Origin of the sequence: uncultured Roseobacter sp. (assembly GCF_947488185.1) — a bacterium.
Lineage (GTDB): Bacteria > Pseudomonadota > Alphaproteobacteria > Rhodobacterales > Rhodobacteraceae > Roseobacter.
Genome location: NZ_CANKYM010000001.1, coordinates 783610 through 841108, shown reverse-complemented (window position 1 = coordinate 841108; position 57499 = coordinate 783610). Strand labels below are relative to the sequence as shown.

Below are 57499 nucleotides of genomic sequence, written 5' to 3'. Positions count from 1 at the left end.
GGATTCGAGGATGTGGATGATCGTCAGCCGCCCCATGTACCGGTTTTTCAGGTCTTCCAGCTCTTCGCGGAACATGATCGTGTTCACAGCGCGGTTGGCGTAGACCAACGTGAAAGTGGCATGCGGCTCCCGATGCAGCACGGTTTTCAGGAGCGACAGCACCGGCGTAATGCCGGAACCACCGGCAAACCCGAGGTATGAATTCGCGGTATCAGGCTCTAACCGGGTGAAAAACGACCCCGAAGGCGGCATGGCCTGCAGGGTGTCGCCGACTTTCAGCTGCGTGTTTGCAAAGGTGGAAAACGCCCCGCCGTCGACCCGTTTGATCCCGACCTGCAGCACGCCGTCGTCGAGCCCGGCGCAGATCGAATAGTTGCGCCGCACCTCCGTGCCGTCGAAATCCTGCTTGAAGGTCAGATACTGTCCTTGGGTGAATTTGAACGCCTCGGGGCTGTCCGGTTTCAACGTCAGCACCACCGCGTCGCGGATGGTGTGGTGGATGTCGGTCACAGTGAGGGGATGAAACTGGGGCATCAGATACACTTGAAATAGTCGAAGGGTTCCAGGCAGCTTTGGCAGCGCCACTGGGCCTTGCAGGGGGTGGAGCCGAACTGGCTGATCCGTTCGACATGGCTTGATTTGCAAAGCGGGCAGTGCTGCGGGCCACCTGCTGGTTGTGGTGGCGCGATCCCATACCCCTCAAGCCGCTCTTTGCCGCGTTCCGTCAGCCAATCGGTGGTCCAGGCGGGGGACAATTGCGTTTTCAGCGTCAGTTTTTCGATACCGCGGTCGCGCAAAGCCGTTTCGATATCGAGAGTGATGATCCGCGTGGCGGGGCAGCCAGAATAGGTCGGCGTGACGGTCACCTCTAGCGTATCACCCGCCCATTCCACATTGCGGATGATCCCCAGATCGGTCAGGCTGATCGCCGGAATTTCCGGGTCGGGCACGGCATCCAGCCATTCCCAGATCGTTTCCGTTGCGGGTTTATCGGTTACCATGTCGCATCCGGGTAGGCGCGCTGCAGCCACTGCATCTGGCTCAGCATATGGCCCAGATGTTCCGAGTGTCGCTGCCCTGATTTTCCGCCCTTATGCGCAAAATCACTGGTGGGTCTGACCAGCGTCGCATCGGAGAGAACCTCGTCCAGTCTCGCATCGAACACCGGGCGCAAATCAGCGGGATCGGGCGCGATACTCTCGGCCACCATCGCGGCGTCCACATCGTCAGAGACAAACATCTCTCCGACAAATGGATAGAGCCTATCAAGGGCTTTTTGCATGCGATTGTGGCTTTCATCCGTCCCATCGCCCAGTCCGATCACCGTGTCAGTGGTGCGTTCCAGATGATAGGTCACCTCCTTGAGCGACTTCTCCGCAATCGCGGCAATCTGGTCGTGGCTGCTGCCCTGTAAAGCGATCAGCATGCCCTTGTGCCAGAGGTCGAAAAGGAATTGCCGCATCATGGTCTGGCCGAAATCACCGTTGAGTTGTTCGACAAGAAGCACATTGCGAAACTCCCAGACGTCCCGGCGGAAGGCGAGCGCATCGGCGTCGCGCCCCTTGCCCTCGACCGCACCGGCCAGGTTCAGCCAGAGTGTCGTCTGCCCGATCAAATCCAGCGCTGTATTGGCCAGTGCGATGTCTTCTTCCAACACGGGCGCCACGCCGCACCATTCCGACACACGGTGCCCCAGCACCAGCGTGTTGTCCCCCATGCGGCAGAGGAATTCGAAAAGCGGTTCACTCACATCGCACCTACGTCGTCTGGGATGTCGAAGAAGGTCGGGTGGCGGTACACCTTGTCATTGGATGGCTCGTAGAGTGGGCCTTTTTCCTCGGGAGAGGAGGCGGCGATGGCGGCGGCTTCGACCACCCAGATGCTCACGCCCTCGTTGCGACGGGTATAGACATCGCGGGCGTTCTTGATGGCACTTTCGGCGTCCGCTGCATGCAGCGAGCCGACATGCCGGTGGCTGAGGCCGTGCTGGCCACGGATAAACACCTCCCACAGGGGCCATTCGGTGGCGCGGGGCTTGCCATGCGGGGCGGCTTCGGTGGCGTCATAGGATCCGGATTCAGGGCTGCTCATATCAGTTACTCCGCTGCCATTTTGCGTGCGCGTTTCTTCTCCGCGTGGGCCAGGAGGCCCTCGCGCACCCAACGCCCGTCATCCCAGGCCTTGTTCCGTGCTTCCATGCGGTCCACCGAACAGGGGCCGTTACCTTGCAGCACGTCAAAGAACTCATCCCAATCGGGTTCCGAGAAATCATAGGATCCTCGTTCCTCGTTCCACTCCAGATGTTCGTCCGGGATGGTCAGGCCCAGATAGGCTGCCTGCGGTGCGGTTTGATCGACGAACTTCTGGCGCAGCTCGTCATTGGTGTTCATCTTGATTTTCCACGCCATCGACTGGGCGGAATGCACCGACTCCTTGTCGGACGGGCCAAACATCATCAGCGAAGGATACCAGAAGCGGTTGAGCGCATCCTGCGCCATCCTGCGCTGCGCCTCGGTGCCATTCGCCATCTTCATCATGATGTCGAAACCCTGCCGCTGGTGGAAGGATTCCTCCTTGCAGATGCGCACCATGGCGCGGGCATAGGGCCCATAAGAAGTACGCTGCAGCGGCACCTGGTTCATGATTGCCGCGCCATCGACCAGCCAGCCGACCGCACCCATATCCGCCCATGTCAGGGTCGGATAGTTGAAGATCGAGGAGTATTTCATCTTGCCGCTGAGCAGGTCGCGCGTCAGCTGATCGCGGCTCACCCCCAGCGTTTCGGCAGCGCAATAGAGGTAGAGCCCGTGCCCCGCCTCATCCTGTACCTTCGCCAGCAGAATCGCCTTGCGCTCCAGCGTGGGGGCGCGGGTGATCCAGTTGCCCTCAGGCAGCTGGCCGACGATTTCGGAATGCGCGTGCTGGCCGATCTGGCGGATCAGCGTCTTGCGGTAGCCGTCGGGCATCCAGTCCTTCGGTTCGATCTTGCCGCCTGCGTTGATCCGCTCCTGAAAGGCGCGTTCTTCGGGGTCCATCTCGTCGAGCGATTTGACGCCCTTGCCGGTCGATTTGATCATCTGTGCATACATCGTTCAAACCCTTTCAAGTATAAGCGTTACCTAGTTCGCGCGCTCGAGGATGAGCGCGACACCCTGTCCGACCCCCACGCACATCGTGCAAAGCGCATAGCGCCCGCCGGTGCGTTTGAGCTGATAGGCCGCCGTCATCACCAGCCGCGCGCCGGACATGCCCAACGGATGCCCGATCGCGATGGCGCCGCCGTTTGCGTTCACATGGGGCGCGTCATCCGCCACACCTAGCGCGCGCAGAGTGGCGAGTCCTTGCGCGGCAAAAGCCTCGTTCAATTCTATCACATCCATCTGCTCAATGCTCAGCCCCGCGCGTTTCAGGACTTTTTCACAGGCCGGGATCGGGCCAATGCCCATGATCCGTGGCGCGACACCGGCGGCAGACATCGCCACCACGCGGGCCATTGGCGTCAGGCCGTGGGTCTCGGCGGCCTGCTCCGACGCGATGAGCAAAGCGGCGGCGCCGTCGTTGACGCCGGAGGCATTGCCCGCCGTCACAGTTAGCTCAGCGCCATTGATCCCCCGCAGCTTGCCTAGTTTTTCTGTTGTCGTATCTGGACGCGGATGCTCATCCCTATCGACGACAATGGCCTCGCCTTTGCGCTGGGGGATGGTGACAGGGGTGATTTCTTCGGCAAACACGCCCTCCGCATGGGCTTTGGCCCAACGCGCCTGACTGCGCGCGGCAAAAGCATCCTGATCGGCGCGGCTGACCCCGTAATCCTTAGCCACATTGTCTGCGGTCTGCGGCATGGAATCGATGCCATACTCGGCTTTCATCTTCGAGTTCACGAAGCGCCAGCCGATGGTCGTGTCATAGATCTGACCTGCGCGCGAAAATGCCGTTTCCGCCTTGGGCATCACGAAAGGCGCGCGGCTCATGCTTTCGACACCGCCGGCGATGGCCAGATCGATGTCCCCCGCGCGAATTGCCCGTGCCGCCACCCCCACGGCATCCATGCCCGACGCGCACAGCCGGTTTATGGTCGATCCGGGAACCTCAACCGGCAAGCCCGCCAGCAGTGCGGCCATCCGCGCCACGTTGCGGTTGTCTTCGCCCGCCTGATTGGCGCAGCCGTAAATGACGTCATCCACGCGCGACCAATCCACCGACGGGTTGCGGGCGATGAGTGCTGCAATCGGGGCGGCGGCGAGATCATCCGCACGCACCGCAGACAGGCTCCCGCCATAACGCCCGATGGGCGTGCGCTGCGCGTCACAGATGTAAGCGTGCATAGAATCCTCCGGTTGATGGAGAAGTCTAGGTCAGGTGCGGATTCGGTTCAATAAAAATGTTACCAATTACCGAAAGTAGTCAAATATGTGTAACGTTTTTTAAATTTCACGATATCTCGCGCGCACTCTCGTAAAGCGCACTCAAGGTGCTGGACCCGAGATCGTTCAACATTGCCTGGGCATTGCTGTCTATCCCAGCGGCCTCCGGGTGCGCGCGGCGCACGGTTTCCCGGATATCTTCCACTGATCGCTGCACGGAACGGCAAACGCTGCACAATTGTGACACTCTGTTCGCGCTGTCGTTGTGGAACAATCCCTGATCCCGCGCGGTCTCGAACATGGACACGAGATTTTGCAAATGCATATCTGCCAGCGATGAAAAGAAGCGGATGTTGTCGAAGGTCATGCGCGTGCCTTCGGCGTACTGGTCGCCGGTGACTTTGAAGGCGGTGCCGATCACGCGGTCGCCACCATCGGGCAGTGCGACATGTTGAATGGAAGTATCCCACCGCTGCACGCCCTCCGGCAGCGTCAATGTCTCCAGATATCGGATGTTTTTCTGCCCATCGGCACATTCGGTGTAACGCCCGATGACAGTGGCCGCTTCGCCTTCTGGCAGCAGGTCGCGCAACGCAACGTTTCGCAAAGCCTCCGGTTGAAATCCGGTTGCTTCTGCGTGGGCCTGATTGATGCATGTTATTTTGAATTCGCTCTGTGCGGACGGACGATCGGCCGCGAACATGGGGACTTTGAACTGATTGAAAATCGCCGCAAGGTGATCTGCGGAGTCTGTGTCTAGCATTGTCTCTCTCAAAAATTACTAAGTCGGAAGGGTCGCGCAAATTTCTTGCCAAGAGGTTTCAGAAAACTGATGCTTTTTAGGTATTTTTTGAAATGCTGCACCTGCAAAGAAGCCGGTGAAAACTGCACTGGTCGAATTCCCATGAGGATCAAGGCGCTACCCGCCAACCGGCTAAGCTGGCGCGTGGTTCTGATCAAAGCGTGAACAATCTGTTCACAGATAGTCGATGGTTCAATCCGGCAGGGTGATCCAAGCGGCATTGCGCGCCGAGGACCGTACGCAAGCATCCACGAATTGCATGCCTCTTATCCCATCCAGAATGGTTGGATAGATGACAGCCGCGCCTGGTTTCTGACCTTTGCGATGGGCGACAATCGCCTCAGCCGCTTCGCTGTAGATGTTGGCGAACCCTTCGAGGTATCCTTCCGGATGCCCGGGTGGAATACGGCTCATCCGTGCTGCGGCCTCACCCGCACCGGCACCATTGCGGGTCATCAGGCGCTTGGGCTCGCCAAACGGGGTGTGCCACAGGTGGTTGGGGTGTTCCTGCGCCCATTCCAGCCCGCCGTTCTCGCCGTAGACTCGAATGCGCAATGCGTTTTCATTTCCCGGCGCGACTTGGCTGGACCACAGCATGCCGCGCGCACCGCCCTCAAATCGCAACATCACATGCGCATTGTCGTCCAGCTGACGACCCGACACGAAAGCCTGCAAATCAGCGGCAAGGCTCTCAACGCGCAGACCTGTGACGAAACATGCGAGATTATGCGCATGGGTCCCAATGTCCCCGGTTGAACCACCCGCCCCGGATTGCGCGGGATCAGTGCGCCATGCCGCCTGTTTGAAATCCTCGTGTTTGGTGAGCCAGTCTTGCGGATATTCGACCTGCACCACGCGGATCTTGCCGATGTCACCCTTGGCAATCATGTCTCGCGCCTGCCGCACCATTGGATAGCCGGTGTAGTTATGCGTTAGAAAAAACAGAGCATCGGACTCTTCGACCGCTTTCGCCATCTTGCGGGCATCCGCCATGGTCGACGTGAGGGGTTTGTCACAGATCACGTGAATGCCGCGCTTCAGGAACTCGCGTGCGGCAGCAAAATGCACGTGGTTCGGGGTCACGATGGAAACAGCTTCGATACCGTTTTTTAATCGCGCCTCGCGGATCGCCATCTGTCTGAAGTCATCATAGGTGCGTGCCGGGTCCAACCCCAGTGCGGCCCCCGAGGCCTGCGCTTTCTCCGGCGTAGACGACAGCGCGCCCGCAACCAGTTCATACCGGTCGTCGATCCGTGCGGCGATACGGTGTACCGCGCCGATAAAGGCGTCATTGCCGCCGCCCACCATCCCAAGTCTGATCCGTGACATCCCGTTTCCTCCCGAGGCCCCGCCCCGCCTTCATTGTTCCAAAAATATGCATACACAACGGCCCGGCCAGGCGAGACCTTCCGGTGGTACGCTTAGCCGATCCCAAGCATCTTGCGATTGGCTGCCTCATCTGTGCCCCCATCTGCAAAATCGTCAAAAGCGCGTTCCGTGACGCGAATGATATGATCCTTGACGAATTGCGCTCCCTCGCGGGCTCCGTCTTCGGGGTGTTTCAGGCAGCATTCCCATTCAACCACCGCCCAGCCGTCGAAATCATTTGCCGCCATCTTGGAAAAGATACCCGCAAAATCGACCTGCCCGTCACCCAAGGAGCGGAAGCGCCCGGCGCGGTCCACCCAGGGCTGATATCCCGAATAGACACCCTGCCGACCCGTCGGATTGAATTCCGCATCCTTGACGTGGAACATCTTGATCCGGTCTTTGTAGATGTCGATGTGGTCGAGATAGTCGAGGCACTGCAGCACGAAATGCGACGGATCGTAGAGCATGTTGCAGCGGGCGTGGTTATCGACCCGATCAAGGAACATCTCGAAGGTCACACCGTCATGCAGGTCTTCGCCCGGATGGATTTCATAGCAGATGTTCACGTCATTCGCGTCGGCATGATCAAGGATCGGACGCCAGCGTTTGGCCAGTTCATCAAAGGCGGTCTCAATCAGCCCGGCGGGGCGTTGCGGCCAGGGATAGATATAGGGCCAGGCGAGCGCGCCTGAGAAGGAGACGTGGTTCTTGATGCCCATATTGGCTGAGGCGCTGATTGCCTTCATCACCTGATCCACGGCCCATTCCTGCCGGGCCTTCGGATTGCCATGCACCGATGGGTTGGCAAAGCCGTCAAACGCCGTGTCATAGGCCGGGTGAACCGCCACCAGCTGTCCCTGCAGGTGCGTGGAGAGCTCCGTCACCTCCACGCCGTTCTCCGCAGCCTGACCTTTGAATTCGTCGCAGTAATCTTTGCTTGTCGCCGCTTTCTCCAGATCGAAAAGACGCGCGTCCCAGCTGGGCACCTGCACGCCTTTGTATCCGCAGTCGGCAGCCCATTTCGTGATGGCGTCCCACGAATTGAAAGGTGCCTCGTCGCCTGCAAATTGCGCCAGAAACAGCGCCGGTCCCTTGATGGTTTTCATGTCATCCTCCCAATGCGCCGTCCGGATCGGGCGGCATGTTTTCTTTCATGTATATGTCGATTCGAATGCGTTCCTGAGCCAGATTGATCGGCGCGCTGTCGCTGTGCGCGCGCATGATGCGTATCGCACTGCGCACCAGATGGCCTGAATCCTGGCTGATCACCGCGTCAAACAACCCGTTCCCGAGCGCTGCGCGTGAGAGCGGTGTCAGTTCATGTGCAACGATGACCGGAGACGGGGCCTCTTGATGCTGGTCGAAGTGTCGGATCAACCCGGCATTGCCAGCCGCCGAGGAATAGATGCCCACGATGTCCCTGGTGCCTGCCAGCGCTTGCGGCAGCAGCCGTTCGATCAGATCGGGGTCATCGCGTCCTTCGAGCGAGGCAAGCACGGCAAGGTTCGGGAAATCCCGCGCCATGACGTCGTCAAAGCCAAGGCGCCGTTCCAGATGATCACGGGCCAGCATGGACCCGGTCACAACCAGAACCTTTCCCGATACCGGACCCAGAAAGCGGCCCATCAGCTGTGCAGCCGTGCGCCCCGCTGCGATGTTGTCGATGCCGACATAGGCGTTGCGTTCGGAACTCGGAATGTCGGAGACCAGCGAAACGACCGACACGCCATGCGCGCGCAGTCTTGAGATACTGTCCCGTACGGACGGCGTCTCGGGACCGAAAATCGCAACCCCGTCCACCTGGGCCGGATCCAGCGCGTTGATCGCCTCGGCCAGCGCCATGGGGTCAAAAGCAGGCACGCGGGTGCAGGCAACCTGCGTGCGTTCCCGTTTCAATCCGCCAGACAGATCAGTGATCTGCCGTTCGATCAGCGCGACGAATTCATTGTTGGTGGCTGGCAGAATGAAGAGAAACCGATAGACGCGCCCGCGCGCCAGATTTGCCGCTGCCGTATCGCGCACGTAGCCCAGATCGGCGATGGCGCGATTGACCTTTTCGACCGTCACCTTGCGCACGCCAGGACGTTCGTTCAGCACCCTGTCCACGGTCGCAAGGCTGACCTGCGCGACACGGGCAATGTCGTTCACCGTTGGGTTCAAAGGGGCGTCGCGGCTGACCTTCATGGTCTGATGTCTATCCTTTTAGTGCAGCTGCCAGCCCTTCAAAGAGCCGGGCGACGGCCTCGGCACCGGGATCATTGTGGCCGATCAGGTTCTCTTCGGGCACATAGGATGCCCGACCTGCCTTGGCGCGACCCATAGCAGCAGTTTCATTCGCACCCGTACGGGCAGCTTGCGCAGCGGCGCCAACGCCGTCGGTCAGGGCTTGCAGCGCCGGTTGCAGGGCGTCGATCATCGTGCGATCGCCAAGCCCCGCGCCGCCCACCTCGCTGATCCGCTGCAAGCCGGTCTGCAAGGCCTCAGCGGTGGGTTTGCCGTTGGCACAGGCATCCCCCGTGGCGCCGAAGAAAATCGCGAGGATCACACCGGAGGAGCCGCCCATGGTCTGGCTCAACTCATTGCCAACCGCGCGAAAAAGCTGGGTCAGATCGGCCAAGGGCATGCGATCCATCGACCCTTTGAGCGCGCGCGCCGCCGTGGCCAGGGTGCTGCCGGTGTCGCCATCGCCTGACTTTGCGTCGAGGCCGTTGAGGTCCGCCTCCGCCGCGATCAGCAAATCGCAGCATGTCTCGATCAAGGCACGTGTTGCGGGACTGTCCGACGGTATCGGCTGGATCGGGCTCAACCCATCCGGCAAGGGTTTGACTGTGACGGGGGAGAGCATGGTCATCCCCGGCCAATCGGGCAAGGGGACATTACGGCCAAGCGCGGCAGTGCGATCCGCTGTCAGCGGGAGCAGCGAGACGGAGAACCCATGCATATCCAGCGAGGTCATCAGGGGGGCAGGCCCGATCATTGCCGTCACGGTTTTTGCCTTGTCCGATGACGTAAACGCATGGGCCAGAACTGCCATTTCCAGCGGCGTCGTGGAGCCCAGATTGTTCAGGAGCGCAACACACTCCTGCCCCTTCACATGGGGCAGGAGCTTGTCCAGCACCATATCCATGGCCGAAATTGCACCGTCAAAGGCGACCTGTTGCACGCCGGCCTCCCCATGTATCCCGAGGCCCAGTTCTGCCATGCCCGCAGCGATCCGATCTTCTTTTGTCGATCCCGGCACTGTGCAGGTGTCCAGCGACTTCCCGATGGAGGCCATATCGCGGACCGCGTCTTCCGCCGCCTTGGTCACCGTCTCCAGATCGCTGCCCTCTTCCGCGAGATGACCCGCGATCTTGTGCACAAAGAGGGTGCCTGCCACGCCGCGCGCCTGTGGCAGATCGGGCAAGGCGATGTCGTCGTCGACAATGACCATCGCCACCTTCAAACCATACGCACGCGCACGTTCTGCGGCGAGGCCGAAATTCAACCGGTCGCCGGTATAGTTCTTGACGATCAGCAGGCAACCCGCTTCGCCGGTGACGGCGAGGATACCGGCGAGCACGGCGTCCACCGACGGGGAGGCAAAGACCTCACCGCAGACGGCGGCGGTCAGCATGCCCTCTCCCACGAACCCGGCATGCGCTGGTTCGTGCCCCGAGCCGCCCCCCGAGATCAGCGCAACCTTCGATTTATCCCAGTCGGTGCGGCAGACCACCTTGATGTGCGGATAGCCGTCGAGACGGTGGAGTCTGCCTCCTGACGTCGCGAGGAGACCGTCGATTGCATCGGTGACCAGCCTGTCCTTACTGTTGATAAACTGTGCCATCGTCTTCTCCTTTTAGTAGATCCGGTCGCCTTGCGCGTCAAAGCACAGCGGGTCTTTTGGGGCGATCTGCAGAGCGCTGCCGGGTGCATAGTCCGCGTGTGGGTCAGCCAGCGTGACAATGTCATGCCCGTCGAGGTGCAGATGCAGGCGGCTGTGATCGCCAAGATGTTCCACCCGCTCTACTTGTGCGGCCCGGCCTTCGCCTTGCGTGACGTGTTCCGGTCTCAGGCCAATCCGGTGGGCGCCTTTCGGCGCGGTACCAAAGAGATCGGCGGGCAGGATATTGATGCGCGGCTGGCCGAGGCGCGAGGCGACGTAGACAGAATTCGGGTTCTCGTAGATGTCTCGCGGTGTGCCATATTGCACCAGGCGCCCTTCGTTCAGCACGCCCACATGGGTGGCCATGGTCATCGCCTCGATCTGGTCGTGGGTGACGTAGAGGATGGTCGCGCCGAGGCTGGCCTGAATGCGTTTGAGTTCGATCCGCAGATCGGTGCGTAGTTTGGCGTCCAGCGAGGACAACGGCTCGTCCATCAGATAGACCTGTGGTTCACGCACAAGCGCACGCCCGATAGAGACCCGCTGCATCTCGCCCCCTGACAGCGCCGTCGCTTTGTTGTCGAGCTTGTGGCTGATCTGCAGGACGTTTGCGACCTCATTCACTTTGCGGATGATCTCGTCTTTCGGCGTGTTGAGGATTGGAGACTTCAGAGGGAATTCCAGGTTCTCGCGCACGGTCAGATGCGGATAGAGCGAATATTGCTGGAAGACCATCGCGACGTCGCGCTGCGCGGGTGTTTCGTTAGCTACATTACGACCACCGATGTGGATCTCGCCCGCGTCGAGCTTTTCAAGACCCGAGATCAGGCGGAGCGTTGTTGTCTTGCCGGCCCCCGTTGGGCCGAGCAGGACGACGAAAGCGCCGTCGGGGATAGTCATGTCGATGTCGGCCACGCCCACCGTGTCGCCGAAGGATTTCGAGACGCCTTTGAGGATGACTTCAGCCATGGGTCACGATCCCTTCATTCAGCTCGGAGCGCAGCGCGCGCCCGGAGTTTTCATCAAAGAGCGTGACGGCTTCACCCTTGAAGCCGAGGCCGATTTTCTCGCCTACGGTGGCCACCTGTCCTGCAGGCGCGCGCGCTTTCAACGCGCCGTTCGGTGTATCCAGCGTGATGATTTGCGTGGTGCCGAGGTATTCGGTGGCCAGCACCTCGCCGCGATAGGCACCCGTGTCGCTGAGGGTCACATGTTCGGGCCGGACACCGAAGACGAGTTTGCCCGAAGCCCCCTGCATTTGTCGCGGGACGGTCATGGAGTGTCCCTGCAGATCAACGGTCTGCGCCCCTTCCGCCACCGACCCGTCGAAGGGCAGGAAATTCATCGACGGTGAGCCGATGAAGTCGGCGACGAACATGGTGGCGGGCTTGTCGTAGATCTCTTGCGGGGTGCCGAATTGTTCGACAACGGCGTTGTTCATTACCACGATTTTGTCACCCATCTGCATGGCCTCCAACTGGTCGTGGGTGACATAGACGGTGGTGGCGCCCATGCGGTCGTGCAGGGCGCGCAGCTCTTCGGCCATATGCTCGCGGAACTCCGCATCCAGCGCGCCCAAGGGTTCATCCATCATGAAGGCCTTGGGGTCGCGCACGATGGCGCGGCCGAGGGCGACGCGCTGTCGGTCCCCCCCCGAGAGGCCGCCTACGGGTTTCTTCAGAATGTTCTGAATGCCGAGGATGGTGGCCACGTCTTCGACCTTCGCCTTCACGTCCCGCCGCGCCATGCCCTGGCTGACCAGCGGGTAGCTCAGGTTCTTGTAGACGTTCATATGCGGGTAGAGCGCAAACATCTGGAAGACAAAGGCAATATCGCGCTGGCTGGGGGGTTTCTGGCTGATTTCTTCGCCGTCGAGGTAGATCTCGCCGGAGGTGGGCAGTTCCAGCCCGGCGATCATGCGCAGGGTGGTGGTCTTGCCGCAGCCCGACGGGCCGAGCAGCATGAAGAACTCGCCGTCCTCGATGGTGAAGGAACTTTCCTTCACAGCGGTGAAATCCCCGAATTCCTTGCGGACGTTTTTGATGATGATCTGGGCCAAAGGGCTACTCCGGGAAGTGGCTGACGATGATGAACATCACCGTACCAATCAGTGTGGTGATAAAGGAGTAGGTGAAGCCCCACATCACGAACGGTTGCATCAGCATGAAGACCCCAAGTGCGATGAGGATGGTGGCGACCAGTTCCCACGGGCCGCGCTTCAGGCGGAGGAGGCCTTGAATGAAGTTGCTCATGTCGAGACCTCCAATCGGTGTCGGTGGGCTGTCGGTCCCCCTTCGGTTTCAGGTCGGTATAACGATGGTGCGGGCCGCGCGGTGGTGTAGGGTCTGATCGAGGTCATTTACGTACGGCTCCGAATGTTATGCCACGCAGCAGGTGTTTCCGCAGAGCCACCGTGAAGATCATCACCGGCAGCAGGAAGATCGTCGCGCCCGCAGCCACAGCGGGCCAGTCGAGTCCACCGACCCCGATGATCGTCGGGATGAAAGGTGGAGCGGTTTGCGCGGTGCCGGAGGTCAGGAGTACCGCGAAGGCGTATTCGTTCCAGGCGAAGATCAGGCAGAAGATTGCGGTCGAGGCGATGCCCGTGGCGGCTTGGGGCAGCACAACCTTGTAGAAGGCCTGAAACCGAGTGTAGCCGTCGATCAGCGCGGCCTCCTCGTATTCCGTTGGGATGCCGTCGATGAAGCTTTTGAGCAGCCAGACCGCGAGCGAGATATTCACTGCCGTGTAGAGCAGGATCATGCCCAGGTGCGTGTCTGACAGACCAAGTTGGCGGTACATCAGGAAAATCGGTATCGCAACGGCGATGGGCGGCATCATTCGGGTACTGAGGATGAAGAAGAGCAGATCGTCGGCGAGCGGGATCTTGAACCTAGAGAACGCATAGGCCGCGAGCGTGCCGAGGAAGACGCTGAGGAAGGTGGAGCCGAAGCCGATGATCACCGAGTTCAGGAACCGCTCGCCGAACTTCGACGGGCCCGCGATGACCATGTCGTATTGGCGCACGATCTCCTCGTACCAGGTCTCTGGCGGGTTCGCGGCGAGGAACTCGTCCGTCTGTCGCGTCCGGGTGGTGAAAAGGTTCACGTAGCCTTCGAGCGTCGGATCGAAGATCACTTTCGGCGGGTAGCTGATCGCGTCTGCCGGTGATTTGAATCCGGTCAGCATGATCCACGCCAGTGGGACCATAGTGATCAGCGCGTAGAGGATCACCAGGCTGCCTGCGAACCATTTCGAACGCGTGCTGGGCTCTGTGACGGAGAAGCTGCTCATGTCGGGGTCTCGGTCTCATCAGGCTGGGGGTCGACGATGCGCATAGCCTCTGGCGCCTCAGGTGCGGCGTCGGTGTTGGCGTGATCGGCGAGCGAGGCAAAGGCCATGGCCAGCGGCGTCAGCGGGGCGGCCCAGCGGCCCAGGTCGGCGTCTTTGGGCAGGCGGATTTCACAAAAGGACATCACCGTTCCTTCACCTTGTTGAGGGCCTTCACGTAGATCGAGGCGAGGCCGAAGACGGTTACGAAGAGGATGATTGCGTAGGCCGAGGCATAGCCCGTGCGCCATTTCTCAAAGGCTTCGCGCTTGAGGTTGATCGAGGTCAGCTCGGTCGTGGAACCGGGGCCGCCGCCGGTGAGCTGCACCACCAGGTCGAACATCTTGAAGTTCTCGATCCCACGAAAGAGCACGGCCAGCATTAGGAAGGGCATGACCATGGGCACCGTGATTGTCCAGAACTGCCGCCATTTGGAGGCGCGGTCGATTTCCGCCGCCTCATAGATGTAATCGGGGATCGAGCGCAGCCCGGCGAGGCAGATCAGCATCACGAAGGGCGTCCACATCCAGGTATCGACGATCACGATGGACCAGGGCGCAAGGTTCACCTGGCCCAGCATCTCGAAGCTGGAGGGGTCCTTGCCGGTGAAGAAGGCCACGATGTAGTTGAAGAGGCCGATTTGCGGCTGGTAGAGGAATTTCCAGAAGTTGCCGACCACAGCAGGGGACAGCATCATCGGCAGCACAATGATTGTGGTCCAGAGGTCGTTACCCTTGAATTTCTTGTTGATCAGGTAGGCCAGGGTGAAGCCGATCAGCACCTGCAGCACAATGGTCCAGAACAGGAAATGCGCCGTGGCCTGCATGTTCAGCCAGATGTCGGTGTCGGTGAGAATACGCTCGTAGTTGCGCAGGCCCACGTATTCGACCTCGCGGTTGGGTCGGTTGGCGCGGAAGTTGGTGAAGCTGAGATTGATCGTCCAGATCAGCGGGAAGATGTTGACCGCTAGCAGCAGAAAGATCGTCGGGCCCACGAAGATCCATGCGATGGCACGGTCGCTGAGGCCTTTGATCTTGCGCGCCACGGTGGGCGGTGTTCCTCGGGCGGCGCGGGTGATTGGGGTTTCGGTCATCTGGCACGACTTTCCCGGGGCAAGGTGGCCCGAAGGCCCACCCTACCTGCTGGAGGAGGGGTCAGGTGGGCACAGCGCCCACCTGGGGGTTGGGGGTCAGAGCTTGCCTTCGTCTTCGAAGGTTTCGGTCCAATCCTCGATCAGCTTGTCGAGCGCTTCCTTGGCTGTGCCCTGATCGGCGACCACGTAATCGTGAATGCGCTTCTGCATGGCCAGCAGCAGTTCGGCATAGGCCGGCTCCTGCCAGAAGTCCTGTACCGCGCCCATGGCTTCGAGGAAGTCACCGGCGAAGGGGGCGCTGTCCTTGAAGGTCGGGCTTTCGAGCACGGCGTTGTGTGCGGAGTAGCCGCCCAGATCCCACCATTTCTGTTGGACCTCCGGGTCCGCGAACCACTTGATGTATTCAAGCGCTGCGTCCTGTTTGTCGGAGTAGGCCACCACCGAAATGCCCTGTCCGCCCAGTGTTGAGCCGGCCTGGTTCTGCGGCGGGTTCACGAAGAAGTCGATCTTGTCGCCCCCGGTGTTCGGGTCGGCGTAGAGGCCGGGGAAGAAGGCGAACCAGTTCATCGCCATCGCCACCTGACCGGATTTGAACGCGTCGAGGGATTCGCCCATGTAGGAGTTGGTGTAGCCAGGCGGGGTTGCTGTTTCGTAGAATTCCTTATAGAATTCAAGCGCTTCTACCGCCTCTGGTGAGTTCACGGCACCTTCCATGTCATAGGAGCCGGGGGTGTTTTCATATTTGAAGCCCCACGGATAGAGCGCGCCGGTCACGCCCATGGTGATGCCTTCCGAGCCACGCTCGGTGAAGATGGCGGCGCCATAGACGGTCTGCCCGTCGATCTCGCGCTCCTGGAAGAATTGCGCGATTTCCAAGAGCTCTTTCTGGGTCTTGGGCTCAGCCAACTCGCGGCCTGTGGCCTCCTGAAAGGCGGCGCGGATGTCGTCGCGCTCGAACCAGTCCTTGCGGTAGAACCAGCCGTTGGCATCCCCCATAGCAGGTAGGGCGTAGTAGTTTTCGGACCCTTTGGGCCACGTGGAGTAGGCGTAGACAGTGGCATCGGCGAAGTCGCCCATGGAGATGCCCTCAGCATCGAAGAAGTCGTTCAGCTTAACATAATGGCCATTCTCGGCGCCGCCGCCGATCCACTGGCTGTCGCCGATCAGCAGGTCGCAGAGGTTACCGCCGGAGTTAAGCTCGTTCAGCATCCGGTCGGCGAAGTTGGGCCATGGGATGAACTCGAAATTCATGGTGTGGCCGGATTGCGCTTCGAACTCCTTGCTGAGTTCGACCAAGGCGTTTGCCGGGTCCCAAGCCGCCCAGCACAATGTCAGGTCTTCGGCCTGAGCAGATGCCCCGAAGCCTGCCGTGGCAAGGCTGAGAGCACTGACGGCCGTCAGTTTTGAATACTTCATGGTGTTCCTCCCAAATTGTCCTCCGCCCGGTCGTTGCCGATTCGGAGTTGTGACAGGCAGAGGCTAGGTGAGGGACGTCCCTCATGTCCAACTATTTTTGAGGTACGTCCCTCAAAAAGATACCAAGATGCTGATAACAATTGAAATATTATATATTGGAGTAAATCAAACCGACAACTGGGTTGGCCCCTTATGGGCCGATACGGTTTTCAAGTTGGACTGTGGCGCGTCTCAAATCAGATGTTTTGACAGCGCCGTCCAGACCTGCTCGGCGGCGAAACTGGCACCATCTGGGCTGGCATGGTGTCCGTCTCTCGCATAGAGCGGCTGGCCAGCTTCAACTGCGAGACGCCACGTGTCGGGCAGGTTTACGACATCTGCACCGATTTGGCTGGCCGCGTGATTATAATAGGCCATCGTTCGGCGCGCGTAGTCCGAAGGGTCATCGGGGCGGACGATGGCGCGGCCTGCGTCGCGATAGATCGAGGCGTCGGCACGGGCGGGCCATGGCGGGCACAGCAACACGCTGGGCGCGCCAGTCCAGGCAGCCAGTCTGCGCATTGCAAGAAGTGAGCCCCACCTGTCTATGACGCGCAGGGGGGTCATGGTGAAATCCTGTAGAACCAACGCATCCCACCGGTTTTGTGACAGCACTTGGCGGAGCGCGTCTATACGCACAGTTTCGATCAGGCGCGCGCCGTGAGCTGCCGCCATCCCTACTTGCAATGCGATTCCATCCTTTGCCGCGCGCTCTATCACCAGACTGGGCACGTTGTGTCCCATTATCATGGAGTTTCCGATAAAAAGGATTGCCGGAGGGCCAGCAGGGTCCGGGCTGATCGTGGCCAAATGCGCATCCGTCAGAAAGGGCAGGCGGCGCGGCTCGCGATGTAGGCGCAGTGTCAGCCCCGCGCCTGCTGTCAGCCCCGTGGCGAGTGCACCACCAGCCAGTCCGATGGCCTGCCGACGGTTCATTCGTGGTCCTTGATCGGGCCACGCATGGCCTTGACCTCACCGCGAACCTTTTTTGCCTTGAGGCGTCGTTTTTTTGCGCCGAGCGTGGGCCGCGTGGGAATACGCTTTTTAGGGCGGTGAAGCGCTTTACGGATGAGATCGACCAGCCGGTTGCGGGCGATGTCGCGGTTGCGCGCCTGACTACGGGTTTCGTCACATTGGATGATGAGCGCTCCTTCAGTCGTCCACCGGCGTCCGGCCAGGCGTTTTAGTCGCGTTTTCACCGGATCGGGCAATGAAGGAGAGCGTGCAGCTTCAAACCGCAGTTCGACTGCAGTCGCCACCTTGTTGACGTTCTGCCCACCGGGACCCGAGGCGCGCACGAAGCTCTCGGTCAACTCCCAGTCCTGGATTTCAATATCGTCATTGATCCGTACCATCACGGTGTTGTGCCACGAATACGGACTACAAAAAAGGGCCGCACTTTGTCAGTGCGGCCCAATCGAATGGTTTCAGGAGGGGGATCGGTTAGACCGATGTCCACTCAGGAGTTCTGCCCGTCAAGGGCTGCCTCAGCAGGCGACCTCCAAAGCTGTTCCGACACCTCGCTCCAATACCTTTCTTGACACTGGATCACCTCCTTTACCTATCTGTTGACGTTGAAAGAATCGTCGCACAGGTTTTGGAAATCACCAAGTGTTTTTTCGTTAACGCAGGTCTAGTGGGCGAGGGTGAGCCGAGCCGTGATCAGCCGGAAGGGGACAAGCGCCAGGAGCGCCAGCGCCAGCTTCACCACCCAGTCGGCCAGTGCCAGGGACACCCAGAGCGGTGCGGCAGGCCCTAGCCCAAGGATGGGCAGCACTTCTCCGGCCCAGCTCACGTCATTTGCGGGCTCGATGAAGGTAAGGCTGGCGGAGAAAGCAATGGTGAAGAAAAGTGCTGTATCCACGGTGCTGCCGATCAGTGTGGAGGCCAGCGGGGCGCGCCACCAGCGGCCATCGCGCAGGGCCGAGAAGATCGCCACGTCAAGGAGTTGTGCCGTCAGGAAGGCAAGGCCCGACCCGAGCGCGATGCGCAACGTGACCAGCGGGCCGAACTCGCCCATAATCTGGGTGCCGATGAGCGAGCAGATCAGCCCCACGATGAAACCCACGAAGACCACGCGACGCGCCGGGCCTACGCCGTAGACGCGGTTCATGACATCCGTAACCAAAAAGGCCAGGGGGTAAGTGAAGGCCCCCCAGGTCAGCCACTGACCAAAGAGGAACTGAACGAGAATATTCGAGGCCACAACGATGGCGGCCATGGCAAGGATGCCGGGAAGGTGAGCGCGTGTCATATGATGTATCCGTTTTGGCAAGGGTGCGGCACTTGGTCGACCATCTTGGCCGACGCGCGGTCTTTAGGCGCTCCGGCGCAGCGGCGCAAGTCACTCCTTTAGAATGTATTCGACGATTTCTGTGCGTAACACGGGTAGGAAGTTGTCATCGGAGATCATCGTGAGGCGGATGTCACCTGTTCCGTCCGCCCAAACGGCGAGACCTTCCAGATTTCCATGTCGCCGATGCGGCGTTTCCAGAACGGTTTCGATCTGCTCAAATCCATCGGTAGTCAGGGTCATGCGCCGGACACGACTGCGAAATCCCGCCCAGACAAAGGCCCGCTCCAGCAGGTAGAATTTGCCATCCGGTCCGAAATCGCCACCGACCGGCAGGAAGTCATCATCGACGGGTAACGTGAAGGGCTGGTTCCACTCCTCGCCCGGTCGGCGCTGGTAGACCAAGGCTTCCCATGCATGTCGTGCAACACCTTCCGGGATCGAGATCAGGCCCGCCTCCGGATGCACCGCGACCAGTTCAAGCCCTTTGTTGCCGCCAAGCGCCCGCCATGCGCGGGTGTACGACGGCCATTTGGCAACACTGTCCCAACTGTCATACCGCAGAATGCGATGCGCAAATTCGAAAGACACAAAAAGGCGGCCCTCTGCATCCAGCGCCAGGCCTTCGGCATCGCTATGCGGAAAATCGCGGACGACGCCATGGCGATCAGGTAGCGCTCTATCTGCTTCAAGGGTTATGTCTGAAATTTGGTTGTCGATACGCAGCACCTGCCCGCGTGTCAGGTGACCGCGATCCGTCACGGCGTAGAAATCAATGCCGTCCTTGGACAGTTCAAAGCCGGAAAACCCACCAAACCATTCCGCATTATGTCGCCATTGGAAGGTAGAGAGATGTTGTGCCGTTTGCTCTTCAGGCGCAACTTTGGGTGGCCCGGGAGGCGGATGAAAAACAAAAACGGGTGCGATTGCCGCGATGGTGATCAGAGCTACTGCAAGACGGCGGCGCATTGCTGAGGCAGGTCTGCAAGCAACAATTGCCGCTTGGGTTTGGGGGGTGGTGCGTTTGGATCAGGGGGCGGCGGGTTCAGGATGCTGTTCACCCAGGCCTGCGCATCGGCACAGCCGTCCCCAGATGGGGGCGGGGCCTGATCGACGCAACCTTTGGCGCCGGATGGGCAGGCAAGCCGGACATGGAAGTGGTAGTGATGCCCGTACCAAGGCCGGATCTTGCGCAGCCAGCTGCGGTCGCCCTTGGCGTCCTTGCACATTTGCACCTTGGCGCCGGGGAAGATGAAAATACGTGCCACGCGTGGATCAGAGGCAGCGGCTTTCAGAATTTCGTGGTGCTGGCGGGTCCAGTTGTCATTGACAAAGGCGCCCTTGTTGCGGCGCAGGGAGATGGAGGAGATGCTTTCACGCTGGGCGACAGAAAGTGCGAGATTATCCGCCGGGCGCAGCCAGATATCGGCGTCCAGACCAATCTGGTGACTGGCATGACCCGACAGCATCGGGCCACCGCGCGGCTGGCTCAGATCGCCCACGTAAAGGCCGTTCCAGCCCGGTTGCTGCGCGGCTGCGCGGCTCAGGTCCTGTACGTAGTCAACCGTTGCCGGATGCGCCCAATTGCGATTGCGCGACAGACGCATCGCCTGCCATGTGGGGCCGGTTTCGGCCAGTTGTGCGGCGCCTGCGACACAGCCCTTGGCATAGCTGCCAAAGGGTGCGGGCGTGCCGGAGGACCCACTCCGCCTTGCGCCGAAAAGCTGCTTGGCCGGTTGATTGCTTTTTGCGTGACCGGATGTGCCGATGGTGGGCAGAATGGCGGAAGCCTGTGCCGTTGATTGCGGTGTGCCATCCGAGCATGCGGCCAGTCCCAACAACAGGATCGCAAGCGCGGCAAAAGGGCGGAGGGTCATGTGCTGAAATCTCCTTTTGGCTTGACCCACGCTAACAGGATCAACCCCGCGATGAACAGTCCGATAATCGGGGTGACGCCGATTTGCTGTGATCCGCTGATCGCGGTGACGGTGCCGATCAATAAAGGCGCGAGAAAGCTCGTGGCCTTGCCAGATAGCGCGTAGAGGCCGAAGGCTTCGGTCATGCGCTCCGGATTTGCCTGATGCACCATCATGGACCGGCTGGCCGATTGCAACGTGCCGCCCGCTGCACCAATGAGCGCGCCGAGGATGTAGAAGGCGATATCAGGGGCGCGGCTGCCGTCTGGCAAGGCGACGCCGAAGAGGCTGTCGCGGGAGACAAAGACAATGGCGATGGCCACGCCCAGCAGGATGGTGATGGAGGTTTTGATCACCGCACCTGGGCCAAACCGAACATCCGCCTTGCCGCCCAGCCAGGCGAAGAGCGCGCCGGTGATGATCGCGATGATGCCAAAGACGCCCGTGTCGACAACGGACCATCCCAGCACGCCCTGCGCGTAGATGCCGCCAAAGGCATACATCCCGTTCAGCGCGTCCCGATAGAACATGGAAGCGCCCAGATATGAGAAGAGTGACGGGGTTTTGGGCAGGAGGCGCAGGGTGGTGGCAAGGCCCTTGAGCGCTCGCCTTACAGCACCTTTCGCGCTTTTGACGGGCTTTGGATCGCGCACCCAGACAAAAAACGGGATCATGAAAAGGATGTACCAGAGTGCGGTCAGGGGTCCGACGAACCGCGTCCCCTCCCGCAGCTCGGGATCAAGCCCGAAGGCCGGGGAAATCCCGATGAAGGTTTTGCCGGTGGCAGCGCTCTCCGCAAAGAAAAACAGCATGATCACAAGGGTGACCAACCCGCCCAGATAGCCAATGGCCCAGCCTGTGCCGGACAGCCGTCCGATCTGGTCGCGCGGCCCCAGATCGGGCAGCATCGCATTGGTGAAGATCGTGGCAAATTCCATGCCGACGAGCCCGAGCGCAAAGAGAAATAGCGTGAGCGGCAGATTGAAGCCCTCGGGGCTTGCCCACCACAGGCCGAAACTACCAACGACATAGAGCGCAGAGAAAAGCCAGATATAGCGCAGTCGATTGCCGGAGGAATCCGCCAGCGCCCCGAGAATGGGTGCCAGCAGTGCGATCGTGATCCCCGCCGCGCTGATCCCAAAGCCCCAGGCGGCCTGCGCGCGGGCACCGTCCTGCATCAACTCCCCCACATAGGGGGCGAAGATGAAGGTGATGAGCAGCGTGTTGTAAGGCTGGCTGGCCCAGTCGAAGGAGTACCACCCCCAGATGCGTTTGCGCGCGCTGATCATTGCTGTGCCCGTTCCTGCCCTGCGCAAGGTAGATCAGCCCGGTGGCGATCAAGCAAGCAAAGCTTTGGGCTTCATCAACCAACAGATGGCGCGCAGCCTTGCGTATTGTGAATGGCTTGCTTAACTGGAGCAGACACAAAAAGAGGTTTGCCGATGCAATCGCTGTTCCAAATCGTGATGTTGCTGCTGGACGTGCTGTGGTTCCTCATCATTGCGCATGTGATCATGAGCTGGCTGATCAACTTCCAGGTGCTGAATACAGGGCAGCAACTGGTCGCGCAGATATGGTATGGGTTGAACCGGCTTCTGGAGCCGATCTACGGGCCGGTGCGGCGTGTCCTGCCGCAAATGGGCGGGATTGATCTGGCCCCCCTGGCTGTGCTGCTGGGGGTTGCGGTGTTGCGCATCGTTCTGATCAATAATGCCGGAATCTTCCTCTGACCTGCTGCCTCCGGCGGGCATATTTTTTGAACAATGAAGCTTGGGGCTTGTCCACGAATCCTTAGTATGTGACTCTGCACAAAACGAGCAGAGAACGCACAAGGGAATTGGATGTCAGGCGCCGCCAGACTGTTACAGGACGTCTTTGGATTTGATGATTTTCGCCCCGGTCAGGGAGAGATTGTCGACGCCGTGACCGCCGGTGAAAACGTGCTGGCGATCATGCCGACGGGTGGCGGTAAATCCTTGTGTTTTCAATTGCCTGCTTTGCTGCGCGACGGAGTGACCGTGGTGATTTCCCCGTTGATTGCATTGATGCGGGATCAGGTGCGGGCCTTGCAGGAAGCCGGTGTGGCTGCTGGAGCTTTGACATCTGGCAATACGCCGGAAGAAACTGATGCGGTTTTTGAGGCCCTGGAGGCGCGTCGGCTGAAGCTTTTGTACATGGCGCCGGAACGGTTGGCGGCGGGGTCGGCCATCGGTTTGCTGCGGCGGGTCGGGGTGTCGTTGATTGCCGTGGATGAGGCACATTGTGTGAGCCAGTGGGGTCACGACTTTCGCCCTGACTACTTGCGGATCGGTGCTTTGCGGCGCGATCTGGGCGTGCCGCTTGCAGCTTTCACCGCAACGGCGGATGCGGAAACCCGGGCGGAGATTGTCGAGAAGCTCTTTGACGGGGAAACCCCGCGCGCCTTCCTTCGCGGATTTGACCGCCCTAACATTCACCTGGCTTTTGCGGCCAAGGATGGGCCGCGCCGTCAGATCCTGGATTTTGCCGCCGCGCGCAAGGGGCAATCCGGCATCGTTTATTGCGGCACCCGCGCCAAGACAGAGGCGCTGGCGGGTGCATTGCGGGACGCGGGCCATGCGGCGTTGTATTATCATGGCGGGATGGAGGCCGAGGACCGGCGCATTGCCGAGACCCGGTTCCAGCGCGAAGACGGTTTGATCGTTGTGGCGACGGTCGCTTTTGGCATGGGCATCGACAAGCCGGATATTCGCTGGGTTGCGCATGCGGATCTGCCGAAGTCGATAGAGGCCTATTATCAGGAGATCGGGCGTGCGGGACGGGACGGGGCGCCTGCGGAGACGCTGACGCTTTTTGGTCCGGAGGACATTCGGCTGCGACGGACGCAAATCGACGAGGGGTTGGCCCCACCGGAGCGCCGTGCGGCGGATCATGCGCGCTTGAATGCGCTTCTGGGGCTGGCTGAGGCACTGGAGTGTCGGCGCAAGACACTTTTGGGGTACTTTGATGAAAGCGGTGTCAGCTGCGGTCATTGCGATCTGTGTGATCGCCCGGCGGAGGTGTTTGACGGCACCACTGCGGTGCGCAAGGCGCTGTCGGCCATTTTACGTACGGATGAATGGTTCGGTGCGGGCCATCTGATCGACATCCTGATCGGCAATGAAACTGACAAGATCCGTCAGCGTGGACATCAGGACCTGCCAACGTATGGGGTCGGCACCGAGTATGACCGGCGTCAATGGCAGGCGATTTTCCGGCAGATGATGGGGCATGATCTGGTGCGACCCGATCCTGAGCGGCATGGCGCGCTGCGCATGACGGACGCCGCATTGCCGATTTTGCGCGCAGAGGCTGAGATTGCCTTGCGGCGCGACAGTATTCGTGCGGCGGCAGCCACCCGGCGTCCGGCGGTCAAGGCGATGGTGTCCGAGGAAGATGCGCCGTTGCTCTCGGCGTTAAAAGCAAAGCGCCGCGCCTTTGCCGAAGCTGCCAAGGTTCCGGCCTATGTGATTTTCAACGATCGGACGTTGATTGAAATGGCCGAGATGCGCCCGCAGACCCTGGATGAGATGGCGCGGGTCGGCGGCGTAGGGGCAAAGAAGCTTGAACGCTATGGCGATGCCTTTCTCGAGGTCATCGTCGGAGAGGCGCAGCAGATGCACCCCACGCGCCGCAAACTGGCCGGGCGCGCGGCCGGGTCGGTCTATGACCGGTTGTTGGCGGTTCAGGCTGACCTGACGCGGGGCGCAGATGGGGTCGAAAAGCCGCTGAGCTGCTCTGCGTCCTTGCTGGCGAAGGTGGCACAATTGCGCACTGCGGATCCGTCTGCGCTCGAACGGTTGCTGGGTGATCGGCGTGCAGAAAGATTTGGGCCTGCTTTTCTGGACGTGTTGCGACAGGCGAGCTAGATCGCGCTTCAGGTAATGCGGGTGCGTGGACACGCGATGGGGGATAAAAGATGTTGGTGGTCATTTCACCGGCCAAGCGGCTGGATTGGGCAGAGCGGGACGTTCAGGTGACGCAGCCCGGTTTTCAGGAGGATGCGATCCGTCTGGTGAAGACGGCGCGCAACCTGACGCTGGGCAGGCTGAAAGGGCTGATGGACCTCTCGGATGATCTGGCGCGGCTCAATCGGGACCGGTTTGCGGCTTTCGAGGACGCACCGACGGCAGAGCTGACGCGTCCTGCTGCGCTGGCCTTTGCGGGCGATACCTATCAGGGGCTTGAGGCTGCGTCTCTCTCTGCGGATGATATGGCCTGGGCACAGGAACACTTGCGTATCTTGTCAGGCCTTTATGGATTGTTGCGTCCGCTGGATGCCATCCAGCCCTACAGGTTGGAGATGGGTAGCAGAATGAAAACGCGCCGCGGTCACAACCTATATGACTATTGGCGCGATGGATTGTCCAAGGCCTTGAATGTACAGGCAGATACCGTGGGTACGGAGGTGTTGGTTAACTGCGCAAGCCAAGAGTATTTTGGGGCAGTGGCGCCCAAGGCCCTGAAGCTGCGCGTGATTACACCGTCTTTCATGGAGGACAAGAAAGATGGTAAAGGCCCAAAAATCGTCAGCTTCTTTGCCAAGAAGGCGAGAGGCGCCATGGCGCGATACGTTATCCAGAACCGCTTGACGGACGAACAAGGCCTTCAGGGTTTCGACTGGGAAGGCTATTGCTACCGCGCGGAGCTATCGGCCGCAAGCACTCCGGTATTTGTTCGAGGTTATCCGACGGCCTGACTGGGTGCCTCGCCGCGCGGGGGAATTGCCTCCTTCGGGCAGTATTCCAGAATGTGTTGACGCATCTCTGCCTTTCGAACCGGTTTGGACATGTAGTGATCCAATCCCACCGCAAGAATATCGACGTTGTCCCCTTCCATGGCGTGGGCTGTCAGGGCGATGATCGGGACGTGCCGGCCTGTCCCTTCTTCCTTTTCCCGGATTTTCTGGGTCGCCTCCTTGCCGTCCATGCGTGGCATGGAAATATCCATAAAAACCAAGTCAGGATCGAATGAGGTATAAGCCTCAACCGCCTCAAGCCCGTCATTGGCAAACTGCAGATCAACATCGAAGTCCTTTAGCATCTTGCGGAAAACCAGCTGGTTGGTCTTGTTGTCTTCTGCGGCCAGCACACGCATTTTGCGTGGTTCGGGAGTGGGTGCTTCCTCAATCGACTTTACCCGGTCGTCCGTTGATGCAACAGCCGCATCGCGGTGCGAAAAGGCTGGCCCTGCATCCTTCTCGATGGATTCTTGAGCTTCATCAGGTGCATCCGTCCGCCCCTTCCATGACGCGAGCCATTGCAGCATGTCGCGGCGCGGGAAGGGTCGCTGTGAAATGACGTCCACATTGTCCTTTGTTGCATCCGCTTGGGCGTGGCCGACATTGGAACTGAGCAGATGTATCGGCATCTGATGCCCGGCATCCCGCGCGGTCATTGCAAACTCAAGCCCATTCATTTCAGGCATTATGTGGTCCGCCAGCACAAGATCCACACTGCGATCAAGTAGTCCCAGGGCAGATGCGCCGTCGCCACAAGACGTGACCTTGAGCCCCAATTGCTGCAGTTGCAGTGATAGAATTTCGCGATTTGGTGCAAAGTCATCAATGACCATCACATGGCGCAGTTGTTGCGGCAGATGAGGGTGTTCAAGCTGCATACCGTTCGCAGCTTTCAGTGTGACCTCGAAACTGAAACAGGAACCGACACCTTCCTCTGATGTCAGCCAGACGCGCCCACCCATGAGTTTAACCAGATGGCTCGTGATCGCGAGGCCGAGGCCGGTGCCATCGAATTGGCGATTGCGTTCATTCTCGACTTGATTGAATTCGCCAAAAACATGGTCAATCATGTCCTCGGCGATCCCGATCCCGGTGTCTTCTACCGCCACGCGAAGAGTGATCTCGCCCGTTGCCTCGTCAGGTTCACCGCGCACTCTAATCGTCACATGACCCTTGGACGTGAATTTGACCGCATTGCCCATCAGATTTGTCAGGATTTGCCGCATGCGTCCGCGGTCACCAACGAACGATGAGGGCAGGAAAAGATCATAATCGAGTACCAGATCCAGCCCCTTATCGCGTGCGGAGGATTGCAGGAGCATGATGATCTCAAGCATGGATTGCTCCAGATCGAAGGGCTCAAGGTGCAACTGGAGGCGTTCGGCTTCGATCTTGGAATAGTCCAGCACGTCATTGATGATGACCAGCAGCGCCTCACCTGAATTCTTGATGGTGTCGACGTAGAGCCGTTGTTCTTCGGTGAGCGGGGTATCCACCAGCACATCCGCCATGCCCACGACCCCGTTCATCGGGGTCCTGATCTCGTGACTCATGTTCGCGAGGAAAGCGGACTTTGCACGATTGGCCGTTTCCGCACTCTCTCGCGCAGCTTTGAGTTTTTTCTCGTACTTGACGGTTTCGGTGATGTTGAGGCCGAGCGAGATGATGTCCCCGTCGGGTCCACGCTGGTCTATCATCTTGATGTATTCACCGTTCCATAGCCGAATGATGACCGGCTCGGGTTCCGGTTGCTGAACCCGTTCGATCATCTCCTGTCGCCAGGTTGCAGGCGTTTTATCGCCGATGTTGACGATGCCTTCATCCGTCAACATCTGCAGGATCGTGACGTAGCTGACACCGGGTTTGATTTCTTCCAGCTTGTCAAAGACCGCGAGATATGAGCGATTTGCCATGATCATCTGCAGATCGGGGGTGAAGAACGCGAAACCGTCATTGATGGTTTCGATGGAGTACCACAGGCGTCGCTCCACCAGTTCGATTTTTTCGTGGGCCGCGGAAAGGTCGGATTTCACCTTTTGGTTTTCGTTGCGCACGGTCGCGACTTCGGCACGGGTTTCCACGATTTCATGGGACAGCGCCTTGGCATGTTCGCCAAGTTTCCGGTTGGCAGCAAAAAGCTCCGCCTGCTTGAGTTCAAGCAGGCGTTCTGCGGCTAGTCGTCCACGGCGCTCCTCTGCCAATCTGTTGGCGATACTCATCCGGCCACCGGCATTCGTTTCAACCTTTTGGCCGCACTTTCTACAGATGTGGTGAACATCTGTTTAACCGGAGGTCACAGGACGCTGGAAACGCGCCCAATCTGCCGAAGAAATTCCGGAAAAAGATGGCAATGTGTTAACGGCGGCCCTCGCGCAACCACGCGCCAATCAGCAGGGCAGAGGACAGGAGCAGCACCAGCCACCCCGGCAGCAGGTTGGTTTGCCGCACATCCCGCGTTTCAAAAGCATCCCTTGGGGTCAGGCCAATCCAGCCCCGTCCGGCGGCAGGGCGGCCAATGCGCACATTCCGCAGCCTGGGCAGGCCATCTTCCAGAGCAATGGCGCCGCCACGCAGGCCCGCGATCACCGGCGCAAGGATTTCTGACGTGGCGATTGTCTGTTCAAACTCGCGAGGGGCTGCCGGGCCGAGACCGATGACCGCGTTCTGATCGCCGTTGACCAACCGGTAGAGCCCGATTTCCGGTCCTTCGAAAACACCTTCAAACACACCGGGGCTTGTCTCTGTCAGGTTCAGCTCGGCGGTATTGCCCGATGGGTCGGTCAAGGTCACCGGCGGCACGTCGTCAGACAGGGTGCGCCGCTTGATCCGCATGGTCTGTCCCGTGGCCTCGGCGGTCAGCGATTCCTCTTCCAGTTCTGGCTCTTTCATCATCCAGTGGGCAAGCCGGCGCAGCAGTTCCAGCTGCGGTCCGCCGCCTTCGTATCCGCGATTCCAGAGCCACGCATGATCGGAGGCCAGCAAGGCCACGCGTCCCTCGCCCACCCGGTCGAGGATGAGCAGGGGGCGATCATCGACGCCGGACATCACCGTGTTACCCTGCGGTTGCGCCACGTCGATCTGGCGCAGCCAGCGGCCCCAGTCGCCGCCACCGGGCAGCCCGGTCGTGACCGGATGACGTTTGCCCAGATCGGTCACAATCGGCCGGTAGGGTTCTTCAAGCACCCGTGCGGTCGGCTGGGCTGGCAAAACCTCACCCAGGGGGGAGCGATAGATGCTGTCCGCGCCTGCAAAATCCGCGCCTGCTGCCACCAGAACCGCGCCGCCTTGCCGGATGTAGTTGGCCACATTTTCGAGGTAGAGCGCAGGCAGGATCCCACGCCGTTTGTAGCGGTCAAAGATGATCAGGTCGAAGTCATCGATCTTTTCGAGGAAGAGCTCCCGCGTTGGAAAAGCGATCAGGCTGAGCTCGCTCACCGGCACGCCATCCTGCTTTTCAGGGGGGCGCAGAATGGTGAAATGCACCAGATCGACGGAACTGTCTGATTTCAAAAGGTTCCGCCAGGTGCGTCCGCCCGGGTGTGGTTCACCCGAAACCAGCAGGACACGCAACCGGTCGCGCACGCCGTTGATCTGCACGAGCGCGGTATTGTTGCGGTCGGTCAGTTCTCCATCGGCTTCGGGTACGGTGAACTGGATGACGTTGCGCCCGCCGTGCGGCAGGGTGATCGGCAGTTCGATGTCCTGCCCCAGAGGCACCTGATAGCTTTGCGGTGTGTCCCCATCGACGGAGATTTCCAGCGGCGCCATGCCGGAGCCCTGCGGCGCGGCCCCCATATCCTCCACCCTGAGAGTCAGGGTCACAGGCTCGCCGATGATCGCAAAGGCGGGTGCATTGCGGATCTCAAGACGGCGGTCCCAGTCAGTGGATTTCCCGGTCATCAGAAGGTGCATCGGGGCGGGCAGATCAAGCGGCAGATCGGCGTCATGCACCTGCCCGTCGCTGAAGGCGAGAATGCCTGCAATGCGCGCGCGCGGCTCTTCGGCAAGCGCGGCAGACAAGGCCGTCATCAATTCGGTGCCCGCGTCCCCTTCACCATCTGGTACGGTGACGCGGCGGACCTCGGTATTCGGGCGAGCGGCGATGCGGGTTGCCAGATCATCCGCGGCGGACTTGGCCTGCTCCGGCCGGTCCGAGAGCGTCTGGCTGGCGCTTTCGTCCTCCAGCAGCATCACGATATCAGTGAGGGGCGCGCGATCTTCGACCTGATAGGACGGACCTGTCAATGCGGCCAGAACAACCGCAGCGGCCAGGGCGCGCAGCGCCCATCCATTCAACCCGCGCACCGCGGCGAGCATCACACTGATCAGGGCAATCATCCCCACCATGACCAGCAGGGACCATGGGATCAGCGGGTCAAAGATGATGCTGCCCGTCATTGGCCCAACCTGTCGAGCAGCGCAGGCACGTGCACCTGATCGGATTTGTAGTTTCCGGTGAGCACATGCATCACCAGATTGACGCCGAACCGAAAGGCCAGTTCGCGCTGCCGTTCGCCGGTGAAACCGCGACCGATGGGCACAAGCGGTGCGCCTGACGTACCAACCGCCCAGGCAGAGGCCCAGTCATTGCCGCCGATCACCACCGGCGTGACGCCATCGTTGAGATTGCGGAAGGGCATGCCCTCGACCTGTTCGGCATCGGGCGGGGCAGCTTCGACCCAGACATCGCGGCTGCTGTGCCGTCCGGGGAAATCCTGCAGAAGGTAGAAGGTGCGGGTCAACACGTGATCCGTCGGCAGCGGTTCCAGTGGCGGAATATCCAGCGGGGCGGCGAGGTCTTGGAGTTTGCGCCCGTTGGGACTTGCCGCGCCGAACCGCGCCACATCCGCATCGCGCGTGTCAAACAGGATCAAGCCACCCGACCGCAGGTATTCGTTGAGTTTGCCATAGGCTTCGGCAGAGGGGCGCGGCTGATCGGGTGTGATCGGCCAGTAGAGCACCGGAAAAAACGCCAGCTCATCCGTCTCCAGATCCACGCCCACCGGGGCGGCGGGTTCAACGGAAGTGCGGAAGAAGAGCGTATCCGACAACCCGCGCAGGCCCGCGTCCGACATCTCGTCAATACTGCGGTTGCCCGTCAGCACGTAGGACAGCGCCAGCTCGGCGGTGGCGTTCAGGGCAAAGGCGTCCTCGTCCGCGGTTTGCGCCTGCGCGCCCTGCGGCAGCCCCAGGGGCAACGCAGCCACCATCGCGATCATTGCGGCGCGGTTTACGCGGCCCAGCAACCTGCCGGACAGAGACAGCGATGCAACGACATCCGCGAGCAACAGCAGGATCGCCAGGCTCAAAAGCCACCCGGCCACGGGCTGTTCCGGCGGCACGGCAAAGCCTTTCACGGGAATGCGCGCGGGCCATGCAACTGGCGTCAGGGTGCTGTCCGCCTCGATCACGTTGCGCGCCAGGTGGCGATCCCCGGAGGTGTAGATGCCCGGCTGCATGTCCGGTCCGGGTGGTGCTGTCATCAGGTCCGCGCCGGGAACGCCAGGCAGGTTGCCCGCCTCGCGCAGGGTGCCGAATCCGTCCATCACCTGTTCCGGCGTCCATGTCGTGCCGTCGAGCTGCGTGGCATCGGGGCGTGAGGACGAACTGGAAATCGCCAGACGTTCCAGCATCTGCACAAAGAGGCCCGAGAGCGGCAGCGTGGACCAGTCTGCCGTCGCCGTAATGTGGAAAAGCACGATCTGCCCCTGCTCGCGGGTTTTCCGCGTCACCAGCGGGGTGCCATCGGTCAGCTCGGCGATCACGCGTTCGGCCAGTGTCGGATCAGGCTGGGCCATGACCTGGCTGGTGATCTGCACATCGTCCGGAATGCTCAGCCCGAAGAAGGGCGAGGTCTCGCGGAAGGGGGCCAGTGCCTTGGGCGCGCCCCAGCTCATGGCGCCGCCGACCGTCCGCCCGCCCGTGCGCAGGCGCACCGGCATCATCGGATCCTCGTCAATGCGGCTCACGTCGCTTGCGGCTACGCGCGGTCCGGCAAAGCGGACCAGCATGCCGCCCTGATCGATCCAGGCACCAAGCCCCTCGGTCTCGGACGGCGAGAGCGTGGCCACATCCGCCAGAACGATCACATCCGGGTTGGCGGGCAGGACATCGCTGAGTGCGCCGTGGATCAGATCCGCATTCGGGGCGAGGGCCTGTTCGATATAGTGCAGCGGCGACAGCAGCTCCAGACCTTCGCGGCCTTCCCGACCCGCGATCAGAGCCACCTCGCGGCGGCGCAGCCCATCGTCGGCCAGTGTCGTGGCGCCGGCGGACCTTTGTCCCTGCAGATCGAACCGGGTGATGCGCGCGCGCAGTTCTGACGGCAGCGACAGCGCGGTGGAGGTCGCGGTTTCGCCATCGCCGAAGGTGGCTGTCGCGGTGGCGAGGATACTGGCGTTGCCCGCCGGATCACGTCCCTGCGCCTGCACGACAACTTCACGCTCCGGCCCCGGCGCCGCGCGAAGCGCTGTCAGCTGAACCGCGCCATCCTCAAAGCCTGCTGGTGCCATGGCCACGACATTCGCCGCTGTCTGATAGACCTCAACGCTTCCCTCTGCCTCGAATGCGGCAAGCGCCCTGTCGCGCCCCGGATAGTCGAGCCCATCGCTGAACCACAGCGTGTCAAAGCCGTCCGTCTCTGCGACAAAGGACAGGGCGAGGGCGGTCCGCGCCGCATCCGGCTGCCATGGGGCTGGCCGGAAGCCCGGCAGGCGGCTGCGCCAGACATCCGCCGTCTGGAACACGGGTGGCTGTGGGCGGGCCATATCGAGGAAGGCAACCGTGCGCCCGGCGCGGCTGGCACGGGTCAGCTGTGCGGCAATGGCCTCTTCTTGTTCGGACCAGCGGGTTGCCCCGGCCCAGCTGCCATCCAGCACGATCAGCAAGGGCCCGGTGCCCTGCGCCTGATCTTCGTTCGGGTTCAGGACCGGCCCGGCAAGGCCCAGAATGATGGCAGCAACCGCCAGCATGCGCAGCAGCAGAAGCCACCATGGCGTCCGGTCGGATACGGTTTCATCGTCCTTGAGACCCAGCAGGAGTGCCACGCCCGGAAACCGCTGCCGAATGGGCGCAGGGGGGACGGCCCGCAGGATCAGCCAGAGGATTGGCAGAACCAGAAGCGCCAGCAAGAGCCAGGGCGCGGTGAAGCCAATGCCGCCCAGAACCGTCATCGCGTGCCCCCGGTATCCAGCGCTCGGTAGAGCCAGAGCAAGGCCGATTGCGCCGAGGCATCCGTGTGGTGCAGCCCGTATTGCCAGCTGGTCAGCGCGCAGAGCTTTTGCAGCTCCTCCTTGCGGGCGGCCAGCCGGTCCAGATAGCGGTCTCTCAGATCGTTCGCTTTCAGGGTTTCGTGGCGCAGGCTGCCGCCGACGCTCTCAAAGATGGTGCGCCCGCGAAAGGGAAAGGCCTCTTCCGAGGGGTCAAGCACATGCAGCAGAACGCCGCGCACACCCCGATCAGCGGCCTTGGTGAGCGCAAGTTTGACCTCTTCCACATCGCCCATGAAATCCGAGATGAAGAGCGCACGGGCAGAGGGAATCATGGCGCGATGTTCCGGCGGCGCATAGTCTTCGGCCGCATCCGTGGTGAAGGCTTCGGCCAACCGCAGGATCTGGGTATTGCCACGCCGGGGCGGCAGGGTGGTGCCCGTCAGCCCCACGCGTTCGCCGCCGCGCACCAGCAGGATCGCACAGGCCAGCCCCAAGAGCCGCGCCCGATCTGCTTTCAAAGGCAGATCATCGGTGCTGGCAAAGCGCATGGAGGCCCCTTGGTCGATCCAGAGCATCACCGATTGGGCAATCTGCCACTCGCGTTCGCGCACGAATTCCGTGTCACCCCGGGCCGAACGGCGGTGGTCGATCAACCGTCGGCTGTCCCCGCTCTGCGCTGGACGGTATTGCCAGAAATCATCGCCCATCCCGGCACGCCTGCGCCCATGGTCGCCGAGCAATACAGCCCCCGCCAGATGTTCCGCACGTGCCAAAAGCGCCGGCAGGGTTGCCGCCTGCGTCTCGGCTGCGGCGCGCAACGTGGTCGGCTGGGTCACGTAGGGAAGGGGCGTTGTTGGGGTCACGCGGCGGCCTTCGCCCCGGCCAGTTCCGCAGCGGTTGTGTCGATGAGACCTGCGAGGCTGTCACCTCGCGCCCGCGCCGCGAAGTTGAGCGCCATCCGGTGGCTGAGCACTGGGCGCGCCATGTCGAGCACATCCTCAGCGGACGGCGCCAGACGACCCTGCAGCAGCGCGCGGGCACGGACGGTCAGCATCAGCGCCTGTGCCGCACGAGGGCCCGGCCCCCAGGCGACGGTCTCCCGAACCTGTTGCGAGGCGCCTTCTTCCTCGGGGCGGAAGGCGCGGACCAGATCGAGGATCATCTCGACCACGCTTTCGCCGACCGGCATTCGCCGCAACAACCGCTGCGCCTCCAGAAGCTGGGCGGCTGTAAAGACCTCGGTCGATTCTTCCTCGGCATCCCCGGTGGTGGCCAGCAGGATATCGCGTTCGGTATCGCGATCCGGATAGGCCACATCGATCTGCACAAGGAAGCGGTCCAGCTGCGCTTCGGGCAGCGGATAGGTGCCTTCCTGTTCAATCGGGTTCTGCGTGGCCAGCACGTGGAAAGGCACGCCCAGCGTGCGGTTTTCGCCTGCCACCGTGACTGTTTTCTCCTGCATCGCCTGTAACAGCGCCGATTGCGTCCGAGGCGAGGCGCGGTTGATCTCATCCGCCATCAGCAACTGGCAGAAAATCGGCCCCTGAATGAAGCGGAATGCGCGGGAGCCATCGGCCGCCGTATCCAACACCTCCGAGCCCAGAATATCCGCCGGCATCAGGTCCGGCGTGAACTGCACGCGGTTGCCATGCAGACCCATCACGGTCGATAGCGTTTCAACGAGCCGTGTCTTGCCGAGGCCCGGCAGACCGATCAGAAGCCCATGCCCGCCGCACAGCAGTGCCGCGAGCGTCAGCTCCACCACGCGTTCCTGCCCGATGAAGCGTTTGGTGATTGACGCCTTGGCCTCACCCAGCCGCGTGCCAAGGGCTTCGATCTCCGCGACCATGTCTTCTGCTTCGCTCATGACAACGTGCTCCAAAGAATTATATGTTCGAATGTAACTCTAACGTGCGCATGGGAAATGGCAAAAGCAATGAGTGGACAAAAAACCGTGACACCGTCGGCAGAAAGTCTTGCGGCATCGTTAACTGCCGCAAAAACACGCGGATTGCCGCCCGTGCATCTCTGGAACCCGCCGTTTTGCGGGGATCTGGACATGCGCATCGCGCGGGACGGGACGTGGTTTTATCAGGGCACGCCGATTGGGCGGCCCGGATTGGTGAAACTCTTCTCATCGATTCTCAAGAAGGAAGGGGAGAAATACTTCCTGGTGACCCCGGTGGAGAAGGTGGGGATCACCGTGGATGATGCGCCTTTCGTGGCGGTGGATTTCGAGGCCAGCGGTACGGGCGAGGATCAGGTGCTGACCTTTGAGACCCAGGTGGAGGACAAGGCAGTGGCGAGCGCGGATCTGCCCATCCGGGTGGTGCGTGACCCGGAGACCGGTGAGCCATCGCCTTACATTCGTATACGTGCCGAGATTGAAGCGCTGATTGATCGCAAGAGCTTCTACCGGTTGGTGGATCTGGGCGTGCATCACGACGATTGGTTCGGGGTGTGGTCGAAAGGCACTTTCTTCCCGATCATTCCAAGCGCGGAATTGCTGTGAGGCGAAAGCGGTTTGCGGTGTCGCGGGCGGCGTTCTACGGTCGCGCCTGAAAGCTGACACCGGATCATTACATGAAGTTTGCTGCCAACCTGAGCGCGCTCTGGCCTGACCTGCCCTATCTCGATCGTTTCGAGGTGGCGGCGGAGGCAGGATTTGATGGGGTCGAGGTGCTCTTCCCGTATGAAATGCCCGCAAAGGAGACGCAGCGCGCCCTGCTGCGCGCGGGGCTTTCGATGGTGCTGATGGCGGCACCGCCTCCAAACTACACGGGTGGTGCGCGTGGATTTGCGGCCGTGCCGGAGGCGGCGGACCGGTTCAAGTATGATCTGCGGCGGGCGATACGCTATTGCGCGGCGCTGCGCACGCCAGTGCTGCAGCTTTTGCCCGGCGTGGCCGAGGGGGATGCGGCGCGGCAGACCCTGATCGAGAACCTGCAAGCAGCGGCGGAGGCCGCACCGGAAGGTCTGCTGCTCACCATCAGCCCGGCCAATGCGGGCGACCTGCCCGGCTCCTTTCTGAACAGCTACGACCTCGCGGCTGAGATCCTGAGCGAGGTTGATGCGCCCAATGTGGGCCTGCAGTTCGACAGCTACGAAGCGGAGGTGATGCACGGTGATCCGGTCGAGGTGCTGGAAACCCACGCCAAGCTGATCCGGCAGGTGCAGGTTTCCGACGCGCCGGGTGGGTCTGCTGATCTGGAGGCGCTTTCGACGGGTCTGATGGACATCGCCTATGATGGATGGGTGGGTGTGGGTAGTGATCCTACTGCGGCGCCGCAGGTGCATCGGCACAATCTCGACAAGCTGCGCTGGTAGCGGGCCGTCTGTGCGTGGCTGCACGTGTCAAACCACAGGGATAGGTCTATGGTCGGGCGTCCTGCAATGGAGAGCCTGATGATCCCAGCCCGCTACCAACATGTTCTTTTTGGCCTGATCCTGTCGGGGTTGATGTCTTTCATCGTCTCCGGCATTGCCTCGGTCCGCACCGTGGGCTGGATCGACGGGTTTGTCGCTTTGTGGATGACGAATTGGCTGCCCAGCTGGGCCGTGGCCTTCCCCACGGTTCTGGTTGTGGCGCCCATCACCCGCCGCCTTGTGGCGCGGTTGGTCCGGCAGGACACGCAAACGCAGGTTTAAGCACGGAGGCTCTGCAATTCTGCACCGCGGGTATCTGGAGTTGAGGGAGCGCCCTTTCCCCCATCGAAGGGGGGCGGGCGCTGCCCGGCGGTGCCCGCCGGGCGGACCAGCGGCACCCGGTGTGGGAGGGTCGCCGCCTTAGTGCGCGACGGCCCAGTTGGCGCCTTGCCCTGCATCGACGCTGAGCTGCACATCGAGTTTTACCACCGGGTCGCAGGCCGCTTCCATGATATCCCGGGCCACTTTGATCAGGTCGTCTTCGGCGCCTTCTTCCACCTCGAAGAGCAGTTCGTCATGCACCTGCAGTAGCATCTTGGCAGGCAGCTGTTCGATGGCGGCGGGCATCCGCACCATGGCGCGGCGGATCACGTCGGCGGCGGTCCCCTGAATGGGCGCGTTGATTGCTGCGCGGGCGGCGAACCCTGCATGCGGGCCCTTTGCGCCGATGTTGGGCGTGTGGATGCGGCGGCCAAAGAGCGTCTGTACATAGCCGTGCTCTTTCGCGAAGGCCTTGGTGTCATCCATGTAGGTGCGGATGCCGGGGAAACGTTCGAAATAGCGGTTGATGAACTCCTGCGCCTCGCTGCGCGGGATGCGCAGGTTGCGGGCCAGACCAAAGCCCGAGATGCCGTAGATCACGCCGAAATTGATCGCCTTGGCGCGGCGGCGGATTTCGGGGGTCATCTCGTCCATGGGCACGTCGAACATCTCCGAGGCGGTCATGGCGTGGATGTCATCGCCGCGTTTGAACGCCTCTTTCAGCGCGTCGATATCGGCGATATGGGCAAGAATGCGCAGTTCGATCTGGCTGTAGTCGAGGGCGACCAATGTCTTGCCCTCCTCAGCGACAAAGGCCTCACGGATGCGGCGGCCTTCCTCGGTGCGGATTGGGATGTTTTGCAGGTTTGGATCGGTGGAGGCGAGCCGTCCGGTCGAGGCCCCGGCAATGGAATAAGACGTGTGCACACGGCCCGTGTCTGCATTGATATGATCTTGTAGCGCATCGGTGTAGGTCGATTTCAGCTTGGAAAGCTGCCGCCAGTCCAGAACGCGGGCGGGCAATTCATGCTCGGTCGCGAGGTCTTCGAGCACATCCGCGCCGGTCGCATAGGCGCCGGTCTTGCCTTTCTTCCCGCCGGGCAGTGACATCTCGTCAAAGAGAATCTCGCCCAACTGCTTGGGACTGCCGACGTTAAAGCTGCGACCTGCCAGCTCGTGAATTTCGGCCTCCAGCCCCGCCATGCTCTGGCTGAAGGCGTTCGACATGCGGCTGAGCGTGTCGCGGTCCACCTTGATGCCGGTCCGCTCCATCTGCGCCAGCACCGGCACCAGGGGCCGTTCGAGCGTTTCGTAGACGCGGGTGACCTGGGTGCGGTGCAGCGAGGGCTTGAACTGCTGCCAGAGCCGCAGGGTAATGTCGGCGTCTTCGGCGGCATAGGGCACCGCATCCTCCAGAGGCACCTTGTCGAAGGTGATCGCGGATTTGCCCGAGCCCAGCAGAGGTTTGATCGGGATCGGCGTGTGGTTGAGATAGCGCTCCGACAGCGTGTCCATGCCGTGATTGTGCAGCCCGCCGTGCATCGCGTAGGACATCAGCATGGTGTCGTCGATGGGGGCGACGGTGATGCCATGCTGGGCAAAGATCTTCAGATCGTACTTCATGTTCTGCCCGATCTTGAGGATCGAAGGATCCTCCAGCACTGGTTTCAGCATCTCCAGCGCCTCATCCACGGGCAATTGCCCCTCGGCCAGATCGTCGGAGCCGAAAAGGCCGTCTCCACTGTCCTTTTTGTGAATGAGCGGCACATAGCAGGCCTGCCCCGGTTCGACGCAGAGCGAAATCCCCACCAGATCGGCTGTCATCTCATTCAGCCCCGTTGTCTCGGTGTCGACGGCCACATAGCCGCGCTCATAAATCTGGTCGATCCAGGCCTGCAGCTCCTCTGCGGTGCCCACCTTGGCATAGCCCGCACGGTCAAACGGCACCTCTTCGATCTCAGGCGCTTCCGGAGCGGAGGCCGGCGTGTCGTCGATCTCCGGCGGCTCGACATCCAGCTTCTCGGCGATGCGTTTGGTGAGCGTGCGGAATTCCATCTCCGCGAGGAACGGCATCAGCTGGTCGGGGTCCGGTGTGCGCACCTCCAGATCGTCGAGTGTGAAATCGAGCGGGGTGTTTTCGTCCAACAGCACCAGCTTGCGGGAGAGGCGAATCTGCTCGGCGTGGTCGATCAGGGTCTGGCGGCGTTTGGGCTGTTTGATCTCTTCGGCGCGTTCCAAGAGCGCATCGAGATCACCGTACTCGTTGATCAGCAAGGCGGCGGTCTTGACGCCGATCCCCGGCGCGCCGGGCACATTGTCGACGCTGTCACCAGCGAGCGCCTGCACGTCCACCACGCGGTCAGGGTAGACGCCGAACTTCTCAAAGACGCCGTCCCGGTCGATGCGCTTGTTCTTCATCGCATCGAGCATCTCGACCCCGTCGCCCACCAGTTGCATCAGGTCCTTGTCAGAGCTGATGATGGTGCAGCGCCCGCCCGCCGCGCGCGCCTGTACGGCCAGCGTGGCGATGATGTCATCGGCCTCAAAGCCCTCTTTTTCCTCGCAGGCGATGTTGAAGGCAATGGTCGCGCGGCGGGTCAACGGGATCTGCGGGCGCAGGTCTTCGGGCATCGCCTCGCGATTGGCCTTGTATTGGTCGTACATCTCGTTGCGGAAAGTATGGCTGCCTTTGTCGAAGATCACCGCCACATGGGTCGGGGCATCATCGCCGGTGTTGGTTTCCACATAGCGCTGCAACATGTTGCAAAAGCCCGACACCGCCCCGATGGGCAGCCCGTCGGATTTGCGCGTCAGCGGCGGCAGCGCGTGATAGGCGCGGAAAATGAAGGCCGATCCATCGATCAGATGAAGATGATGCCCTTTGCCAAATGCCATATGTCCAGCCCCCATGTCGCGATGTACCGTTCATGGCGTGCACGCGCGCCGAAGTCCAGAACCGGATCGGGTTGTGCCCGGGATCAGCCGAGAATGGAGTCCATATTCTGCATGATCCCGATCAGCAGCATGACACCGGCGATGATCAGCACCGCGATCAGCAAGACCTGAACGAGGATTGCACCGGTGCTGATGGCGAGGCCACAGGCTGCCGCGCGTTTGGGCTCTTTGCGGATAAAGCCAGTAATCGCCATCAGAAGACCCAGAACGCCAATCGACGGCGCGGCGGTCATGAGGATGCGGTCGATATCCCAGGCGGGCTGAACCACGGTCGCTTCGGGCTGGGGCAGGCCTTGCACCGCGCGTTGTGCTGCAGCCCGCATGTTTCCTGCAATCTCACCGATTGTCGTGCCGATATCGGGCTGAGCCGTGAAGGGGCCTGCATAGACAATCAACAACGCAAGAAACAATGCTGATGCGCCAAGCCCAATGGCTGCACAGGAAAATGGTGCACTGCGTATGGCTGTCTCTGACATATCATGCCCTCCAATCGTCACGCCGTGTTAACGGCGCAGCATGGCAAGATTGAGGCGGGTCTCAGACCTTGTCTGCAAAATCCTTATGCACGTATTTGCAGTCGCAATACCCACATTCCACCCAGCCGACATCCTTGGGAATCTGCAACCAGACTCGCGGGTGGCCCAAGGCACCTTCACCACCGTCACAGGCGATGCGGAAACTCTCGACGATCTTGGTTTCGGGCGGCTGCTGCATGGAAAAGGCGTCCTCTGGCTTTGCCGTGCCGTTATGGCCAAAGCCGTGGCGTGGGGCAAGCCCATCCGAACCCCCATAGGTCAATCGCGTTCAATTCGGGCCTGATAGCAGTTGTTGCGTGCAGATCGGACGTGGATGAACGCAACCTCGGGGTTGTTGAAGACATCGGCAACCTTGGCCTGAATATCCGTTGTCGCAACGACTTCGCCCGTGCCGTAGACGATATGTTCATCTGCGGAATAGCCTTTCACCAGGTAGTCCCGTGATGTCGTCAGGATTGTGGGCAGATCAGCCGAATTGCCGCCGCGCGCGCAGGGTTTGGCGCACAGGAAAATCGGCCCGGTTTCGGCATAGGCATGCACCCCGTCAAAGGGGCGGTGTGCGAGAATCAACATTTCCTCTCCCTCAGGCACGTCTTTGAGGCAGTGTCGGCAGGGGTTGCCGGCACCCGTGGAGGTTTTGCGCTGTGGCTTTTGACCGTTGATGTCCAGACCACCGTTTTGAAGAGTGCGGACCATATCCGTCTCTAAGGCAATGAAATTAGGCATATTCAGTATCCTTTTCCGCGTATTTGCTGCGACGGGTGTGCCATGAAGAGGTGGCTTCAATCGATCCGAATGATGCGCTTTCAAAAGAGACTCCAAATAGGAACAAAAGGTGAATATACTGCAGCCCTGCTATGTTTGCCGAACTCAATATCACCTCGAATTTCTCCTTCCTCAAAGGGGCGTCCCATCCGGAGGAATACATGTCACGGGCCGCTGCTCTAGGTCTGCCCGCGATTGCCATTGCCGATGAAAACTCGGTGGCCGGGATCGTGCGGGCACATGCGCAGGCCCGCGACATCACGCGGCAACTGCAGGAGCGTGAGGCTTGGGAAGCCGCGCATGGACCCATGGGGCCGCATGCCCCAAAAGGTCCGAGCCAGTCGGAAAACATCCTTTCTGTCCGGCCCCGATTGATCCCGGCGACCCAACTTGTCTTTACCGATGCCTGTCCGGTGACGGTGCTGCCCGAAAGCCGGGCGGGCTGGGGTGTTCTGTGTCGTTTGTTGTCCAAGGGTCGATTGGCTGCGGAAAAAGGTGCCTGCGATCTGCAGCTTGCGGACCTGCTGAAAGGCGGGGCAGGGCTGCAAATGATCCTCTGGCCACAAACGCAAAACTCACCGGGCGGCGCGGATGGATGGGTGCAAACCGCACGAACGCTGACGCGCCGCTTTGCCGGAAAACTCCACATCGGTCTCGTGCCCCAATACGATGGCCGCGATGCTGATCATTTCGCGGGCCTTACGGATCAGGCGGCAGCCCTGGACATACCAACCCTGGCCAGCGCGTCGCCGCTGATGCACCACGGTGCCCGGCGCAAACTGGCGGATGTCGTCACCGCCATCCGGTCCCGCTGCCGGGTGGATGCGCTTGGCCGTGACGCATTGCCCAACAGCGAGGCACGCCTGCGCTCCGAGACAGAGATGCGGCGGCTCTTTGCAGGGTTCGAAGAGGCGGTCGACCGCGCCTATGCCCTGTCGCAGAGCCTGACGTTTTCGCTGGACGAGTTGCGCTACGAATACCCATCGGAAGGCACCGAAACTGAAACCCCGTCCGAACGTCTGCGCCGTCTTGCCTATGAGGGTCTCGATTGGCGCTATCCGCAGGGGGCGCCTGAGAAGGTGCACAAGCTGCTCGAACACGAGCTGACGCTGATCGGGAAGCTGAAATACGAACCCTATTTCCTGACGGTCCGCGACATCGTTGCCTTTGCCCGGTCCCGCGACATTCTCTGTCAGGGGCGCGGGTCGGCGGCCAATTCCGTGGTCTGTTTCTGCATGGGCATCACCTCTGTCAGCCCGGAAATCGGCACGATGGTCTTTGAACGTTTCGTCTCCGAGGCGCGTGACGAGCCGCCTGATATCGACGTGGATTTCGAGCACGAACGCCGCGAAGAGGTGATCCAGCATATCTATGAACGCTACGGGCGGGAACGCGCAGGCATTTGCGCAACGGTCGTGCACTACCGAGGCAAACGCGCGATCCGCGAGGTGGGCCGCGCCATGGGCCTGACCGAGGATACGATCTCGGCGCTCTCCTCCCAGCTTTGGGGGTTTTTCTCCACCAAGGGGATCGAGGCCGAACGCATGGCCGAAATCGGGCTGGATGCGCGCGACCGCCGCCTGCAGCAGACTCTGGAACTGGTTTACGAAATCAACGGTTTCCCCCGGCATCTTTCTCAACACGTGGGCGGGTTCGTGATTACCGAGGGGCGGCTCGACGAACTGGTGCCCATCGAGAATGCCACGATGGAGGGTCGCACTGTCATCTGCTGGGACAAGGATGACATCGAGGCCTTGGGCATTCTCAAGGTCGACGTGTTGTCTCTGGGTATGCTCACCTGCATCCGCAAAGCGTTTGACCTGCTTCAGATGTATCATAACGCAAGCTACACCCTGGCCACACTGCCCCCCGAAGACCCGCGTGTTTACGACATGCTCTGCAAGGCCGACAGCATTGGCGTCTTTCAGGTGGAAAGCCGCGCGCAGATGAATTTCCTGCCGCGGATGAAACCACGCAAATTCTACGATCTGGTGATCGAGGTGGCGATTATCCGACCAGGTCCCATTCAGGGTGATATGGTGCACCCCTTCATCCGACGCAGGAACGGCGAGGAGGCGGTCTCTTTCCCATCGGACGCGCTGGGCGAGGTGTTGGGAAAAACGCTGGGCGTACCGCTTTTTCAGGAGCAGGCGATGCAGATTGCCATCGTTGGCGCGGGCTTTACCCCCGATCAGGCAGATCGCCTCCGCCGCTCGCTGGCAACCTTCAAGAAACATGGCAATGTCAGCGAATTCCGCAGCCTGTTTCTGCGCGGGATGAAGCACAACGGCTATGAGGACGACTTTGCCGAACGGTGTTTTTCCCAGATCGAAGGTTTCGGGTCCTACGGGTTTCCCGAAAGCCATGCGGCCAGCTTTGCGCTGCTGGTCTATGCTTCGAGCTGGATCAAATGCCACCATCCGGGGATTTTCGCCTGCGCCTTGCTGAATTCCCAACCCATGGGATTCTATGCGCCCGCGCAGATCGTCCGCGATGCCCGCGAACATGGCGTGGAGGTGCGCCCCGTCTGTGTCAACGCCAGCTTTTGGGACAACACGATAGAACCTGACGGGCAGGGCGGGCTGACGTTGAGGCTGGGGTTTCGCCAGATCAAAGGGGTGAGCGAAGAGGACGCGGAATGGCTGACGGCGGCGCGCGGAAACGGTTACCGCACAGTGCAGGATGTCTGGCGGCGGGCAGGGCTGGACCCCTCACAGATCGTGCGGCTGGCGGAGGCAGATGTCTTTGCGAACATCGGGCTGGCACGGCGTGAAGCGCTCTGGGAGGCCAAGGCGCTCGTGCCGGGCGGGACCTTGCCGCTTTTTGCCAGCGATCTGGATGGTGAAGTGATCAATGAACCCATGGCCCTGTTGCCCGAAATGACATTGGGGGAAGAGGTGGTCGAGGATTATGTGGCGACGCGTCTAACGCTCAAGGCACATCCACTGGCCCTGCTGCGCCCGCAGCTGACACCGGAGCAGGGCGTGCAAGCTGACGTAGCTGGAAAACAATCCTAAATCGGTTTTAGAAAGGCATCGAAACGCCGCAATTCAAGCTTCAGCCTTCTCAGGAAGGTCTCATCGGTCGGCAATTTGTTCTCGATGCGTTGCTCGATCGCCTGGTTCAAATGCTCGTAGGCCCGCGCAAGAGACACAAGCGCGTGGTCTTCGTGCCAACTCGGGTCTTTTCGCCCGTTACCTGGAAGCTCGTGGATACCGTCGCTAAAGCCCGATTTCACAGCGTCCTGCTCCGCGATGTATTGCTCCAACGCTTCGTGCAGCGCCTGAACCGTCGTTTCACGCACCTTTTTCCCGGAGATATAGTGCTTCAAGGTGTTTGCGCTCAAATCAGCTCGTCTACACAGCTCGGCAGCGCTCATGTTGGCTTCTTCCTTGCGTTGGGCGAAAGCTATGTGCCTGGGCATATCCATTTCGGATGCTGGTGCCATCGAATCACTCCTGCTCATTTCTGTTCAAGTATCAGCCAATTGCGGTTTTTTGAAGTGATTGATATCAAATGAGCCATGTAATCTCCACCAGTTATAAATCAAAATATGGATATATGCGCTAAAATTGACACTAGTGATGGTGACGAAGATTTCAAAAAATAATCATTTTGCGTCAAATTAACATATCTATAGGGGGTATACGCAAATTCGTGTATGGTGGCATGGTCCGGAAAATCAACTGCAAAATCTCATCACCGGACCACCTGGATCTAACCAGTGCCTGACCGTAGCATATTCTCTTACTACGCGGAAATGCGGATGGGCACGCTGCCAAGAAAGGCGCAATCATGCCTAAAAACTCGCAAATCGCCGCACTTGCTGTCGGAGCCGCAACTGCAACGCTTTTGGCCGCAGTGCAAGAGATGTTCCCTGGGCTCAAATCTGCTCTGCCGCTTAACCAGAGTTCATTTGTTCAGACCTCTGCACTTATCCTGGGCGCGCTTGCAATCAGTATCATCTATGATGCATTCCGCGGTGCGCGCACCAGTGAGAAAGAAAGTCTGGATGAAGAACAAGACAGCGATAGCATTAAAACTGCTTGGTCGAAAACTTCCGATGACCGGAATGATGATGACCATTTGACATCGCTTTGATCGTTTATCCTGCCTCGACGGTGTGTGAAAACGCAAGGGTAAGACAAAAGCTGTTCCCCCTTTGCGCCGCAGCGGGTAAAAGGCGCGCAACAAATTGAGGAACAGACCCGATGAGCGCGCCCAAACCTGTTGTCTTATGCATTCTGGATGGGTGGGGCATCAGTGACAGGCGCGAAGGCAATGCGCCGCTGCTCGCCGATACGCCGACGATGGACCGCATCATGGCGACCTGTCCGCATGCGACGCTGACAACCTTTGGTCCGGATGTGGGTCTGCCAAAGGGCCAGATGGGTAATTCCGAGGTGGGGCATACCAATATCGGGGCCGGGCGCGTCGTGGCCATGGACCTCGGCCAGATTGATCTGGCCATCGAGGAAGGAAATTTTATTGAAAACACACGGCTCAGGGCTTTTATCACCCGATTGCATGGCACCGGCGGGACAGCGCATCTGATGGGCGTTGTCTCGGATGGCGGGGTGCACGGTCATCTCAACCACATGATTGCTGCGGCCGGGGCGCTGGATGCGGCCGACGTGCCTGTTGTCATCCATGCACTGACCGATGGGCGGGATGTGAGCCCCAAGTCTGCCGCTGCGTTTTTCGAGACATTGCAAGCCGCGCTGCCGGAGCGGGTTCGAATTGCGACCGTCACCGGGCGCTACTATGCGATGGATCGCGACAACCGCTGGGACCGCGTGTCTAAGGCGTTTGCAGCGATTGTAAAAGGTGACGGCGCGAAAGCTGCTGATGCCCAAACCGCGGTTTCGGCGGCCTATGCCCGAGAGGAAACAGATGAGTTCATCGAGCCCACCGTGATAAATGGTTATGCGGGGGCACAGAACGGCGATGCGGTCTTTTGTCTGAATTTCCGGGCCGACCGGGCGCGGGAAATCATGGCTGCCATAGGCGATCCGGATTTCGATGCCTTTGCCACCGGTGATCGCCCAAACTGGGCGGCGCTGATGGGCATGGCGCAGTATTCGGAGGCGCATTCGGCATACATGTCGGTGATGTATCCCAAGCCCGAGATCGTGAATACGCTGGGCGATTGGGTGGCGCAGAAGGGTCTGCGGCAGTTCCGCCTCGCCGAGACGGAGAAGTATCCGCATGTGACCTTCTTTCTGAACGGTGGCGAAGAGGTGTCTTTTGACGGCGAAGACCGCAAGATGCCGAAATCGCCGGATGTGGCGACCTACGACCTGCAGCCGGAGATGTCGGCGGGCGAGGTCACGGCCGGATTGGTGGGCGCCATCAAAGACGGCTATGACCTGATCGTCGTGAACTACGCCAACCCCGATATGGTCGGCCATACCGGCGATCTCGAAGCGGCGATCAAGGCCTGTGAAGCGGTGGATCAGGGATTGGGTCAGGCGCTTGAGGCACTGGAGGCCGTGGGCGGTGCGATGATCGTCACTGCCGATCACGGCAATTGCGATGTGATGATTGATCCCGAAACCGGTGGTCCCCACACGGCGCACACGTTGAACCCCGTGCCGGTGGCCGTGGTGGGCGCGCCCGAGGGTGCCGAATTGTCCGGGGGGCGGCTTGCCGATCTTGCACCAACCGTGCTGCACCTGATGGGGATCACACCGCCGCCCGAGATGACAGGCCTTTGCTTGCTGACATGAAATGGGCCGCGCTGATCATTGCTCTTTGCTGGCCCGCGACGGCATCTGCGCAGCAGGACAATGCTGATCGCGCCCGTGCCGCGATGGCCATGTTGCAGACAGCCTCGGCGCAGTTGGAGGCAGCGCAGTCTGCCCGTGACCGTGTCCGCGCACTCACGCAGACCATTCAGGCGTTCGAGGAAGGGCTTGGGGCGCTGCGCAGTGGTTTGCGTCAGGCTGCGGTGCGTGAGGCGCAACTGACCGCTCAATTGCAGGCCAGGGATGAAGAGATTGCCACCTTGCTTGCCGTCTTGCAGCGGATCGGGGCGCAGCAGTCCCCAGTTGCGTTTCTGCATCCCGGCGGGCCAACGGGCACGGCACGGTCGGGGATGTTGCTGGCGGAGATGACACCGGCGTTGAATGCCCGGGCGAGCAACCTGCGCCGTGATCTGGAAGATCTTCAAATCCTGCGTGCCATGCAGACGGATGCAGCTGGTGAGCTGTCGAAGGGGCTCAACGAAGTTCAATCTGCGCGGACGTCCCTGAATCAGGCAATTGCCGAACGCACCGAGCTTCCCACAAGGTTCACTCAGGACCCGGTTCGCGAAGCGATCCTGATTGCTTCGGCGGAGACGCTGGAGAGTTTTGCCAGAGGGTTGGCGCGGGTCGCCGTGGATGAAACGCAGGTCGCACCCGTGACATTGGCAGGCAACAAGGGTGATCTACCCCTGCCGGTTCAGGGCATCGTGCTGCATGGTGCCGGGGAGGCTGATGCCGCAGGAATCACCCGTCCGGGAATCATTCTGGCCACCCGTCCGGAGGCGATTGTGATGAGCCCGGTGGCCGCCACGATCCGCTACACCGGGCCGCTGCTCGACCTTGGGCAGGTGGTGATTCTGGAGCCACAGGCCGAGGTGCTCTTTGTGCTTGCCGGTTTGGATGTTGTTTACGGTACCGCCGGAGAGGTCATTGACGCAGGGGCGCCTTTGGGGCTTATGGGCGACGCTGCGGCTGAAAACCGGCGCCAATTGTCAACAGATGGTGATGACACTGGCGCAGAGCGGTCAGAAACGCTCTATATAGAAGTAAGACATCAGAACGCAGCCGAGGACCCGAGCCTCTGGTTCCGAACCGATAAGGATGGATAGAGAAAAATGAAAAAGTTTGCCATGGCAGCAGTGGGCGGCACGCTCGCAGGCATCATCGCAACGACACAGGTTGTAGGTCCTCTGTTGGCGCAGGAGACAGCAAAGTCCAGCAACGTGTATGAACAGCTGGATCTCTTCGGAGACATTTTTGAACGCATCCGCGCGCAATATGTCGAAGAGGTCGAGGCCGGTGAGTTGATTGAAGCCGCAATCGACGGAATGCTGACCTCGCTCGACCCGCACTCCAGCTATCTCTCACCCGACGATGCGGCGGCGATGCGTGTGCAGACCCGCGGTGAATTCGGCGGCCTCGGTATCGAGGTTACGCAGGAAGAGGGCTTCGTGAAAGTCGTCTCGCCCATCGATGGGACACCCGCCGACGAGGCAGGGGTAGAAGCAGGCGATTTCATCACCCACGTCAACGGAGACTCCGTATTGGGCCTGACACTTGATGAGGCTGTCGAGATGATGCGTGGACCCGTTGGGTCGGAAATTCTGATTACCATTGTGCGGGAAGGCGAAACCGAGCCGTTCGATGTCTCAATCATCCGCGACACGATCAAGCTGACGGCGGTACGCACCCGGACCCAGGGCGATACGGTTGTCTTGCGGGTCACGACCTTCAACGATCAGACCTACACGAACCTAGAAGCAGGACTGAAAGACCAGATCGAAGATGCGGGCGGGATCGACAAGATCAATGGCATCGTCGTGGATTTACGCAATAACCCCGGCGGCTTGCTGACACAGGCGATCCGGGTATCGGATGCGTTCCTGAACGAAGGTGAAATCGTCAGCACGCGCGGTCGCGAACTTCAGGATGGTGATCGCTATAATGCCACCGAAGGCGATCTTGCCGAGGGCAAACCGATTGTGGTGCTGATCAACGGTGGCTCGGCCTCGGCTTCGGAAATCGTCGCAGGGGCCTTGCAGGATCATCGCCGCGCAATCGTGGTGGGGACCAAGAGTTTCGGTAAAGGATCTGTGCAAACTGTCATGCCACTACGGGGCGAAGGTGCGATGCGCCTGACGACTGCGCGCTATTACACGCCGTCTGGTCGCTCGATCCAAGCCCTTGGCGTGTCACCCGACATCGTTGTCGAGCAGCCGCGCAACAGACCAGAAGCGGAGGAAGACGAGGACACCCCTCGTAGCCTGCGGTCCGAAGCCGACCTGCGCGGCAGCCTGAACAATGACAGCCTGTCCGAAGACGAGATCAAGCAGATCGAGGCGGATCGGGCAAAAGCCGAAGCCGCTGCGGCCCTGCGGGAAGAGGATTATCAACTGGCCTATGCCATCGATATTCTCAAAGGTCTCAACGCGCTGGTGCCCGTAGAGTAATCTGCGCATCCCAAGGTCATCGAAAAACCCCGCCAGTTCGACTGGCGGGGTTTTTCTTATGCGGTTTCGATGCAATGCCGCCTGAAAGCGCGTTTGAGCATATCAAGCTCCGCGCGTAACAGGTCGACCTCCGCGCGCAAATCATCACCCAAGGCCTCACCGGCAATCAGGGTAAAACTGTTGAGGCGGGCGCCGGTTTCAGTGTCGGTGATCAGAATTGTCTGAATCCCATCGGCGATCGCTTCCACGGGTACCGGAATTTGCAACAGCCACCCCCCGGCGTCCTTGGCATCGGTCAGGGTCACGTCCGGCAACGGATTTTCCAGATGCGTCACACTCAGGACGGGCGGCGTATCGCCGGAACCGGTGACAAGTCCCTCCCAGATGCCGCTCTGAAGCCTGGTTTTGGTGACGACCAGCTGATTCATCCGTTCCGCTCCTAGACTTGCGCGCGCTGGCGGCGTGAAAAGGTCAGGTCGCGCAGGGTAACCTGATTCATTTCCGGCCCTTCGAAAATGAAATCGACCCATGCTTTCTCAATCCGCTTTTCGTTCAGATTGCAGTAGGCGAGGTCGAATTCCATTTCGACGTCCTTGCCATCAATATGCAGCTCGCGCACCATCTGTTCGGTATTTGGCCCGTGGCGTATGTTCAGCCGTACGAAAATTTCGATGGGTTTTTCCATTTCGATGATGCTGCTGACGCGCAGTATGTGGGTACGTTTGAGCCCTTCAACGGCCCCCTCGGGCAGGTCGACGACCGCCGACAGGAAGGAGCCGTCAAACCGAAAGACGTCAATGCGCAGGCCGTAGGGGGCCAGGTCTTCCTGACGTGTATTCCGGATTTGCCGCAGCGTGATCTCGGGGCGACCGCAGTCGTGAAAGAGAGTCACTTCATCGCCAAGCATTGACTTGTTCTGCACCGACGACAGGCCCGGGATCGGCAGCGGCCCCCGCCAGAGTTCGGGCCGCCATGCCCAATCGGCATTGTGGGGTTTGGGAAAGCTGTTGGATCCGACGACCGGCAGGGCCAGTCTTTCCTCTGCCGTGTGGATCAATCGATCAAGATGGGTACGTAACAGCCGGGCGCGGGTGCGTTGCTTGCGTAGAATGCTCAGCTTCGCGGTACGCGCTTCACGGGCCGACAGCGCCCAGCGTTGCAACGCACGCCGATAGATCGCAGTGTCCCAGAACGTGTCTCCGCCTTTGCCCATGGTTGTGTGGTTGCCCCTGTTTTCTCTGCCCACCCTTATCTAACGAAACGGTTGCGCTTTTATAAACCACGAAATCGGGACAATACATGGATTTTTTTCGCAATTGTTGCATTCTGCGAAGAGTCTTGACCCCTGCGCCTCAAATCGGCGCAGAGGTCATATGGATCACAGCTCCATGTAGTCGTGGCCTTCTTCCTTGGCGCCGGGGTGCGTTACCGCCCCCAGGTAGGTCGGGCCGACCAGTTTGGCGTATTTCCACAAGGCGCCGGCCCCGTAGATTGTTGGGCGAGGGCCTGTCCATTGCGCCTTGCGCTCCGCCATTTCATCGTCGGAAACATCCACCGAAATGGTGCCTTCGATGGCGTTCAGCGTGATCATGTCGCCGTCTTTCAGCAGGGCGATAGGGCCGCCATGGGCCGCTTCTGGACCAACGTGGCCTACGCAGAACCCGCGTGTTGCACCTGAAAAACGCCCGTCGGTGATGAGTGCTACCTTCTTGCCCATGCCCTGACCGGAGAGCGCCGCGGTGGTCGCCAGCATTTCACGCATGCCGGGGCCGCCGGAGGGGCCTTCGTTGCGGATCACGAAGACGTCGCCTTCCTCATAGGTACGGTTCTGTACAGCCTCGAAGGCATCCTGTTCGCACTCAAAAACGCGCGCAGGGCCGGTGAACAGCAGGTGCTGCGGCTCCATGCCCGCGATTTTCACGATGGCGCCTTCGGGGGCAAGGTTGCCCTTGAGGCCCACGACACCGCCGGTTTTCGACAAAGGTGTTTCCACCGGGTAGATCACGCGGCCGTCCGCTTCCAGCGTGACCTTGTCGATTTCCTCGCCAATGGAATAGCCGGTGGCGGTGATGCAATCCTCGTGGATCAGCCCTGCCTTGCGCAGCTCTTTCATCACAACGGGCACACCACCCGCCTCATAGAGATCCTTGGCCACGTACTGGCCGCCGGGTTTCAGATCGACGAAATAGGGCGTGTCGCGGAAAATCTCGCAGACGTCTTCGAGGAAGAAGTCGATCCCGGCCTCATGGGCCATCGCGGGCAGGTGCAGCCCTGCGTTGGTCGAGCCGCCCGTGCAGGCGACGATGCGCGCGGCGTTTTCCAACGACTTGCGGGTCACGATATCCCGTGCGCGGATGTTCTTTTCGATCAGGTTCATGACCGCTGCACCGGAGGCTTCGGCATAGGCATCGCGGCTTTCATAGGGCGCGGGGGCCCCGGCGGAGTTTGGCAGCGCAAGGCCAATGGCCTCTGACACGCAGGCCATCGTATTGGCGGTGAACTGGCCGCCACAGGCCCCGGCCGAGGGGCAGGCTACGCGTTCCAGAACTTCAAGCTCGGCCTCCGTCAGGCTGCCACTTTGCTGGCGGCCCACCGCTTCGAACATGTCTTGTACGGTCAGGTCGCGGTTGGCAAAGTCTTCGGGAATTGCAGCGCCGGTCGGCGCGCGGCCCGGCAGGATCGACCCGCCATAGAGAAAAACCGACGGCACGTTCAGACGGATCATCGCCATCATCATGCCGGGCAGGCTCTTGTCACAGCCCGCCAGTCCGACGATGGCATCATAGCAATGGCCCCGCATCGTCAACTCCACCGTGTCGGCAATCGCCTCCCGCGACGCGAGCGACGAGCGCATGCCCTCATGCCCCATGGCGATGCCGTCAGTCACGGTGATGGTGGTAAACTCACGGGGCGTGCCGTATTCGCGTTTCACACCCATCTTCACCGCTTGCGCCTGACGGTTCAGCGCGATGTTGCAGGGCGCGGCCTCGTTCCAGCAAGTCGCCACGCCAACCAAAGGCTGGTGAATTTCGGCGTCCGTCATGCCCATCGCGTAGTAGTAGGACCGGTGCGGTGCGCGCGCGGGTCCTTCGGTCACGTGGCGGCTGGGCAGTCTTGATTTGTCAAAACGCTGGCTGGTCATGGGCTGTCTCCCCTTCAAAAAACTCCCGTCCCGAATAGCCAACAGCCCCTAGGCCTGCAAGGCACAAGCGTTCAGATATGCACAAGCCTTGATCATCGCAGCGCTTGTATTGGCAAAACCGGAGCCCTAAGTTGCATGAACAGCGACGTTTTTGCGCTCGGCCACCCGTGGTGGATACGCCGTCAGCCCAATACCGAAAGCCATTGCATGGAATCTTCACTCTTTGCGTTCATTTGGAAGTTTTCCAAACGGGAGCAGCTCTTTTTGCTGTTCTTTACGCTTTTTACCTTCCCCTTTCTCTACGCCACGCTGGAATTGCCCAAGCGGATCATCAACGACGCCATCGGCGCGGCCAGTGACACGGTCACGGTGCTCGGGACCACCATGACCCAGACGCAGTTCCTGATGGCGCTGTGTTTTGCCTATCTCGGTGCGGTGCTGGTGCACGGGCTGCTGAAAATGCGGCTGAACACGATGAAGGGCGTGCTGGCGGAACGCATGTTGCGGCGGTTCCGTTACAAGTTGATCAACCGAATGATGCGGTTCCCACGTGCCTATTTCCGCAAGACTTCGCAAGGCGAACTGGTGTCGATGGTGACGTCAGAGGCCGAGCCCATGGGCGGGCTGATGGGCGATGCTGTGGCGCAGCCGGTCTTCCAGGCCGGGCAGATGCTGATCATCGTGATCTTCCTCTTTGCGCAGAGCGTGTGGTTCGGCCTGGCCGGTGTGGCGCTGATCCCGCTGCAGGCCTGGCTCATCCCGATGCTGCAGCGCCAGATCAACCAGCTGAACAAAAAGCGCATTGTCGAAGTGCGCAGCTTCTCTTCAGAGATTGGCGAGACAGCGGCGGGCATCGGCGATCTGCGCACCAATGGGGGCCTGCGCTACCGTCTGGCGACCTTCACGGAACGGCTGGGGCGGCTGTTCGAGATCCGCTTCCAGATCTATCAGAAAAAATTCTTCATGAAGTTTCTCAACAACTTCATCACGCAGCTGACGCCGTTCTTCTTCTATTCCGCCGGGGGCTATCTGGCGATCCGCGGAGATATCACCGTGGGCGCGCTGGTTGCTGCACTGGCGGCCTACAAGGACCTCTCCAGCCCGTGGAAAGAGCTGCTGACCTATTACAATCAGGTGCAGGACATGTCCCTGCGCTGGGAAATCGTGACCGAGCGTTTTGCGCCCAAGGACATGATCGACGAGTCGCTCTTTGAAGGCGAGCCCAAAGAGGTGCCCCGGCTTGACGGAGTGATTTCGGTCAAGAACGTGACCGTGCGCAATTCCGATGGCAACGCGGTTCTCGAAAACATCGATCTCGAAATTCCGGCGGGTGCGCGCGTTGCCATCCAGTCGACGAGCCAGGTTGAACGGACGGCGCTGGCGGAGGTGCTGACCCGCGAGATCATGCCAACCCGTGGCAGTGTGACGGTGGCGGGTCATGAGCTGTCACAACTGCATCAGGCGGTTATTTCGGCCCGTATCGGATATGCACATTCACGTCCCTATCTCTTTGACGGCTCGCTGGCCGACAACCTGTTGATGCCGCTGCGGTCCAGCCCGAAAACCGTCTTGTGGGACCCGGACCGTAAGGACAAGACGGGCATTGAGGCAAAGCGGTCTGGCAACAGCCTCGACAGCACCAAGGCCGACTGGCTCGACCCCGGCCTTGCCGGTCTCAACAGTGCCGAAGAAATCCGCGGCTGGTGGTTCCAGCTGGTCGAGGCCATGGGCGTTGATGAGTTCATGTTCCGCCGCATGCTGAATTCGCGCATGGATCCCGAATTGCACACGCAACTGGCGGCCTCCATCGTGGCCATGCGCGAAGAGGTCTATCAGAAACTCGTGGAACGCGGTCTCGACGGCTTTGTGAACCGGTTCCACCCGGAGGAATTCAACCCGTCTATCCCGCTGGGCGGCAACCTGATGTTTGCCTCCCCCAAACGCGATATCTCCCAGCAGGGCCTTGCGGCAGAGCGGGATTTTCTGGCGCTGATCACTGAACTAGGCCTTGCGGAACAAGGGATCGCGATCTCGCAAACGCTTATCGAGACCTTGCACCAGACTTTTGGCATGGATGGCACCAGCCACCCGCTCTTTACCGCTTTGGGTATCGACGAAGAGCTTTACGAGCGGATGGTCGATATCGCGACGCGGCGGCAGGAAAAGGGCGACCAGGCGCTGACCGAGGAAGAATTTGCCCTGCTTCTGACCGTGCCTTTTGCCTTTACCGCGGAACAGATCGGGCCGGGCTTTCCGGAAAGCTTCAAACAGGAGATCCTCGAAATCCGCCGCAACAAGAGCGACGAGATGCGAGAGCGCACACGCGGTCTTTTTGTGCCGGTTGCCCCGGAGAACTACCTGCCCCGGCTGACGCTGCTGGAGAACGCGCTTTACGGTCGGATTTCCGCGATTGCCGGTGTGCAGGGCGAGCTGATCGAGGATCTGGTGGCCGAAGTGCTGTCCGAACATGGCCTGAAACGGTCCGTGGCCGAGACGATTCTGGATATCAAAACGGGGTTGGGCGGGACTAATCTGGCCAGTATTTTCCAGGAGCGCGCCGCCTTCAGCCGGGCCGGGATCAAACGCCCGGATATCCTGATCCTCGACACGGTGCTGGCCAGCCATGATGCTGAAAGCCGCAAGCGCACCCGCGCCAAGCTGCAGGATCTCCTGCCCAACACCACGATGATCTTCCTGGAGGACAAATTCGAGAACCCGACGGCCTACGACATGTTCGTGGAGCTCAAGAATGGTCGGATCGACGGGGTGGAGCACACCGACTCCAACGACAACGAAGACAGCGGATCGGACGATTTGCGGCGCAAGATACGGGTGATTTCGCGCACCGACCTCTTTGGTAAACTGGATTCGCGCAGCCAGCGGCTGCTGGCGTTCTCCGCCCAGTGGTACAAGGCCAAAAAGGGCCAGCGCATCTTTGGCATGGGCGAGCGGCCTGATGCGGCCTACCTGTGTCTCTCAGGCAATGCGATGATGGGGTACCGCGACGACGATGACAACTGGCACGATGTGACCGCCGTTGGTCCGGGCCGGCTGATCGGGGACCTTGCGGTCATTCTGGACGAGCCGCGCCAGCTTGACCTGGTTGCGCATGAGGACACGAAGTTCCTGCGCATCGGTGCGGAGGAATTCCGGTCTGTGATCGAGACGGACCCGAATGTGCTGATGATCCTGTTGCGCACGGTTGCCGGGCACCTGACAGGGGCGGCGGAACTGCTGCGTGAAGCGCGGGTGGAGATTCCGCAAGACACGCCCGAAGACGCGAAAACCGACGCCTAGGGAGTGCGACACATGTTCTGGCGTAGGGCCTATACGGCGCATGAAGCCCTGATTGCACCCGCGCGCGACACGGCGCAGATCTGGCGGTTGGTGATGGGGCTGATCATCGCGTCCGGCGTGTATCTGATCTGCAATCAGACGATGTTCCAGACCCTGTTCACTTGGCAGGGCAAGGACGCAAGCGCCTTTGCGGAACGGCTTAACAGCGGCTCCACACCGTTCACCATGTATCTGCTGCTCCTCAGCTTCGGGTTCATGATCCTCGGTGTCGCCGTGGCCCTGCGCGTGGTACACAAGCGTGGATTTGGCGGCACTTTGGGCAACTTTCGTCTGTGCATGACACAGATGCGCGACGTGCTAATCGTGCTTGTCCTGCTCAACGCGGTGATCTGGATACTACCACCCTGGGACATGGGCGCGCCGCTGGTGCCCAACCTGGGGTGGGGGCTCTGGCTGATGCTGTTGCCGATGTCCCTGCTCGCGGTGTTCGTGCAGGTCAGCGCCGAGGAGGTGCTCTTTCGTGGCTACATTCAGCAACAACTGGCTGCGCGGTTCCGCTCGCCGCTGATCTGGATGGTACTGCCCGCCATCTTGTTTGGTTTCGGGCACTACCTGCCGGACACCGCCGGACCGAATGCCCAGACCATCGCCGTCTGGGCGATGATCTTTGGTTTGCTGATGGCCGATCTGACCGCGCGTGCGGGGACGTTGGGACCCGCGATTGCCGTGCATTTCGTGAACAATGTCGCGGCGATCCTGATCATCTCTCTGCCCGATGACCTGTCGGGCCTGGCACTTTACCTCAGCCCGTTCTCGCTGGCCGATACAGAGGCCGTGCGGGCGTGGTTGCCGGTTGATTTTGGCTTCATGTTTGTCAGCTGGCTGGCTGCACGTCTGGCCATCCGCCGTTGATTGCACTTTTCGCGGGACAGGATTAACTAGGGTCAAGGGACGCCAAAGGAACCGCCATGAACTGGATCACGAACTATGTCCGGCCAAGGATCAACTCGATCTTTTCGCGCCGCGAGACGCCGGACAACCTGTGGACCAAATGCCCCGAATGCGGCACCATGCTGTTTCACCGCGAGGTGTCGGACAATCTGAATGTCTGCACCAACTGTGACCACCACATGCATATCACGCCGCGCGACCGGTTCACGTCGCTGTTCGATGGTGGCATTTTCACCGAAGTGAAAGTCGATGCACCCAAGCCTGATCCGCTGAATTTCCGCGATCAGAAACGATACCCCGACCGCTTGAAGGCCGCGCAGAAACAGACCAGCGAATCCGAAGCCATGCTGGTCGCCAGCGGCGAGATCGGGCGCACACCGATTGTGGCCGCCGCCCAGGATTTCTCTTTCATGGCGGGGTCCATGGGCATGTATGTGGGCAATGCGATCATTGCCGCGGCCCAGGAAGCGGTGAAACTGAAACGCCCGCTGATCCTGTTTTCGGCTGCCGGTGGCGCGCGCATGCAGGAGGGGATTCTCAGCCTGATGCAGATGCCGCGCACAACCGTGGCGGTGCAGATGCTGAAAGAGGCGGGCTTGCCCTACATCGTGGTGTTGACGCATCCGACCACGGGGGGTGTCACGGCGAGCTACGCGATGCTGGGCGACGTGCATATTGCCGAGCCCAATGCGCTGATCTGTTTTGCTGGGCCACGGGTCATCGAACAGACCATCCGTGAAAAGCTGCCAGAAGGGTTCCAGCGGGCCGAATACCTGCTGGATCACGGCATGCTGGATCGGGTCACGCACCGTGGCCAGATGCGGGACGAGCTGATCTCCATCACCCGGATGCTGCTTGGTCTGCCCCCTGCGGTACGTGGGGATCTGCCGCCGCCTGAACCGGGCGCGGACCTGCCGCACGCGTTGTCGGAAGAAGAAGATCAGGCTGCTGCCGAGACCGACAAGAAATGACCCCCCAGACATCGGACGTCATCCTGGAGCGGATGATGGCCCTGCACCCCAAGATCATTGATCTGACACTGGATCGTGTCTGGCGCTTGCTTGACGCGCTGGGCAATCCTCAAAACGACTTGCCGCCGGTGATCCACATCGCGGGTACCAACGGCAAAGGCTCTACGCTGGCCATGATCCGCGCGGGGCTGGAAGCTGCGGGCAAGACCGTGCACGCTTATACCAGTCCGCATCTGGCGCGGTTTCATGAACGCATACGCGTGTCGGGAGAGTTGATCTCCGAGGCAGCGCTGACGGCGGTTCTGGACGAATGCTATGCCGCGAACAAAGGCGAGAATATCACCTATTTCGAGGTCACCACCTGCGCGGCGCTTTTGGCCTTTGCCCGCGCCAAGGCGGATTACACCCTGCTCGAAGTGGGGCTTGGTGGGCGTCTGGATGCCACCAACGTGATTGCAGAGCCTGCAGTAACCGTGATCACGCCCGTCTCCATCGACCATCAGCAATTTCTGGGCGATACGCTGGGCAAGATCGCTTTT

General features: G+C 60.6%; 52 protein-coding genes (2 of these 52 running past the window's edge). 15 read left to right on the top strand and 37 right to left on the bottom strand.

Features of this window, described 5'->3' with window-relative positions:
* The 24 genes from Q1A52_RS04230 to Q1A52_RS04115 all read right to left on the bottom strand — a co-directional run.
* A protein-coding gene (locus Q1A52_RS04230) for a 2Fe-2S iron-sulfur cluster-binding protein (RefSeq protein WP_300011283.1) crosses the window boundary here: on the bottom strand, positions 1-534 show its 5' portion. The gene continues 531 nt to the left of window position 1, outside the view; the window shows 534 of its 1065 coding nt (coding positions 1-534); the start codon lies at positions 532-534; its stop codon lies off the left edge, out of view.
* Positions 534-1001 (bottom strand): 1,2-phenylacetyl-CoA epoxidase subunit PaaD, encoded by a 468-nt coding sequence (gene paaD / locus Q1A52_RS04225; protein WP_300011280.1) that lies wholly within the window; start codon positions 999-1001, stop codon positions 534-536. Before paaD ends, Q1A52_RS04230 begins: the two co-directional genes overlap by 1 nt.
* Positions 995-1717, bottom strand: a complete 723-nt coding sequence (gene paaC, locus Q1A52_RS04220) for a 1,2-phenylacetyl-CoA epoxidase subunit PaaC (protein WP_300012170.1) — start codon at positions 1715-1717, stop codon at positions 995-997. The genes paaD and paaC overlap by 7 nt, the downstream gene beginning before the upstream one ends.
* A 29-nt stretch (positions 1718-1746) precedes the next feature.
* On the bottom strand, positions 1747-2091 hold the full coding sequence (gene paaB, locus Q1A52_RS04215; protein WP_195820964.1) for a 1,2-phenylacetyl-CoA epoxidase subunit PaaB: 345 nt from the start codon (positions 2089-2091) through the stop codon (positions 1747-1749).
* 5 nt (positions 2092-2096) lie between these two features.
* Complete coding sequence (paaA, locus tag Q1A52_RS04210) at positions 2097-3089, bottom strand: 1,2-phenylacetyl-CoA epoxidase subunit PaaA (RefSeq protein ID WP_299859879.1); 993 nt, start codon at positions 3087-3089, stop codon at positions 2097-2099.
* 30 nt (positions 3090-3119) lie between these two features.
* On the bottom strand, positions 3120-4325 hold the full coding sequence (gene pcaF / locus Q1A52_RS04205; RefSeq protein ID WP_300011277.1) for a 3-oxoadipyl-CoA thiolase: 1206 nt from the start codon (positions 4323-4325) through the stop codon (positions 3120-3122).
* A gap of 106 nt (positions 4326-4431) precedes the next feature.
* Positions 4432-5127 (bottom strand): PAS domain-containing protein, encoded by a 696-nt coding sequence (locus Q1A52_RS04200; RefSeq protein ID WP_300011275.1) that lies wholly within the window; start codon positions 5125-5127, stop codon positions 4432-4434.
* Between the two features lie 231 nt (positions 5128-5358).
* The gene (locus Q1A52_RS04195) at positions 5359-6495 is read right to left on the bottom strand and encodes a Gfo/Idh/MocA family oxidoreductase (RefSeq protein ID WP_300011272.1); all 1137 of its coding nucleotides are present in this window, start codon (positions 6493-6495) and stop codon (positions 5359-5361) included.
* Between the two features lie 92 nt (positions 6496-6587).
* Entirely contained in the window at positions 6588-7643 is a 1056-nt protein-coding gene (locus Q1A52_RS04190) for a sugar phosphate isomerase/epimerase (protein WP_300011269.1), read from the bottom strand.
* Position 7644: 1 nt separating this feature from the next.
* On the bottom strand, positions 7645-8721 hold the full coding sequence (locus tag Q1A52_RS04185) for a LacI family DNA-binding transcriptional regulator (protein WP_300011266.1): 1077 nt from the start codon (positions 8719-8721) through the stop codon (positions 7645-7647).
* A 10-nt stretch (positions 8722-8731) separates the two neighbouring features.
* Entirely contained in the window at positions 8732-10363 is a 1632-nt protein-coding gene (locus tag Q1A52_RS04180) for a dihydroxyacetone kinase subunit DhaK (protein WP_300011263.1), read from the bottom strand.
* A 12-nt stretch (positions 10364-10375) separates the two neighbouring features.
* A complete protein-coding gene (locus tag Q1A52_RS04175; protein WP_300011261.1) occupies positions 10376-11371 on the bottom strand; it encodes an ABC transporter ATP-binding protein in 996 nt (331 codons plus the stop codon).
* Positions 11364-12461, bottom strand: a complete 1098-nt coding sequence (locus tag Q1A52_RS04170) for an ABC transporter ATP-binding protein (RefSeq protein WP_300011258.1) — start codon at positions 12459-12461, stop codon at positions 11364-11366. Before Q1A52_RS04170 ends, Q1A52_RS04175 begins: the two co-directional genes overlap by 8 nt.
* 4 nt (positions 12462-12465) lie before the next feature.
* Entirely contained in the window at positions 12466-12654 is a 189-nt protein-coding gene (locus Q1A52_RS04165) for a hypothetical protein (RefSeq protein ID WP_300011255.1), read from the bottom strand.
* 103 nt (positions 12655-12757) lie between these two features.
* A complete protein-coding gene (locus Q1A52_RS04160; protein ID WP_299825656.1) occupies positions 12758-13696 on the bottom strand; it encodes a carbohydrate ABC transporter permease in 939 nt (312 codons plus the stop codon).
* Positions 13693-13878, bottom strand: a complete 186-nt coding sequence (locus tag Q1A52_RS04155) for a hypothetical protein (protein ID WP_300011251.1) — start codon at positions 13876-13878, stop codon at positions 13693-13695. The genes Q1A52_RS04160 and Q1A52_RS04155 overlap by 4 nt, the downstream gene beginning before the upstream one ends.
* On the bottom strand, positions 13878-14825 hold the full coding sequence (locus tag Q1A52_RS04150; protein ID WP_300011248.1) for a carbohydrate ABC transporter permease: 948 nt from the start codon (positions 14823-14825) through the stop codon (positions 13878-13880). Before Q1A52_RS04150 ends, Q1A52_RS04155 begins: the two co-directional genes overlap by 1 nt.
* A 96-nt stretch (positions 14826-14921) precedes the next feature.
* Positions 14922-16241: an ABC transporter substrate-binding protein gene (locus Q1A52_RS04145; RefSeq protein WP_300011245.1), complete on the bottom strand. Its 1320-nt coding sequence runs from the start codon at positions 16239-16241 to the stop codon at positions 14922-14924.
* Positions 16242-16472: 231 nt separating this feature from the next.
* Positions 16473-17216: an SGNH/GDSL hydrolase family protein gene (locus tag Q1A52_RS04140; protein ID WP_300011242.1), complete on the bottom strand. Its 744-nt coding sequence runs from the start codon at positions 17214-17216 to the stop codon at positions 16473-16475.
* Positions 17213-17635 carry an alternative ribosome rescue aminoacyl-tRNA hydrolase ArfB gene (gene arfB, locus Q1A52_RS04135; RefSeq protein WP_299826558.1) on the bottom strand — a complete coding sequence of 141 codons (423 nt, stop codon included), beginning with the start codon at positions 17633-17635 and terminating at the stop codon, positions 17213-17215. Before arfB ends, Q1A52_RS04140 begins: the two co-directional genes overlap by 4 nt.
* A gap of 278 nt (positions 17636-17913) precedes the next feature.
* Positions 17914-18534 carry a queuosine precursor transporter gene (locus Q1A52_RS04130; protein WP_300011240.1) on the bottom strand — a complete coding sequence of 207 codons (621 nt, stop codon included), beginning with the start codon at positions 18532-18534 and terminating at the stop codon, positions 17914-17916.
* Positions 18535-18624: 90 nt separating this feature from the next.
* The gene (locus Q1A52_RS04125; RefSeq protein ID WP_300011237.1) at positions 18625-19542 is read right to left on the bottom strand and encodes an esterase-like activity of phytase family protein; all 918 of its coding nucleotides are present in this window, start codon (positions 19540-19542) and stop codon (positions 18625-18627) included.
* Positions 19521-20450, bottom strand: a complete 930-nt coding sequence (gene mepA, locus Q1A52_RS04120; protein WP_300011234.1) for a penicillin-insensitive murein endopeptidase — start codon at positions 20448-20450, stop codon at positions 19521-19523. Before mepA ends, Q1A52_RS04125 begins: the two co-directional genes overlap by 22 nt.
* On the bottom strand, positions 20447-21778 hold the full coding sequence (locus Q1A52_RS04115) for an MFS transporter (protein WP_300011231.1): 1332 nt from the start codon (positions 21776-21778) through the stop codon (positions 20447-20449). Before Q1A52_RS04115 ends, mepA begins: the two co-directional genes overlap by 4 nt.
* A gap of 153 nt (positions 21779-21931) precedes the next feature.
* Between Q1A52_RS04115 and Q1A52_RS04110 the strand changes: the two genes are divergently transcribed.
* The 3 genes from Q1A52_RS04110 to yaaA all read left to right on the top strand — a co-directional run bounded on the left by Q1A52_RS04110 (position 21932) and on the right by yaaA (position 25206).
* The gene (locus Q1A52_RS04110) at positions 21932-22219 is read left to right on the top strand and encodes a YggT family protein (RefSeq protein WP_300011228.1); all 288 of its coding nucleotides are present in this window, start codon (positions 21932-21934) and stop codon (positions 22217-22219) included.
* Between the two features lie 111 nt (positions 22220-22330).
* Positions 22331-24376, top strand: a complete 2046-nt coding sequence (gene recQ, locus Q1A52_RS04105) for a DNA helicase RecQ (protein ID WP_300011225.1) — start codon at positions 22331-22333, stop codon at positions 24374-24376.
* A 50-nt stretch (positions 24377-24426) separates the two neighbouring features.
* Positions 24427-25206 (top strand): peroxide stress protein YaaA, encoded by a 780-nt coding sequence (gene yaaA, locus Q1A52_RS04100; RefSeq protein WP_300011222.1) that lies wholly within the window; start codon positions 24427-24429, stop codon positions 25204-25206.
* Here the strand turns inward: yaaA and Q1A52_RS04095 are convergent.
* From Q1A52_RS04095 to Q1A52_RS04075, 5 genes are all read right to left on the bottom strand, one after another.
* Entirely contained in the window at positions 25191-27467 is a 2277-nt protein-coding gene (locus tag Q1A52_RS04095; protein ID WP_300011219.1) for a response regulator, read from the bottom strand. The two genes, yaaA and Q1A52_RS04095, sit on opposite strands and share 16 nt — an antisense overlap.
* A gap of 136 nt (positions 27468-27603) precedes the next feature.
* Entirely contained in the window at positions 27604-29646 is a 2043-nt protein-coding gene (locus Q1A52_RS04090) for a glutamine amidotransferase (protein ID WP_300011216.1), read from the bottom strand.
* Positions 29643-32420 carry a DUF4159 domain-containing protein gene (locus Q1A52_RS04085; protein ID WP_300011213.1) on the bottom strand — a complete coding sequence of 926 codons (2778 nt, stop codon included), beginning with the start codon at positions 32418-32420 and terminating at the stop codon, positions 29643-29645. Before Q1A52_RS04085 ends, Q1A52_RS04090 begins: the two co-directional genes overlap by 4 nt.
* On the bottom strand, positions 32417-33295 hold the full coding sequence (locus tag Q1A52_RS04080) for a DUF58 domain-containing protein (RefSeq protein WP_195821311.1): 879 nt from the start codon (positions 33293-33295) through the stop codon (positions 32417-32419). The genes Q1A52_RS04085 and Q1A52_RS04080 overlap by 4 nt, the downstream gene beginning before the upstream one ends.
* A 23-nt stretch (positions 33296-33318) precedes the next feature.
* Positions 33319-34326 carry a MoxR family ATPase gene (locus tag Q1A52_RS04075; protein ID WP_300011209.1) on the bottom strand — a complete coding sequence of 336 codons (1008 nt, stop codon included), beginning with the start codon at positions 34324-34326 and terminating at the stop codon, positions 33319-33321.
* A 69-nt stretch (positions 34327-34395) separates the two neighbouring features.
* On the opposite strand from Q1A52_RS04075, the gene Q1A52_RS04070 reads away from it, so the two are divergent.
* The 3 genes from Q1A52_RS04070 (at position 34396) to Q1A52_RS04060 (ending at position 36107) form a co-directional block, all read left to right on the top strand.
* Entirely contained in the window at positions 34396-34971 is a 576-nt protein-coding gene (locus Q1A52_RS04070) for a DUF1285 domain-containing protein (protein WP_300011206.1), read from the top strand.
* Between the two features lie 71 nt (positions 34972-35042).
* Complete coding sequence (locus Q1A52_RS04065) at positions 35043-35786, top strand: TIM barrel protein (protein WP_300011202.1); 744 nt, start codon at positions 35043-35045, stop codon at positions 35784-35786.
* Between the two features lie 78 nt (positions 35787-35864).
* The gene (locus tag Q1A52_RS04060; RefSeq protein ID WP_300011199.1) at positions 35865-36107 is read left to right on the top strand and encodes a DUF2798 domain-containing protein; all 243 of its coding nucleotides are present in this window, start codon (positions 35865-35867) and stop codon (positions 36105-36107) included.
* Between the two features lie 138 nt (positions 36108-36245).
* On the opposite strand, the gene polA is transcribed toward Q1A52_RS04060, so the two are convergent.
* The 4 genes from polA to Q1A52_RS04040 form a co-directional block, all read right to left on the bottom strand.
* The gene (gene polA / locus Q1A52_RS04055) at positions 36246-39041 is read right to left on the bottom strand and encodes a DNA polymerase I (protein ID WP_300011196.1); all 2796 of its coding nucleotides are present in this window, start codon (positions 39039-39041) and stop codon (positions 36246-36248) included.
* Between the two features lie 83 nt (positions 39042-39124).
* On the bottom strand, positions 39125-39577 hold the full coding sequence (locus Q1A52_RS04050; RefSeq protein ID WP_300011193.1) for a hypothetical protein: 453 nt from the start codon (positions 39575-39577) through the stop codon (positions 39125-39127).
* Between the two features lie 61 nt (positions 39578-39638).
* The gene (locus Q1A52_RS04045) at positions 39639-39815 is read right to left on the bottom strand and encodes a zinc-finger domain-containing protein (RefSeq protein WP_300012167.1); all 177 of its coding nucleotides are present in this window, start codon (positions 39813-39815) and stop codon (positions 39639-39641) included.
* An 80-nt stretch (positions 39816-39895) separates the two neighbouring features.
* A complete protein-coding gene (locus Q1A52_RS04040) occupies positions 39896-40363 on the bottom strand; it encodes a DUF1203 domain-containing protein (protein ID WP_300011190.1) in 468 nt (155 codons plus the stop codon).
* 131 nt (positions 40364-40494) lie between these two features.
* Between Q1A52_RS04040 and Q1A52_RS04035 the strand changes: the two genes are divergently transcribed.
* Positions 40495-43419: an error-prone DNA polymerase gene (locus Q1A52_RS04035; protein ID WP_300011187.1), complete on the top strand. Its 2925-nt coding sequence runs from the start codon at positions 40495-40497 to the stop codon at positions 43417-43419.
* On the opposite strand, the gene Q1A52_RS04030 is transcribed toward Q1A52_RS04035, so the two are convergent.
* Positions 43416-43850: a helix-turn-helix transcriptional regulator gene (locus Q1A52_RS04030; protein WP_300011184.1), complete on the bottom strand. Its 435-nt coding sequence runs from the start codon at positions 43848-43850 to the stop codon at positions 43416-43418. The two genes, Q1A52_RS04035 and Q1A52_RS04030, sit on opposite strands and share 4 nt — an antisense overlap.
* Before the next feature lie 347 nt (positions 43851-44197).
* Here Q1A52_RS04030 and Q1A52_RS04025 point away from each other — a divergent pair, with 347 nt between their 5' ends.
* From Q1A52_RS04025 to Q1A52_RS04010, 4 genes are all read left to right on the top strand, one after another.
* Entirely contained in the window at positions 44198-44503 is a 306-nt protein-coding gene (locus Q1A52_RS04025) for a hypothetical protein (protein WP_299825594.1), read from the top strand.
* 110 nt (positions 44504-44613) lie between these two features.
* Positions 44614-46131, top strand: coding sequence for a 2,3-bisphosphoglycerate-independent phosphoglycerate mutase (gpmI, locus tag Q1A52_RS04020; RefSeq protein ID WP_300011180.1), 1518 nt, complete (start codon positions 44614-44616; stop codon positions 46129-46131).
* Positions 46128-47258, top strand: a complete 1131-nt coding sequence (locus tag Q1A52_RS04015; protein WP_300011177.1) for a peptidase M23 — start codon at positions 46128-46130, stop codon at positions 47256-47258. Before gpmI ends, Q1A52_RS04015 begins: the two co-directional genes overlap by 4 nt.
* Before the next feature lie 6 nt (positions 47259-47264).
* Complete coding sequence (locus Q1A52_RS04010) at positions 47265-48599, top strand: S41 family peptidase (RefSeq protein WP_299780181.1); 1335 nt, start codon at positions 47265-47267, stop codon at positions 48597-48599.
* 56 nt (positions 48600-48655) lie between these two features.
* Here the strand turns inward: Q1A52_RS04010 and Q1A52_RS04005 are convergent, their stop codons facing one another.
* The 3 genes from Q1A52_RS04005 to ilvD form a co-directional block, all read right to left on the bottom strand.
* Entirely contained in the window at positions 48656-49027 is a 372-nt protein-coding gene (locus tag Q1A52_RS04005) for a hypothetical protein (protein ID WP_299780183.1), read from the bottom strand.
* An 11-nt stretch (positions 49028-49038) separates the two neighbouring features.
* Positions 49039-49812, bottom strand: coding sequence for a DUF6478 family protein (locus Q1A52_RS04000; RefSeq protein WP_300011174.1), 774 nt, complete (start codon positions 49810-49812; stop codon positions 49039-49041).
* A gap of 165 nt (positions 49813-49977) precedes the next feature.
* The gene (gene ilvD, locus Q1A52_RS03995; protein ID WP_300011171.1) at positions 49978-51741 is read right to left on the bottom strand and encodes a dihydroxy-acid dehydratase; all 1764 of its coding nucleotides are present in this window, start codon (positions 51739-51741) and stop codon (positions 49978-49980) included.
* A gap of 207 nt (positions 51742-51948) precedes the next feature.
* Between ilvD and Q1A52_RS03990 the strand changes: the two genes are divergently transcribed.
* The 4 genes in view from Q1A52_RS03990 to Q1A52_RS03975 are tightly spaced (at most 56 nt apart) and all read left to right on the top strand, a layout consistent with a single transcriptional unit that may run on beyond the window.
* Positions 51949-55038 (top strand): ABC transporter transmembrane domain-containing protein, encoded by a 3090-nt coding sequence (locus Q1A52_RS03990; protein ID WP_300012164.1) that lies wholly within the window; start codon positions 51949-51951, stop codon positions 55036-55038.
* A gap of 12 nt (positions 55039-55050) precedes the next feature.
* Positions 55051-55950: a CPBP family intramembrane glutamic endopeptidase gene (locus Q1A52_RS03985; protein WP_300011168.1), complete on the top strand. Its 900-nt coding sequence runs from the start codon at positions 55051-55053 to the stop codon at positions 55948-55950.
* 56 nt (positions 55951-56006) lie between these two features.
* The gene (accD, locus tag Q1A52_RS03980) at positions 56007-56960 is read left to right on the top strand and encodes an acetyl-CoA carboxylase, carboxyltransferase subunit beta (RefSeq protein WP_300011165.1); all 954 of its coding nucleotides are present in this window, start codon (positions 56007-56009) and stop codon (positions 56958-56960) included.
* On the top strand, positions 56957-57499 hold the 5' portion of the coding sequence (locus Q1A52_RS03975; protein ID WP_300011162.1) for a folylpolyglutamate synthase/dihydrofolate synthase family protein. It continues 732 nt past the right edge of the window; 543 of the gene's 1275 nt are visible here — the first part of the coding sequence; the start codon lies at positions 56957-56959; its stop codon lies off the right edge, out of view. The genes accD and Q1A52_RS03975 overlap by 4 nt, the downstream gene beginning before the upstream one ends.

Bases quoted from the DNA above. Each gene is read 5' to 3' on its own strand.
- paaD (WP_300011280.1), bottom strand. From the start codon at position 1,001: ATGGTAACCGATAAACCCGCAACGGAAACGATCTGGGAATGGCTGGAT.
- paaC (WP_300012170.1), bottom strand. From the start codon at position 1,717: ATGGGGGACAACACGCTGGTGCTGGGGCACCGTGTGTCGGAATGGTGC.
- paaB (WP_195820964.1), bottom strand. From the start codon at position 2,091: ATGAGCAGCCCTGAATCCGGATCCTATGACGCCACCGAAGCCGCCCCG.
- paaA (WP_299859879.1), bottom strand. From the start codon at position 3,089: ATGTATGCACAGATGATCAAATCGACCGGCAAGGGCGTCAAATCGCTC.
- pcaF (WP_300011277.1), bottom strand. From the start codon at position 4,325: ATGCACGCTTACATCTGTGACGCGCAGCGCACGCCCATCGGGCGTTAT.
- Q1A52_RS04200 (WP_300011275.1), bottom strand. From the start codon at position 5,127: ATGCTAGACACAGACTCCGCAGATCACCTTGCGGCGATTTTCAATCAG.
- Q1A52_RS04195 (WP_300011272.1), bottom strand. From the start codon at position 6,495: ATGTCACGGATCAGACTTGGGATGGTGGGCGGCGGCAATGACGCCTTT.
- Q1A52_RS04190 (WP_300011269.1), bottom strand. From the start codon at position 7,643: ATGAAAACCATCAAGGGACCGGCGCTGTTTCTGGCGCAATTTGCAGGC.
- Q1A52_RS04185 (WP_300011266.1), bottom strand. From the start codon at position 8,721: ATGAAGGTCAGCCGCGACGCCCCTTTGAACCCAACGGTGAACGACATT.
- Q1A52_RS04180 (WP_300011263.1), bottom strand. From the start codon at position 10,363: ATGGCACAGTTTATCAACAGTAAGGACAGGCTGGTCACCGATGCAATC.
- Q1A52_RS04175 (WP_300011261.1), bottom strand. From the start codon at position 11,371: ATGGCTGAAGTCATCCTCAAAGGCGTCTCGAAATCCTTCGGCGACACG.
- Q1A52_RS04165 (WP_300011255.1), bottom strand. From the start codon at position 12,654: ATGAGCAACTTCATTCAAGGCCTCCTCCGCCTGAAGCGCGGCCCGTGG.
- Q1A52_RS04160 (WP_299825656.1), bottom strand. From the start codon at position 13,696: ATGAGCAGCTTCTCCGTCACAGAGCCCAGCACGCGTTCGAAATGGTTC.
- Q1A52_RS04155 (WP_300011251.1), bottom strand. From the start codon at position 13,878: ATGTCCTTTTGTGAAATCCGCCTGCCCAAAGACGCCGACCTGGGCCGC.
- Q1A52_RS04150 (WP_300011248.1), bottom strand. From the start codon at position 14,825: ATGACCGAAACCCCAATCACCCGCGCCGCCCGAGGAACACCGCCCACC.
- Q1A52_RS04145 (WP_300011245.1), bottom strand. From the start codon at position 16,241: ATGAAGTATTCAAAACTGACGGCCGTCAGTGCTCTCAGCCTTGCCACG.
- Q1A52_RS04140 (WP_300011242.1), bottom strand. From the start codon at position 17,216: ATGAACCGTCGGCAGGCCATCGGACTGGCTGGTGGTGCACTCGCCACG.
- arfB (WP_299826558.1), bottom strand. From the start codon at position 17,635: ATGGTACGGATCAATGACGATATTGAAATCCAGGACTGGGAGTTGACC.
- Q1A52_RS04130 (WP_300011240.1), bottom strand. From the start codon at position 18,534: ATGACACGCGCTCACCTTCCCGGCATCCTTGCCATGGCCGCCATCGTT.
- Q1A52_RS04125 (WP_300011237.1), bottom strand. From the start codon at position 19,542: ATGCGCCGCCGTCTTGCAGTAGCTCTGATCACCATCGCGGCAATCGCA.
- mepA (WP_300011234.1), bottom strand. From the start codon at position 20,450: ATGACCCTCCGCCCTTTTGCCGCGCTTGCGATCCTGTTGTTGGGACTG.
- Q1A52_RS04115 (WP_300011231.1), bottom strand. From the start codon at position 21,778: ATGATCAGCGCGCGCAAACGCATCTGGGGGTGGTACTCCTTCGACTGG.
- Q1A52_RS04110 (WP_300011228.1), top strand. From the start codon at position 21,932: ATGCAATCGCTGTTCCAAATCGTGATGTTGCTGCTGGACGTGCTGTGG.
- recQ (WP_300011225.1), top strand. From the start codon at position 22,331: ATGTCAGGCGCCGCCAGACTGTTACAGGACGTCTTTGGATTTGATGAT.
- yaaA (WP_300011222.1), top strand. From the start codon at position 24,427: ATGTTGGTGGTCATTTCACCGGCCAAGCGGCTGGATTGGGCAGAGCGG.
- Q1A52_RS04095 (WP_300011219.1), bottom strand. From the start codon at position 27,467: ATGAGTATCGCCAACAGATTGGCAGAGGAGCGCCGTGGACGACTAGCC.
- Q1A52_RS04090 (WP_300011216.1), bottom strand. From the start codon at position 29,646: ATGACGGGCAGCATCATCTTTGACCCGCTGATCCCATGGTCCCTGCTG.
- Q1A52_RS04085 (WP_300011213.1), bottom strand. From the start codon at position 32,420: ATGACGGTTCTGGGCGGCATTGGCTTCACCGCGCCCTGGCTCTTGCTG.
- Q1A52_RS04075 (WP_300011209.1), bottom strand. From the start codon at position 34,326: ATGAGCGAAGCAGAAGACATGGTCGCGGAGATCGAAGCCCTTGGCACG.
- Q1A52_RS04070 (WP_300011206.1), top strand. From the start codon at position 34,396: ATGAGTGGACAAAAAACCGTGACACCGTCGGCAGAAAGTCTTGCGGCA.
- Q1A52_RS04065 (WP_300011202.1), top strand. From the start codon at position 35,043: ATGAAGTTTGCTGCCAACCTGAGCGCGCTCTGGCCTGACCTGCCCTAT.
- Q1A52_RS04060 (WP_300011199.1), top strand. From the start codon at position 35,865: ATGATCCCAGCCCGCTACCAACATGTTCTTTTTGGCCTGATCCTGTCG.
- polA (WP_300011196.1), bottom strand. From the start codon at position 39,041: ATGGCATTTGGCAAAGGGCATCATCTTCATCTGATCGATGGATCGGCC.
- Q1A52_RS04050 (WP_300011193.1), bottom strand. From the start codon at position 39,577: ATGTCAGAGACAGCCATACGCAGTGCACCATTTTCCTGTGCAGCCATT.
- Q1A52_RS04045 (WP_300012167.1), bottom strand. From the start codon at position 39,815: ATGCAGCAGCCGCCCGAAACCAAGATCGTCGAGAGTTTCCGCATCGCC.
- Q1A52_RS04040 (WP_300011190.1), bottom strand. From the start codon at position 40,363: ATGCCTAATTTCATTGCCTTAGAGACGGATATGGTCCGCACTCTTCAA.
- Q1A52_RS04035 (WP_300011187.1), top strand. From the start codon at position 40,495: ATGTTTGCCGAACTCAATATCACCTCGAATTTCTCCTTCCTCAAAGGG.
- Q1A52_RS04030 (WP_300011184.1), bottom strand. From the start codon at position 43,850: ATGGCACCAGCATCCGAAATGGATATGCCCAGGCACATAGCTTTCGCC.
- Q1A52_RS04025 (WP_299825594.1), top strand. From the start codon at position 44,198: ATGCCTAAAAACTCGCAAATCGCCGCACTTGCTGTCGGAGCCGCAACT.
- gpmI (WP_300011180.1), top strand. From the start codon at position 44,614: ATGAGCGCGCCCAAACCTGTTGTCTTATGCATTCTGGATGGGTGGGGC.
- Q1A52_RS04015 (WP_300011177.1), top strand. From the start codon at position 46,128: ATGAAATGGGCCGCGCTGATCATTGCTCTTTGCTGGCCCGCGACGGCA.
- Q1A52_RS04010 (WP_299780181.1), top strand. From the start codon at position 47,265: ATGAAAAAGTTTGCCATGGCAGCAGTGGGCGGCACGCTCGCAGGCATC.
- Q1A52_RS04005 (WP_299780183.1), bottom strand. From the start codon at position 49,027: ATGAATCAGCTGGTCGTCACCAAAACCAGGCTTCAGAGCGGCATCTGG.
- Q1A52_RS04000 (WP_300011174.1), bottom strand. From the start codon at position 49,812: ATGGGCAAAGGCGGAGACACGTTCTGGGACACTGCGATCTATCGGCGT.
- ilvD (WP_300011171.1), bottom strand. From the start codon at position 51,741: ATGACCAGCCAGCGTTTTGACAAATCAAGACTGCCCAGCCGCCACGTG.
- Q1A52_RS03990 (WP_300012164.1), top strand. From the start codon at position 51,949: ATGGAATCTTCACTCTTTGCGTTCATTTGGAAGTTTTCCAAACGGGAG.
- Q1A52_RS03985 (WP_300011168.1), top strand. From the start codon at position 55,051: ATGTTCTGGCGTAGGGCCTATACGGCGCATGAAGCCCTGATTGCACCC.
- accD (WP_300011165.1), top strand. From the start codon at position 56,007: ATGAACTGGATCACGAACTATGTCCGGCCAAGGATCAACTCGATCTTT.